The sequence below is a fragment of the Ruegeria sp. P10 genome, assembly GCF_056534925.1.
In genome coordinates this window covers 516,759-560,525 of record NZ_JBQERJ010000002.1, presented here as the reverse complement: position 1 = coordinate 560,525, position 43,767 = coordinate 516,759, and the positions used below count along the sequence as shown (strand labels likewise).

Here is a 43,767-nt window from a genome sequence, read left to right as displayed (position 1 = left end):
TCTGGGCGTCGGTCAGCGAAAACAGATCAGACATGTTCACCGCCCGTTTTTCGAACCGTGAAACACGCAACCCCGCTGAAATCAATGGGTCTTGACCCCAATGGACAGGATGACGACCAAGGTTTCGTTAAATCCTCACTATGCGATGAAACCTCCTGAAGTTTTATAGAACAAACTTGCAATCTTGACCTCAAGCGTAGTCACTTAAGAGTGACTGCTGGAGGAAACCGATGAAGTCATGGACTATAGTTCTTTGTGCCTGCTGCACGCTTGTTCTCGTCGCTTGCGCTCCTAAAGTTCGCATTTATGAAAAAACGGTAACGACTTCGTTACCTGCCGCCACAACCACTGAATTGGCTCTAGCAGCCAATCGGCTGGGAGATCCCAAAGACGGCCGTTCAGGCGTCAAATTAATCAGTGACGGTGAGCAAGCTCTGGTGTCACGACTTTTGTTGGCTGCTGCGGCTGAGCGAACGATTGACGCTCAATACTACCTTTTGCACAACGACCCGACAGGTCACCTTTTTGCGGCTAGCCTTTTGCAGGCTGCGGATCGAGGCGTGCGGGTGCGGCTGCTGTTGGATGACATAGATACATCCGGTTATGACGCGATGACAGCCGCGTTGGATCACCATGAGAATATTGAAATCCGCCTGTTCAATCCTTTCTGGCGTGACCAAGGCCTAGTCGTTGCCGGACTAACGGATTTCAAACGCATCAATCGCAGAATGCATAACAAGTCGATGACCGCAGACAACGTGTTCACGATTGTAGGCGGTCGAAATATCGGGGCCGAATACTTTCTGGCACGGGAAGAAATGAACTATGCAGATTTGGACGTATTGGCCGTCGGTCCCGTCGTGAATGAAGTATCGCAGAGCTTTGACGCATACTGGAACAGTGAATTCGCTGTTCCGGCCCGCGTGGTTGTCGGGGAACCCGAAGACTTCACACTTAGCGAAGCGAGAAACAGGTTGAGTGAATTGGTAGAGGAAGCAAAACAAACCCGGTACGGCGCGGCCCTGAGAAAATCGGCGAGGGAAAACTTTGCAGACGGCGCGCTGTCACTAGATTGGGTGCCCGCAAAACTCTACGTCGATCCACCTTCCAAGGCCGCGGGGCTTGAGAACTCAGGTCCAATTCTTGCGTCGCAACTGTTGCCGTATTTCGAAAGCGCTGAAAGTGAGGTGAATATCGTTTCTGCTTACTTCGTGCCACGCAACAATGGCGTGAGGTGGTTGAACGAACTAGAAAACCGCGGTGTCGACGTCAAAGTCGTAACCAACTCACTGGCTTCAAACGATGTCGCACCAGTCTACGCGCACTACGCAAAGAAACGCCGAGCATTGCTGCGTAGCGGGGTTGAGCTTTATGAATTGCGGCCGGACGCCTATCAGGTCCAACGTCGTGGTATTAACTGGGCTCAGTCTCGGTCTGGCCTGCATTCTAAAGCGTTTGCTGTGGACGACCGGTATCTGTTCATCGGTTCGTTCAATTGGGACCCTCGCTCGGTCAACATCAATACAGAAATGGGCATTTTGATCGACTCGCCAGCTCTGACCATTCAAACCTTAGGCGCTTTGGACGAAGCACTGTCGGCATATACCTATCGCGTGACGCTGGAGGAGGCAGGGCAGCTAAAATGGAGCACACGGGACGCAGATGGCAAAGTCCTCGAATATAGCTCAGAACCGACGGGTTCTGCCTGGGATCACATAGTCGCCGGCTTTCTAGGTATTCTGCCCATCGGTTCTCAGCTTTAGAGTTTTTGAAGAGGGCTTGGGACACACATCAAACTTGTTCTGGCCTTTTCCAATGTGCACTCGGTGCAAATCCTCGCGCGTATTCACGACGATGATAAATCTGAACTGGAAGCGCAGAGGGAAATGACCCATCACACATCGGATTGATCGCTCACCTGATACCTTTCATAAGATGAACGCGTTTTGGAATTCTCAGTGTTCAATGCGCCTTGTTCTGCCCGTAACCAATAGTGGCATAGGTCGCTAAACCATTTATGGTCCGTCCAGTTAAGGGAATTGTCCGCGCGCAGTCTTTGGCATGCATTGGCCTCCCAATCGACGCAAAATAGGATCGCCAATGAACACACAAACAGTCACTCCCATCTGTGCGTTTGATATAGTAGCGGGCCAAGCAGTCCCTGTCTCTTCAGATTGGCCAGAACCCTTCGCAAGGCAGCAAAACGGCTACCGCTGGATTCATTTCGACCTCGCCGACAGCGGCTTGAGGCAATGGGCATCCGAACAACTGCCAAACATAGCCGCGCAAGCATTGCTTCAATCCGAAACGCGACCACGATGTGATCTGCACGAGGATGGCATCATCCTGAACCTACGCGGCGTTAACTTGAACCCTGACGCGTCTCCGGAGGATATGGTTTCACTAAGGCTCTGGGCCACAGAAAGAACTATCGTATCTGCCCGTGTGCGCAAAGTCTGGGCAGCAGACAATTTTCGTCTAAGAGCCGAAAGCGGTTCGGGGCCGGAAAGTGTCGGTGCATTTTTGGCAGAACTTGCTGCGGGGCTCACAAAGCGGATTGAGGCTGTTTCCCTTGAACTTGAAGACGAGACAGACTCTCTCGAAGAGGTTGGACTTTCAGGAAATGAAATCAAACCAGAGAGCATTGCGCGATTGCGGCAAACGGTGATCAAACTTCGGCGCTATATCAGCCCGCAACGCGATGCGCTCGACGCTTTGTCCTCATTGAAAAGTAGCGTAATTCACAGCGACGCATCCGTATTGGTCAATGAAACCGCGAACCGCACTCGCCGTACACTTGAGGAACTGGACGCAAGTCGGGATCGCTTGACTGCCCTTCAGGAGCAAATGGACGCCGAACACGCGAATGCGCTTGCTCGAAACGGCTATCTCTTGTCTGTCGTGGCCGCGATCTTTCTGCCACTTGGATTTCTGACTGGTCTATTTGGCGTGAATGTTGCTGGCATGCCCGGCTTGAGTGCGCCCTTTGCGTTTTGGGCGCTGACACTGGCGTCGGTTGCCATCGGAATTGCACTTTACGTCGTATTCAAACTCTCGAATTGGTTGTAGCGAAAGTAGATTGCCAAAGGTTGACCAAACTGCTGTACAGAAAGCCTTGATCACCTTCGCCAAATCGCTATTGCGAGCAAAATAGCTTCTCATTTCTCAGTTTGACATTAGGCTGGACCCGATGTTCCGACAGCTCTTACCGATATCAGCGTTACTTCTTGGTTCGGGGCTTCTTCTGTTCGCAGGTGGTGTCCATGGTCTGATACTTCCCGTTCGTGGCTCTTTCGAGGGTTTTTCCGCCAGCTCTCTGGGCCTTTTGGGAACGGGGTGGGCAGTTGGCTATGTCGCAGGATGCCTTGTTGCACCAAGGCTTGTTGGAGCAGTAGGACATATTCGAACCTTCGGCGTAATGTGTGCTCTTGCCGCCGTAACGATCCTTTTCCAGGCTGTGGTAGTAGAATCGTGGGCTTGGATACCGTCGCGCGCAATTTCAGGATTTTGTTTTGCTGGCGCGGCAATGATCGTCGAGTCCTGGCTCAACGATAAGGTTGAACCCAATACGCGTGGTACAGTCTTTGGCGTCTACACGATGGTTAACCTGGGTGCGGTGACAGCCGGTCAGATGGCTATCTCACTGGGAGATGCAACAGGTTTCATCTTCTTTGCCATTGGTGCGATGGTCTATTGTTTGGCGCTTATACCAACAGCCCTGTCAACCTCTGAGTCGCCCGCACCCCTGACATCTGTGCGTCTCGACCTGCCGGCGTTGTGGCGAAACTCACCAGTTGCGGTTGCCGCGGTCTTTCTTGTTGGCATTTCAAATGCAGCATTTGGGACGCTTGCTGCGGTGTATGCGGATCGCGTCGGGCTATCACTTACTGCAATTGCTTTGTTTGCGAGTATTCCGGTTTTAGCCGGAGCCTTTGCGCAAGTCCCGATTGGTTTTGCAAGTGATCGAATGGACCGGCGTAAAGTCTTGCTGTTTACAGCGGGTGTGGCTCTCGCTTCGGACCTGGCTTTCGTCCTTCTTGCGCCGGAGTCGCGCGTCATGAACCTTGCTTTGGTCGGGATGTTCGGCGCTGCAATTTTTGCGATGTATCCAATCATCGTTGCGCACGCGAACGACCATGCTACGCCGGGCACCTCGATTCAGGTTTCAGGTGGGTTGCTGATGGTCTACGGGCTGGGATCGATTGTCGGGCCGCTGATAGCAGGTGTAGCAATGACTGGGTTAGGGCCACAGGGCCTGTTCATGACAACTGTGGCAGCGCATTGCCTCATGATTGTATTTACGTTCTGGCGGATTATGGCCAAGTCAGCCGTACCTGAAAGTGACAAGACCGCATTTCGCGTCAGCGCTCCGGCAAGGGTGGTTACGCCTGAAACTGCCGTCCTTGCTGTCGGTGAAGATGAGGCAATTTCGCTTGCTGACGCCGAGAGCGGGCTGGGCGCCAGCCCCGATGTGAAGGATAGTCTGGCGCCAAGAACTAATTCTGAAGACAGCCCTTCCTAGTCGTCCCCAATGTGTTCGCGGCGCGCTAGGCTGGTCAACTACCGGCGCGAAGGTGAGAATTGAACATCACCTTAATCAAAAATGGTTTTCGCGCGGGGCTCTGTGAATGTTCCTGTCATTCATCCACAACACGAAACTCGCCGGAAGGCGCATCAGTCGGTGGTTCTTCAAACTCATTGGAAATCAGACCGCGACGGATGAGTTCTCGAATGGCGGCCGCTCTGGAGGGCAGTCTGTTCTCGAACCGCCAATCATCGATGACTTTAAGCTCTTCGAGGTCGAGCATCAGTTGCAGTTTTTCGGTGCGCTTTGGTGGTCGATTTTGATCAGACACTGGCATGACCTCAGTAGCTTACGTCAGTTACTCCAAGCATGTATGGCATTGGGCCTGCGTGTCTACATCAATATTGGCATGTGGGGCAGGATACCCAGGATCATGAAGCACCCCATGATGCGTCGGATACCCATAATAAGTATATGTTTTTATTTGTAATTTTTTGTGTCCCCCTTAGTTTTTACTCCATAAGCAACGAAACGGAGTGAATATGATACAGCAAGTATTGAAGTCTGAAGTTCAGGAAGAAACGAACGATACAGGCATCGACAAAAATGCGTGGATCGCCAACGCGGTGACGGAAATACTGGCCGATACAATGATCCTGATGGTGAAAACCCAAGGCACACATTGGAACGTTGTGGGCCCACTATTCCTGCCGATCCATGAGCTGACAGAGCGTCAGTATCGTGACCTGTTCGAGGCCGCTGATGAATTGGCCGAGCGTGTGCGCGCGTTGGGTCAGGTGGCACCGATTTCGTTCACTGACATGGTTAGTCAGGCAAAGTTGACCGAAGAAGAGATGGTCAAAGATGCGGAGGGCATGATCAAACAATTGGTTGCAGACCACGAAGCGATTGCCCGGAACCTGCGTGAGACTGCCGCGACCGCCGCCCGTTATGGCGATGGGGCTACAGAGGATCTGATGAACGCCAGGATGGCGAAGCATGAAGAAGCAGTCTGGATGCTCAAGGCGATTGTTGCGGCCTAGTGGGCGGCTCCCGTCGATCTGAACCACAGTTTGCGAAGAAAGGAAAAACGATGACACGCGTTGGGTACGAGAAAAAGGCACAGCTGCAACTGGATAGTTGGAATGCCCAGATTGATGTTCTTGAAGCCAAGCTGAAAGTGGCGGAAGCGGATGCCAAGATCGAGCTCGAGGAACAACTCAGCATGCTCTACAAGGTAAGGTCTGACGCAGAAGCTCAGCTGAAAGAGTTGAAGTCGACCAGCGACGAGGCCTGGGAAGACGTCAAAGAGGGCTACGAGGCTGCATGGAATGACATGCAGAGTGCTTTGAAAAAAGCGGCCGACCGGTTCGCGTAAAGCAGGGTTCGTCAAGAAAGCGCGTGTTGTGAATGGGGACTGGAATGCAAACACCCAGAGAATTAGTGAGATACTTTCGCGGGTTCCTAACCATCCCTGCTGCCATAAGTCTTTCAGGGCTTTTGGTGGCTGGGATTGTCTTCAAGACCGAGCAAGCGCTCGTACGTTGGGGTTGGTCCGCTTCCGATTGGCTCAGCGTTTCCAATCGCACTGCGAGCGATGTACTGAGCGCAATCTCGGCAGCATCCATGTCCGCGTTGGTCATGGTCTATTCCATTGTTCTGCTGGTCTACACTTTGGCAGCAGGATCTATTGGCCCCAGGCTCTTGCAGCGTTTTGGCGAAGACAGGGTAAACCAGATTGCAGTTGGTTCACTTGGAGCAACGTTTTTATACAGCTTGATGATCTTGTGGTTAGTACGCGATGACACATCAGTGAACCTAGCCGTGGTGGTTGGCATAATCTATTCGATCGTCTCAGTTCTATTGCTGCTGCTCTTCGTCCATACAGTATCGACGCGCGTAACCATTGATCAGGAGGCGGCGCGGATTTCTGAAGCCTTGGATCGCCAAGTGAGCACCGCGATCGAAAACAGTGCAGATATTCCATCCTCAGAGGCAATTCCTGAGGAGGGAGACAAGCGCCCGGTCCCGGCTTCGGGCACCGGATATGTGAACTCGATCAACACCGAAGAACTGGTGCATGCGGCCAAACAAGCAGGAGCAGTCGTCGTTTTTGATGTGCAGCCTGGTGACTTTATGGTTCCATCGGACATTTTGGCCAATGTTTATGGTGATATTGATGAGAATCTCAATGATCTGGTGCCGGCGGCAGCTCCGTTGATCCCCGCGCGAGACCCTAACGGAGATATCCGTTTTTCTGTCCATCTTCTCGTTGAAATCGCACTTCGGGCATTGTCGCCGGGTGTCAACGACACGTTCACCGCAATAGTCTGCATCGACCGTCTGTCGGCCTCTCTGGCCCGTGCGTGGTCGTCCAAGCTCTGCACGGGTGTGTATCGAGATGACGACGGAGCCGTGCGGGTGGTTTACCCATCCATCACGGCAGAGTCGTTGTTTAACGACTCGATGCCAGCTCTAAGACGCGCCGCTCGGGGCAATGGCCTCGTGACGGCCGCCCTTATTCGAGCTTTGGTGCGCATTGCTGAAGCGGCTCCAGAAAAGAAAGCGCGGGCTGTTGTAGATGAACTATCCGCAGTCAGAGATGAGACCCGAGAAAGCGATATGCTGGAGCGCGATATTGATAAGTTTTGTGGTCAAATTGAAACTGCAATTAAAAGGGTTTAGTCAACCGTCCTGGACATTTGCAGTCCAGCTCGGCTCTTTCGCAAACACTGTTCCCACCTGTCAGATCAAGCGTCGTTTTGGTAGCGTGTGCTCAAAATGACAGGAGCAAACCATGACGATCTCATTCAAGGGCGCGCATTTTCCGAAAGAGGGGATTTTGCATGCTGTTTTCTTCTATCTCTGATACGGTGTTCATACCGGGATCTGGAAGAAATCATGGCGGAACGTGGCGTTGAACTGGATCACGCACCTCTGAACCGATGGGTGAACCAATATGCCGGTCTTGTAGCGGATGCGTCGCGGTACAAAAAGCGCCGCTGATCGTTCATGGCGCATGGATGAAACCTATGTGAAAGTGAAGGGTGAGTGGGTTTATCTCTATCGGGCCATCAACAAACACGGCAAGACCCTGGACCTCATGCTATCTAAGCGCCGCAATAAGACCGCTGCGACAGAGTTTTTCTCTTGGGCGCTTGAGGTGAACGGTTTGCCACGGAAGATTGTCATCGACAAAAGCGGGCCAACACTGCCGGTATCAAAGCAATCAACAAAATGCTGAAAAGGTTTTGGCTGCCCGATCCCAATCGAGATGATCAGGCGGAAGCGTTTGAATAACATCGTGGAACAGGACCATCGAGTCATCAAACGTCGCATCAGGCCCATGTTGGGTTTCAGGTCTTTCTCTTCAGCTGCATCTGCCCTAGCCGACATCGAACTGGTTAACATGATCCCCAAGGATCAATTCACGCCCGGAACCTGCCCGGTTCAGCAGGTTGCTCAGCTGGTGGGCTTAAAGGATCGTTATTCCCATCCAGGCGGATTTAAAAGAATTTTGCGAGAGTCCCGTATCCCGGATAGAATGCGCGTCACTTTGAGAGGGGCTGAATGCGGTATCTGTTGTTGCAAGTATTGGCGATTGTCGCTTTTGCAGGCGCGCTTTGTGCAGAAAAGAGCGATTATATCGAACTTGCACAGAGAGGATGGGGGTATGAGCTGCGGTCCACGATGCTGGGGCGCGACATGGCGATCCCCGTTCACATCAATGGCCGCGATCAGGCCGGTGCAGCCCTGTGCCTGGTTGGTGAAAAACCACATCCGCAAACGCTTGTCGTTCTTGATACTTTTCGGGCGTTGCTGAAACACAGCTTCGGCCACCCGACACCCATGCGCTACGCAGGCCCATCTGCGCGCGATTGTGGAACCGGTCGAACCGTGGTTTTGCGATTGTATTCCGGGTACCCTCCCAATCGGGACCTTTCGTCAGATATCGACTGGCTCAGTGAACTCCACCAGCTTGGTTTGCCTGCGGGTCGAAACTATGTGGTGACATCACCGGCGATGGCACAGACCTTTTTTGGATATCGGGGGCAGGGGACCCACATTGTGGTCAAACAACCGGCGCATGATCAAACCAGCAAGCTGGAAAGGGATTTTCACAAATCGATCCTGCTGGAAGAGCTGTTTCAGTCCTTCACCTTTGGCATGGACATCCTGCTATATGACAAATCGTCAGGGTTCTTGTCGAAATTGCAGGAAACGCCGGTAAACTTGCAGCGCCTGCCTTGGAGTTCGCACGACTTCATGCGCGCATTGCTGGATTCGAACCCAAGCGGTCTTTGTGCGTTTGACATCTTCATGATGCATGCTGTCGCGCAATCCCCGGTGGATCAAACCATAGACCCCGGCTTTATCGAATACATTGATGCCCAATATGACCGGCTATGGGCGCAGGCGGACGAAACCCTGGCCAATCCCAGATTTGCAGCCCTTTTTGATGAAGGCTGCACCAATTCGGTTCGTGTGCCCAGGTAATACCATCTGACGTGTTTTATCGGGCGGGTGACTCCGGGTAGCCTGAGCGCAGGCAATGCGCCCTCAGAGGCTATGGGAGGACATATGGATACGAGGCCTGAAAACCCGCCACGCGCCATTGCGGGATTGTCCGCGTATCTGTCGCAGGGGCTTATCGGTCACGCGCATCTGGTGGACTCTCTTTTGATCGCGCTGCTGGAAGGTGGTCATCTTCTTGTAGAAGGTCCGCCCGGGCTGGCGAAGACACGGGCGGTCAAATGGCTGTCAAACGCTGTCGAGGGCGGCTTTGCCCGTATTCAATGCACACCTGACCTGATGCCCTCTGATCTGACCGGAACACCGGTTTACCAGCCTCAGGAAGGCCGCTTTGAGTTTGTTCCGGGGCCGGTGTTTCACACTCTGGTGCTGGTTGACGAGATCAACCGCGCGCCGCCAAAGGTGCAGTCTGCCTTGTTGGAGGCCATGGCAGAACACCAGGTTACGGTTGGCAATGAAACATACGCCCTGCCGGATCCCTTTCTGGTCGTGGCGACCCAGAACCCCATTGAACATGATGGGACCTTTCCCTTGCCCGAGGCGCAATTGGACAGGTTTCTGCTGCATGTCGTACTGACATTGCCGGATCTGGAAACGGAACGTGAGATTCTTGATCTGGTCATCGCCGAAACCCGGAATGGGCCTCCGGACGCGCAGCGGATGACGCTTGAAGAGCTGAAGATTGCCCGCACCGAAGCGCAGTCGGTTCACGTCGCGCCAGAATTGCGGGACTATATCGTACGGCTTGTGCTTGCCACCCGTGAAGGTCCGTTTTCCGAATATATTGAACACGCAGTCTCGCCGCGCGGGTCATTGGCCCTGGCCTCGGCATCGCGCGCGCGCGCCTATCTGCGGGGCCGGGATTTCGCCCTGCCTGAAGATGTCGCCGCTGTTGCGCCCGATGCGCTGGCCCACCGCATGGTGCTGACCTGGAGAGCCGTTGCAGATGGGAAAAAGCCGCGCGAGTTGGTGGCCGACATTCTGAATGCGGTCGAGCCGCTGTGACGGGCGTGCTGGCACATGCGGGGGTTCGCCTGACGACCGAGGCCTTGATTGCATTGCGGCATATCGCATTGACCGACCGCGGCAACCCGACAATGACGGCCCTGCCCGGAGGATTTCTGACCCGAAAGCGCGGGCAGGGCGTCGAGGTTGCTGATGTACGCGAATATGTGGACGGGGATGACATTCGTCATTTGGATCGCGGAACGACCGCCCGCACGGGGCGTATGCATATCCGGCAGTTTCAGGAGGAACAGGACCGCGTCGCCCTGTTGGTTGCGGATTTTCGTGCACCGATGTTCTGGGGCATCCAGCGGGCGTTTCTGTCAGTCGCTGCCGCCGAAGCCTTGACCCTGATCGGATGGTTCATGGTTGAAAGCGGCGGGCGTGTCGGTCTTTTGGCGCTTACCCCCGGCGCACCCGTCATCGTCCCGTTGCGAGGGAAAACGCGCGGAATGCTGGATGTGATCGGTGGCCTGGTTCAGGCTCATGCGCGCAGTCTGACCGCGCTGCAAAAAGGTGAGGATGAAAGCTGGACGCTGGAACAGGCACTTGCCGGCGTTGAGCGCCTGACGCCGACGGGCGCCGAGATTATCATCGCGTCTGGCTTTGATCAGCAGGGAGAAGGCTTTTCGGACGTGCTGGACCGGCTCAATCATCGCCGCACCCCCAGACTGCTGCTTGTGACTGAAAGCAAAGCGCATGAGATGCCAAGAGGCTGGTATCCGATCCGCCTTTCAGATGGGCGGCAAAAGCGGGTCTATCTGGCCCGGGCAGAGCCTGCCGGCGAACTTGCGTTTCAGAAGGTGGCAACACATCCTGCGCTTGTCCTGAATGCCAGTGACCCGGTCGAACAAACCTCTCGTCGCATTTCGTCGGTTTTCGCGGCAAGATATGTGGCATGAGTGAGAAAGCACTCTCTGAAGCCACGATGCTGGCCAGCCTGCGGGATATCCATTTGCCCGCCGAGGCCGCAGGTGGGGCGGTTGCGGAATTCGCGGCTGTTCTTGGTATCGCGGCGCTGGCTTCGGTCGGCTGTGTCGCCATCTTGCGGTTGCTGAGTGTCAAGACCGCAGCAAACAGGCGGCCGGATCCACCGGATCGATCTGTTGAACAACCGGGGTGGTCCGTGGATCGCCGCAGGGTGGCTCTATTGCACAAACTGCGCGCTCAGAATCCGACGCGTTATGCAGAGTTGACGGGTGATCTTTATCAACCCGGTGGTGAACCGGATCTGGCGACCCTGCAAAAGGAGGTCGCTAGTCGTGTTTGAGCTTGCTGACCCCTGGATCTTGTTGGCGCTGCCATTGCCTCTTGTCATCACACGTTTGGTCAAGCCGCGGCCGGTTTTCGAGCGGGGGTTCCCAGTTCCGGACCGCATAGGCGGAATGCTTATGGCGGCGAGCCCACAGGCTCAGGCCAGGACCCGGACTTTGGCGGACCTCCTGATTTTGTGGATCATTTGGGGGCTCATGATTTTTGCACTGTCCGGTCCGCGCCAACTGCAACCCGTCAGCGCCCTGAAAGTGTCCGGACGGGACCTTGCGATTGTTCTGGATCTTTCGGGATCGATGGTGCGGGAGGATTTTTATCTCGATGGGCGCCAGATCACCCGTTTGCAGGCGGTGACACGCGTTGGATCCGAGTTCGCCCGACGCCGCGCCGGCGACCGGGTGGCCTTGATTGTTTTCGGGTCCGAAGCCTATTTCGCCACGCCTTTCACTTTCGATACCGAGGCTGTCGCGCGACGGATCCAAGAGGCCACGATCGGTATCTCGGGCCGTGCGACAAACATATCCGATGGTCTGGGCCTTGCTTTGAAGCGCCTGGCCAACAGCCAGGCGGTGTCGCGGGTCGTCATTCTGTTGTCGGATGGAGTGAACAACGCGGGCGCCACGAACCCCGGTGGCGTGGCCGAACTGGCGGCCGAGATGGGGGTGCGGGTCCATACGATTGCTCTGGGCCCGAAAGACCTGCAAAGCGCCGAACCTGGTGAGCGCGGCGTCGTCGATGCGACAACCCTGCGCGCCATTGCCGAAATTTCAGGCGGCGAAGCGTTTCGCGTCAAAACCACCGATGATCTTGTCGACGTGACTCAGGCCTTGGATCGGCTGGAAGCGACGGACAGCGCGGGCCTTACGGCCGAGGTCTACCGATCATTCTGGACCTGGCCCGCAGCAATGGCGGCCGCACTTGCCCTGTTGGCGGCGTGGAGGCAAGCGTGATGATTGAGCTGGATGTCACTTTACTCAGACCGGTCTGGGGGCTTTTGCTGCCTGTCATCTGCGGGGCAGGGTGGTGGTTGCTTTCCCGTGCCGGAGGGTTCGGAGCCTGGGACAAGATCACCGACCCGCAGCTTGTCCAGGCGATGGCCGCGATCGGCCGGATCGAAGGCGGCTCCTTCCCGCTCAAACCCGCTGCCTTGCTTCTGACCGCCGGGATCGTCGCGATTGCCCTGACCGGCCCGGCAATCGAACGGCGCGACGCGCAGACCTATCGCAATCTGGATGGCGTATTGTTCCTTGTGGATGCATCTGACAGCGTGGCGGAAGGCGACCGCTGGCCGCAACTGCTGAGCATGGGGCGTTTGGGTGTCAAAGCGCTTGGGTCCCGCCCCGGCGGCATCATCGTTTACGCGGGCGATGCCTATGTCGCCACGGATATGACCACCGATCACCGCCAATTGGGTCAAACGCTGTCGCTCATCGATGGACAGACCGTTCCGGACAAGGGATCGCGACCCGAACGCGCGCTGGCTTTGGCTTTGCAGCGGATGGAAGGGGCGGGCATCCTGGCCGGGGACGTCGTCCTGTTCACTGACGGGGACGGGCTGGGATCACCCTCATTGCAGCGGGTCGCATTGCTTGCTGCACGAGGGGTGCGCGTGTCCTTGGTGTCGGCTCACCGCACGACTGCGCAAATCCAAACCCACGCCGCGCTCGGCGGTGGCGCTGTCTTCACTTTGGACCAGTCAGATGATCTGGCCAATTGGCTGGCAGATGATGCCGCAACCCGCTTGATACGGGCGGACTATCCGGTGCTGTTCTGGCATGATCTGGGGCGGTACTTGCTGTATTTCGCATTGCTCCCCCTGCTGTTTTTGTTCTGGAGGGAAGGGGCATGAGGTGGTTCGCGATTGCAGGTGCCACTTGTATTGCCGTTGCCTTTGCGCTGGGCGGCGCTGCCCCTTTTGGCCGCGTCGCATTGGCAATCGGTCTGTATCCAATGGCTGCAAAACTGTTTTCCGACCCTGACTGGCAAGGTGTTGCCTTCTACCGTGCGGGCGTTTTTGACAAAGCAGCCAGTGCTTTCGAGCACGCCGGGAACCAGTACAACCTCGGCAATGCTTACGCCCGGACCGGCCAATTGGCCGCTGCGCTGGAAGCCTATGATCAGGCCATGGCCAGGGGAAACCTGGATGCCCAGGCGAATTTCGATGTGCTGGCCGCCTATTACGCAGGGCAGCAGATCACCCCAGAGGCGTTGAGCCTTTTCCCCGAACGGAAATCCGGCCCCAAGGCCGACAGTTTTGTCGCGCGCGGGAATGCGCGGGCGGCGGGAACCGGCAGTGAGGTCACGAACGCGAACACGATGCTGGGACTGGCGGAATTGGACAGTCGCGGGCAACTGGGCGTGCGCCGCATCTTTGATGACAAGTTCATGGTTGCCGATCTGCGCTGGCTCAATCAGCTTTCCGATGTTCCGGGTGAGTTCATGGCGGCACGGATCGCACACGAACACAAGCGCCGGGAAAAGCTTGGTCTTTCGCCTCCGGAAGCGGAGAACCCGGAATGAAGTGGCTGTTTCTGCTTCTTATTGCACTTCCGATGCAGGTTTTGGCGCAGTCGAAAACAGTGCTGCCCTCCGAGGCGTTGATCGAAGTTGCCATCGAAGACAATGCCCCGGTTCCCTTCACCCAAGAGATGGTGCTGTTGACGATCCGGGGTGTCTATCGTCGGCACATCACGCGCGAAGAGCTGATCCAACCCCGCCTGGATGGGTTCAGCTGGGCGCAACTGGGCCCGGACAGCTGGTCGGAGCAAAGGATCAATGGCCGGAAATACAAAGTGTTCACCCGACGGATGGCGATCTATCCTGTCGAGGCAGGCAAGCTTACAATTGGTCCGTTTTTGCACAGGTTGACCCTGACAGACGAAAATGACGACTGGTTCGAACACGAGATTCAATCAGAGCCGCTGACCATTCAGGTGGCGCAAGCCCCGGCCACCAAGGAGTGGTGGTTTCCGGTTCGCAAATTGCAGATTTCGGATCAGTGGTCGAATGCGCCGGATCAACTTGCACCGGGTGAGGGGGTCTTGCGCGTCATTCGACTGGAAGCTCTGGGCGCGACGCCCGAGATGATCCCGCCCATGCCCGAGTTGACCTCGCCTTCGGCCCTGATCTTCCCGCATCCTGAGAAACGGCTTGTCGAACTGACCCCGGAAGGGCCGGTCACCCATGCGTTCTGGCGCTGGACCATACGCCCTTCAAACGACACATCCGGCATCGTTGAACCCTTACAATTCAGTTACTTTGATACCGTGGCCCGTGAAACCCGAGAGGTCGTCATCTCACCACAACGCATTGCCTATGGCACGGCCATCGAAGACGTAAACCTTGGCGGCGCAGAGGCAGATGCGCCAGCAGCAACGCTGTTGGGTTGGCCAATGGCCGCAACCGCCATTGTAGTTTTTTTGGCCGGTTTGGGGTTTGGAATGTCCGGTCACAAACTGGCCGTTTCAAGGGCACTGCGTCGCTTTGGGGTTTTTGATCCGTTGGCCCGGGAATTGCGACGCAGTGCCAGGGCTGGTCGCGCAGACAGGCTGCGGCAAGCGGCTTCTGCCGTCCTGCGCCGCGACGGCCCTTCATCCAGTCGACTCAAACACATGCAAGACTTTGACAGGCAGTATTTTGATCCCAATGCTGCGGCGCCCGATTTGAAGGCGTTTGCCAGGGTCTTCCTCGGGAACCAGACCGGCTGAGTCATCAAGCATTTGTTATCTATGGTATCTTTCGCGTGTCTCAAAATGAAACAGTTGAACTGATCGGGAAATGCTGTACCTTTCCTGTCGGAGGAGAAGCAATGCACATTGCGGGATGCCCTAAACCGGTGGACCAGGTGTCCAGCGTGCTTATCGTGGATGATCATCCGCTGTTCAGCGATGCCTTGGCCGCGGCGTTGCAGCTGAGCTTCGAGAACTGCCGAATTGAAAAAGCCAACACGCTGAAGCAGACACTTGAAATACTTGGCGCAGGCTTCAAGCCCGATCTGATCATGTTCGATCTGAAATTGCCGGACGTAACGGGTATCTCGGGTTTTCAGCAGCTACGGCAGCGCTGTCCGAATGCGCCGGTTCTGGTGATATCGTCACTGGCATCCGGAGAGTTGGTAAGATCTTTGCTGGACCACGGTGCGATGGGATTTCTGCCGAAAGATACGCCGGCGCAAACCCTGAAACACGCCATTCAGGAGATCAGCTCTGGGCGGAGATACGTACCCACCGAATACAACCGCGTCGAAGAGCTGAAGCCCTCCGAAAGCACCGTCTACCAATCCAGCCCCGAGCTTTCATCACTGACGCCGCAGCAGGTTAAAATTCTCAAGCTTATCTGCGTGGGCCAATCCAACAAACAGATTGCATATGAGCTGTCGTTGGCCGAGGCGACGGTCAAGGCACATATCACCGCTTTGCTGCGCCGCCTTGGGGTGCGCAACCGGACCCAGGCCGCTGTTCTGGTCGACTCGGTTGTCGCCAGACAGTCGCGACACGAACCGGAGGTCAAATCCTTTCTTCAACACTAGGGGGGACACATGCGGGATCTGGAGCATGAACCAAATTTCATTGCGATTGGCCGTTCCGATGATTTGGACCCGACGACCGCCGTTGAAGAAGCCTGCGCGGAAATCGACAGTCTGTCGTCCTGCTTTGTCCTGGCCTTTATTCCCAGCACTCTTGACCCGGCAGAGGTGTCACGTTGCCTGAACAGAAGACTTGCGGGTGTTCCAGTATTTGGCTGCACTACCGCAGGTCAAATCACGCGATCGGGTTATGAATCCCATGCGCTTTTGCTGTTGGCCTTTCCAAAGTCCAACTTTCGGTGTTCGTCCATTTTGTTCGAGTCGCTCAGGCCGCTCAATTCAATGGAGATCGCTGCCGCAGCGCAGCGGTTGGCCGAAAGATTCCGCCACACGGCGGGGTGGAACAGGCTGGCTCTGGTGTTTACGGATGGATTGTCCAAGCAGGAAGACTTGCTGGTTTCAACGCTGGAAACCGTTCTGGATGGATTGCCGATATTTGGCGGCTCTGCCGGGGATGGCCTTCAATATGAAGAGACGTTCGTTTTTCACGGTGGCAGCGCGCACAACAATGCTGCCGTCCTGTTGTTGATTGAAACCAACCTTGGTTTTCAGGGTATCGGTTTTGATCATTTCCTGCCCATCGGGTCAGAGATCATCATCACCGACGCCAACCCGGAAGAACGGGTGGTGTATGAGATCAACGGGGCGCCGGCAGCGCAGGAATATGCACGACTGGTCGGGTGCGCGGCCGAAGATCTTTCGCCACTGGTATTCGCAGAAAACCCGCTGCTTCTCAGACAGAACCTCAATTACTATGTACGTGCCATTCGTGAACCGATGGAGGGGGGATCCCTGTCTTTTCTAGCGGCGATCGATGACGGCCTTATCATGACACTGGGGCGCGGGAAGGAGATTATTGAAACGCTCGAAGCTGGGTTGAATGTGCGCGACAACACCGGGACGGCCCCGGATTTCATTCTTGGATTCGACTGTATTCTGCGGAAACTCGAAATCGAACAGAAGCAGTTGAGCAAACAGGTTTCGGATGTTTTGCAATCCCACCGGGTGGTTGGCTTCAACACCTACGGCGAACAGCAATCCGGCGTTCACATGAACCAGACCTTTGTAGGGGTCGCTTTCTTTGAACCCGAAAAGCGGGAACTGAGCTGATCATGCTGAATCCGGACGACCCGCCAGAGATCCAGATATCCAAACAGGCCAAGATCATTGATGCGCTGATGCGGCGCGCCAACCGTCAGAAAGATGTAGGCCCGTCCGCCTTTCTGGCGTTTCAATCGGCGATAGAGTTGCAGCAGCAGGTGATGAAGCAGAGTCGCGATCTGGAACGCGCGACCACCGAACTTGAAAGCGCCAGATACGAACGCGAACAAACCCGCAAGAGCCTCGTCAAGGCCCTGTCTTCCATGGAAGAAGGGTTTGCGCTGTTCACGGATGGTGATTTGAACCTGTGCAACGAGCTGTTTCAGGCGATCTTCCCGGATATGTCTGATGTTGTCGGGCCCGGCCTCAGCCTGGGTCGGTTTTTTCTGTTGGTGCAGAACAGTCCTGAATTCGTATCGTCCGATAATGGTATATCGAAAATGCTGGATGCGCTTGAGCGCAATTGCCATACCGGGATGGTGTCCAGCGACGTGATCGAACTGCGTAGGGATCGTTGGTATCAACTCAGCGCACAATACACGTCGCCTCAGAATGTGGTCATTCTGTTGACCGATATCACATCCGTTGTTCGCAGAAACCGTGATGAGAAAGAAACCCTTATTGACCGTCAGGAGGACTACCTTAAGGCGGTTTTCCAAAACATGAGCTCAGGCGTTTGCACGTTTTCGTCAGATACGAAGATCATGATGCACAATGCGCGGTTCCGGGAAATACTGAACCTGCCGCTATCCGTCTTGCAGGCAAATATGCCAGTGCAAACGCTTTTGGATCTGATGCGGGCGCGTGGGCTGATCAAGGCTGATGATGAACTCAGGATCGGCAAGTGGCAACACGAGCTGAAAAGCCGTGGCTGGTTGCGCAAACGTGTGCGCGACGGATCAGACCGCGTATTGGACATTCAGGTCAACCAGCTACCGGATGGTGGTTTTCTGGTCGAGCTGAAAGACGTAACGTTCGAAGCACGCGCGACCGAAACCCTGGAAAACCGGGTTATGGAACGCACGGCAGAGTTGACCCATGCCAACGCCAAGCTGGTTCAGGAATACGAAGAAAAAGCGCGGGTGGAAGAGGCGCTGCGGATCGCAAAGGAACGCGCCGAAGCTGCGGTTTCTTCCAAGACACGATTTCTTGCGGCCGCCAGCCACGACCTGCTTCAACCGATCAATGCCGCAAAACTCATGATCTCGACCCTGCTGGAGATCACGCGTGAGACAGAGCTTCATGAGATGATGGAGCGGTTGGACGGTGCGTTTGGATCTGCTGAACAACTGTTGCACTCATTGCTGGATATATCGCGGCTTGAAACCGCTGACCCGGACACGGTCTCACCCACAGAAGTTAGCCTTGCTACGATGATTGCAGGGATACAGGGCGACCAAACGCTGGTGGCCGAGAGCAAGAATGTGACGCTTGATGTGGTTCCGTGTTCGGAAATCGTGAAATCCGACCCGGTCTATCTGTTGCGCTCAATCCAGAATTTGGTCGTGAATGCCATCCAGTATACCGAACCGGGTGGTCGGGTTCTGGTGGGGTGCCGCAGGCGCGGCGACAAGGTCATTTTGCAGGTCTGGGATACGGGTATCGGTATCGCACGCAAAGACCAGGAACGCGTGTTCGAGGAATTCACTCGGGCCGAAAACGTGCCATTGGGGTCCGGCATGGGGCTGGGTTTGTCCGTCGTGGACCGCGCCTGCCGGCTGTTGGGTCACAAGCTGTCGCTGCGGTCCAAACCTGGCATTGGTTCAGTGTTCAGCATAGAAATGGACAGGGTCGAAAGTGGGCCAAGCACCATCGAACCCTTGGATCTTCTGGCCAATACGGGCGACGTGCCGTTGGATTTCATCATTCTGGTGATTGAAAACGACCGCGATGTTCTTTTTGGAACAACCCAGTGGCTGGAACAGAACGGCGCCAGTGTTCTGCCGGCTCGGTCGCCGCAGGAAGCGTTGCAATTCATAAAAGACATAGGAATGCCCCCGGATATCATTCTGGCCGACTATCAATTGGATGATGGGGAAACTGGCGTGATGGCCATTCACCGGATCCGAGAGATGACGCAGACTCAAGTTCCGGCGATTCTGATCACGGCTGATCGCAGCGAAGCGTTGCGCAAAGACGGATTGCGGCATGAAATTTCGGTTATGGCGAAACCGGTCAAGCTGCCTCGGCTGCGGTCCTTGATCTTTTGGAAGATACAGAATGCCCTGCACGCGCAAACGCTCAACACCGACAAAAGTCGGCGATGACATGGGGCGATTTGCCCATACTCTCATCCTTGGGAGGGCCAGGATATGAGAAGGCTTCTTTGCGGCATCGCCGTTTTGTTTCTGAGTTTGAAAGCCGTTTCCGCGGCATCGGTTGATGCCGAGCAAGCCTATGATTTGCTGTTCCAAAATGGCGTTCTGGACACAATCGAACGTGACAAGGAATTAATCTATCAGCGTACCGTCACAAACCGGCTAAGACCCGATGCGGCGGAACGCGATACCGGTCTTATCTCTGTCAGTTTTTTGGATGACGGGAACGAGATGGCCCATCTGGAATTTCGCCAAGATGACAAACACCGCGCCATGGGTGTTTTTCCGGCCAGCGTCGGCAATCCGATGATCATGGTTTTCTATGAAAGCGCCATCCGGGATATGGCCGAGTCCGCCGGAGGCAGCCCGTTTTACATCCGAAACCGTATCAAGGATGCGCTGGTTCAACCTGCCGAGATCGTCGAAGGCGAGGCGGCGATTGGTGGCAGAACCATCCCCGTTCGGACCATTTTCATGCGTCCTTTCGCCGAGGATCCGAACCGCGACCGGATGCAAGGGTTCGGAGACCTGGTTCTTCGCGTCACGGTGTCAGAAGAGGTTCCGGGCTGGTATCTGAGCCTTGTGGCGGAAGCTGTTTCCGAACGTGACGGCACGGCCGTTTATCGATCGGAAATGCGGTTTGAAGGAATGCAGGAGGGTCGCGAATGAAAACGTCAGGCCAAATTCGGGAACGCAGCCGCATGACCTTTACGGCCCTGGTCGCGGGCATTCTGGCCGCGCCCATTGCAGCGTCAGCACAAAGTGTTGCGGATCGGCTCAATGACTACCCGACCGCGGCGCGCGCGGATTACGTGTTTGCATGTATGGTCACCAACGGTCAAACCCGCGAGATGCTGGATAGGTGTTCATGCTCGATCGATTTGATCGCTTCGATCCTGCCGTATGAGCATTATGAACAGGCGGAAACTGTTCTGTCTATGCGTCGGGTCGGGGGAGAGCGTATGGCGTTTTTCAAAAGCGCGGTACTGGCCGAAAACATGGTGGCTGACCTGCGCCGGGCGCAGGCAGAAGCCGAGGTTGTCTGTTTCCGATAAACGCAGGCCCGTCCGTCAGCTGGCCGCGGCTTTGGGCAGGTCTTTTTCGAACGTGTTGCCCTCGGTATCCGTTGCCTTGACCGTCAACATGGTCGAGCCGTTGTCATTGTAGGCAAAACGGAAAGCCGGGTTTTCCGAGATCGAGATGCCGCCATCCATCGTGAACAGCAACTCATCGCCCTGCCAGACTTCGATATGGTCGATGAAATGCGCGGGGATGAACAGTTGCGTGACCTGATCGCGTTGCAGGCCGGAATAGTTCGGATGGCGGATCATGATCTGAGCTTCTCGGCGTGAAGTGGAAATCTGCGCCTCTTCCCCAAAGCTGCGCAGCTTCATCTTGCCCATGGACGCCAATGCGACCTCTGGGTCTTTGCTGGCCGGTGCCGAACAGCCGCCCGATGCTTTGACAAACCGGCCTGTCATATGAAGCCCGTCCGGCGTTTCAGCGATCACGCGAACATTCGAATATTGGTTCACGCGAACGCGCATCTCGAAATCCAACTGACCCATGGCCGGTGAAAAGCTGAAGACGCCGGCGATCGGGGCCGGGTTTTCGTCGATCACGACGGTGGCAGCAGAAATCTGGGCATCGGGATCAAGCTGTTTCAAAACGATCGGCACCGTTGCGGCATCATGCGCCCGGTATGGGGCGTCCAGCGAAAGCAGCGTGTCCGCGTTCCCGATCTGGGCGTCGCCCACGACATCGTATTGCAGGTCCTTCCAGGTTTCGCTGTCGACCAGCGGATTTTTGATCGGCTGCTGTGCCCATGCAGGCAGGGACAGCGCAAGAGAAAGGATCGCTGCGGGTGCTAGTGCTCTGGCCATGGTGTCTCCTCCGGCAACCGGTGGCCAAGAATGTGCCACAAAATGCGGGGAAAATACATGCCGACGAAAGGCGCGGTGGTTCGGGCAGAGATCTATGCCAATGTTCCGGTCGGAGGGCTGCCATGTTTGAAGCCGTAATTTTGCTATGCGCGCAGGTCGCGGCAGAGCCATGCAGAGAACAACTTTTGCCGGGTTACGAAGCCCGATCCCAGGCTGAATGCGAGCAGAAGCTGAAATCAACTCCTCCGCCGCTGTCCGATCGGCGCAGCGGCGCGCCTTATTGCCAACCCATTGGCCTGGCTCTGGAATTTGAAGAAGCTGCGCCGGGTCTGTTCGTGCATCGCGGCTTGATAGCGGAACCCGACGCGGACAATCTGGGCGACGTGTCCAATATCGGGTTTGTCATTGGCCAGGAGAGTGTCGCAGTGATTGACACGGGAACGGCACCATGGATAGGCGAGGCTGTCTGGCGGGCCATTCAGGCCGAGACGGACAAGCCAGTCAGTCACGTAATTTTGACTCACATGCATCCCGATCACACTTTGGGTACAGAGCCTTTGGTCCTTTCAGGTGCGCAGGTTGTTGGCCATGTGGGGCTGGAGAGAGCGTTGCTGGACCGGTTGGGCAACTATGTCGAAAGCCTGAGCGCCGCGATCGGCGAAAGCGCCTATGTGGGCATCGGGCCGATTTCCGTCGACATCGCCGTCGAAACCACGCACGAGATTGATCTGGGTGGGCGCAAACTGATCCTGCGGGCCTGGCCCCGGGCACATACCGGGAATGACTTGACCGTGATGGATGCAAACACCGGCGTCATGTTCACCGGCGATCTTGTATTTCACCGGCACACCCCGGCATTGGATGGTCAACTGATAGGCTGGCAACGCGTCTTGAAACAGATGACCGGGCTTGAGGTCACCCAAATCGTACCGGGCCATGGTGGGCCGATCCTGGCGTGGCCTGAAGGGGCCGAGGATATGATGCGCTATTTGAACGTGCTGGAAAGCGACACACGCAAAGCAATCGACAGTGGCCAGCGGTTGGGGGATGCGGTTGAAACGATCGCTCAGGAAGAAGCAGTGCACTGGGACTTGTTTGACACCTACAACCCGCGCAATGCAACGGTCGCATTCACCGAACTCGAATGGGAATAGCCCGGTCAGCGAATGGCCCGATCCACGTTTTTCGCTTCGTTCAAATTGGCCTGATCTGCGCCCTGAACATCAGTCAGCCGCGTCGCCGTCAAATCGGCGTTCGTAAAATCGGCACCGGACAAAGTGGCCCCTGTCAGGTCAGCCCCGCCCAATGTGGCCATCGACAAATCGGCATTGGTGAAATTGGCGTTAGGCAATTTGGCAAATTCCAGATCGGCGCGGGACATTTGCGCATCAGTGAAATCCACGTCCGATCCACGAGCCGAGGACAGAACACCGCGCATAAGCCCCATGGATTGGTTGCGCATGTCGGCCGAAAAATCCGCCCCTTTGAATACTGCCCGGTTCAGATTGGCCTTGGTGAAATCGGCGGCTGTTCTGGCATTTGTGAAATCCGTATCGCTCAGATCCGCCCGGCTGAGCTGGGTCTGGAACAGCTCGGCCCCGACAAGCGATGCGCCTGAAAGGTTGGCGCCGATCATCCAGGATTGGCTGAGAATCGCGCCGTCCAGAGTGGATCCCGACAAATTGGTGCCGTTCAATGACGTCGCCCGCAGGATTGCGTTGCTGAAATCCAACCCGGACAAGTCGAGATTGTTCAGCCAGACCCGGGTGAAATCGGCAGGGGCGTCGGCCGTTGCAGCCGCAAGCTGGGCCACGACATCGGCGCGGGTCATTTGCGCTTGGGTCATTTTGGGCAGGGTCATGTCAACGCCGCTGAGCGGGGGCTGGCCCAGGGCCGAGAGGGGCGACAGCGTCAGAAAGATGATCAATACGTGTTTCATGTGTCCCTCCTTGCCCCCGAGGGCGCTGCGTCAACCCTGGTCTGAGGTCAATTGTTGCAGCATTTGCGAAATCGCGAACAGGCGCCGCTCGATGATTTGCGGCGTTTCACACAGATAGGTGATCGAGCGTTGACGGTCAGAATAGATAAGCTGATCCCAATCCAGCTGCTCTTCCAGGGCGTCAACGCGGTCATGGTCGGGCGGGTCGGAAGACAGGGCTTGGTCCATTTCCACCCTGGCCAGATCAATTTTTTCTGCCAGATCGATCTGCTTGAGCGAAAACTCTCCGATCCCCGCGATGATGTGCTTGCGCCTTTTGGACAAGGTGTCAAAGACGCGCTGGAACACCTGACCCAGAATATCCGGATCCCCATTGTACCGCGCGGCGAACTCTGCAACCTGGGGCCGAAGGTCTTCCAGTTCGATCCGCCTCAGGGCCAACAGCCCGGCGATTTCGTCGATGTCGGCAGTGTTTTTAGCGGTTTCGCCGTCAACAACCTGATACGGCCACATGAGGCCCAGCGAAAGGTCCTCGACCTTGCGCTGAATGCACGGCCATGTTGGATCGGAGAAATCCGCAGCCAAGCCAGGGCCAGCCGCACCCAGACAGGCCAGCGCCAAAACAATCAGCTTGCCGTTTGACATCACAGCTTTCCTCCACGCGGACATCATGCATGAAATGTGCGCGCGAAGTCCATTCAACCCAATACACACCATTGTCTTAATTGTTTGCACGTGGTGCTCGCCCCCATACTCGACCCAAGCTGCCGGACTGCGGTTGATTCCGGTGCCATGGGAGGACAGACGGAGATGAGAACACGCGCGGCGGTTGCTGTGGCGGCAGGCCAACCTCTGGAAATCATGGAGGTTGAGCTGGACGGCCCGAAAGCAGGTGAAGTCCTGATCGAGGTCAAGGCGACCGGTCTATGTCATACGGATGAGTTTACCCGTTCCGGAGATGACCCCGAAGGGATTTTCCCTGCAATTTTGGGCCATGAGGGTGCCGGGGTTGTTCTGGAGATCGGGGAAGGCGTTACCAGCCTAACCGTCGGCGATCACGTGATACCGCTGTACACACCCGAGTGCCGCGAATGCGAATATTGCCTGAACCCCAAGACAAACCTGTGTCAGAAAGTGCGGGCGACTCAGGGTGCCGGTCTGTTGCCGGATGGAACGACCCGCTTCAGCATGTTGGATGGCACACCGATCCACCACTACATGGGCTGTTCGACTTTTGCCAATCACACCGTGGTGCCCGAGATTGCGCTGGCCAAGGTGCGCAAGGATGCGCCGTTTGACAAGATTTGTTACATCGGCTGCGGCGTGACCACCGGCATCGGGGCCGTTATCAACACCGCCAAGGTCGAAATTGGTTCGCGTTGCGTGGTCTTTGGTCTGGGCGGGATCGGCCTGAACGTCATTCAGGGCTGTCGCATGGCGGGCTGTGATCAGATCGTTGGTGTCGACCTGAATGACGGCAAGGCCAAAATGGCGACTCATTTCGGTATGACCGATTTCGTGAACCCCTCGAACGTCAGCGGTGATATCGTGGCGCATCTGGTCGAACTGACCGGCGGCGGTGCGGATTATAGCTTTGATGCGACCGGCAATGTCGGCGTGATGCGGACCGCTTTGGAATGCGCACACAAAGGTTGGGGTGAAAGCATCATCATCGGTGTGGCACCCGCTGGCGCCGAGATTTCAACGCGTCCGTTCCAGCTGGTCACCGGCCGGTCATGGCGCGGAACCGCGTTCGGCGGTGCCAAGGGCCGGACGGATGTTCCGAAGATCGTGGATTGGTACATGGCCGGGAAGATCGAGATCGACCCCATGATCACGCACAAGCTGACGCTTGATGAAATCAACCACGGCTTTGACCTGATGCACCAGGGTAAATCGATCCGCGCGGTCGTGGAGTACTGACATGGGTTTGAAAACCATCTCGCAAAACCGCAGTTTCGGAGGGGAGCAGACCGTGTACTCCCACGCGTCCGAGACCTGTGATTGCGAGATGACCTTTGCCGTCTACCTGCCGCCTCAGGCCAAATCCGGCCCGGTGCCGGTGTTGTGGTACTTGTCCGGCCTGACCTGCACCCATGAAAACGCGATGACCAAAGGCGGATTTCAGGAGGCGGCCGCGGATTACGGTGTTGCGGTTGTGTTTCCCGATACGTCCCCGCGTGGTGACAATGTTGCCGATGATGACGCCTATGATCTGGGGCAGGGGGCCGGGTTTTACGTGAACGCCACCCGGGACCCGTGGCGGGCCCATTTCAGGATGTATGACTACATCGTCGACGAACTGCGCGACATCGTACTAAAGAATTTCCCTGTGCAGGATCGTCACGGGATCACGGGCCATTCCATGGGTGGGCACGGTGCGATTACGATCGCGATACGCAACTCCGACAAATTCGGGTCTCTTTCGGCATTTGCGCCGATTGCGCACCCGACGCGGTCGGATTGGGGCCGTAAACAGCTCAGCAGCTATCTGGGTGACGACGAAAACACCTGGGTCGCGCATGACGCCACCCTGCTGCTGGAAGAGCACGGCTGGAAAGGTGACCTGCTGATTGATCAGGGCGCGGATGATCAGTTCCTTGATCTGCTCAAACCCGAAGCGTTGGCCAACATGATGGCAAAGCGCCGCCAGCCCGGACAGATCAGAATTCAGGAAGGGTATGACCATTCGTATTTCTTCGTGAACAGTTTTGCGCGCGACCATGTCGAATGGCACGCGGAACGTCTCAGCCAATGAAAATAGCAAGGAAAGATTGATAGTGATCAGAACGGTATTCGCAGCAACCTGCCTCATGCTTTCCCCCGCCTTCGCAAGTGCCGAAGGCGACCCCGAAGCGGGTGAGAAAGTCTTTCGCAAGTGCAAGGCCTGCCATGCGGTGGGCGAGGGGGCTGAAAACAAGGTGGGGCCGATGCTGAACGGCATTGTTGGACGTCAGGCCGCAACCGTAGAAGGATTTGGCTATTCACCGGTGTTGATTTCGCTGTCCGAAGAAGGGCTGGTTTGGACACCCGAAGAACTGGACGCGTTTCTGACGAAACCGCGCGACTACGCGAAGGGGATCAAGATGACCTTCGCCGGGCTGCGAAAAGAGGACGATCGGGCCAACATCATAGCATATCTTGCGACCTTTGAGGACAGCGGGTCGTAGGAGATCGCATTGCTCTCCCACCTAAGCGACCGGAAAACCGTCGGTCGGGGCGAGCATCAACAGACACCGTAATCCGACCTGGGTGAGGTGTTGCAATGCAGAGAGAGATCGCTGCACGAAAGGGAGGAGATTGAATGAAAAATCTATCGCTTTGGACCTCCGGGATTGCCATTGCACTGGCCACCACGGCCTATGCAAATGACGACCTGGTTGCCCAGATGGAGAACGCAAAACAATGGGCGATCCAGACGGGTGACTACAAAAATCAGCGCTATTCCGAACTGGATCAGATCAACGCAGACAATGTAGGTGATCTGCAAGTGGCGTGGACCTTCTCGACCGGTGTTCTGCGCGGGCACGAGGGTTCACCGCTGGTGATTGGTGACATGATGTATGTCCACACGCCGTTCCCGAACATTGTCTATGCTCTGGATCTGGCAAATGAGGGCAAAATCGTCTGGAAGTATGAGCCCAAGCAGGATCCGGACGTGATTCCGGTCATGTGCTGTGACACGGTGAACCGCGGTGTGGCTTATGCGGATGGCAAGATCTTCCTGCATCAGGCCGACACCAAGGTTGTGGCGCTTGATGCCAAGTCCGGCGATGTCGTCTGGGAAGTCCAGAATGGCGACCCGGCGATTGGTGAAACCAACACGGCCACGGTGTTGCCAATCAAGGACAAGGTCATCGTCGGTATCTCGGGTGGCGAATTCGGTGTGCGCGGGTCTGTTACGGCCTATGATATGAACTCGGGCGAGCAGGTCTGGCGGGCCTATTCCATGGGGCCGGATTCGGACATTCTTGTTGATCCGGAAAAGACCACCCATCTGGGTAAGCCGGTTGGCGCGGACTCGGGTACAAACACCTGGGAAGGCGATCAGTGGAAGATCGGCGGCGGCACCACATGGGGCTGGTATTCCGCGGATCTGGACGAGAACCTGATGTACTATGGCACCGGGAACCCGTCGACCTGGAACCCGGCGCAGCGTCCGGGCGACAACCGCTGGTCGATGACCATCATGGCGCGTGACATCGACACCGGCGTGGCAAGATGGTTCTACCAGATGACGCCGCATGATGAATGGGACTATGACGGCATCAATGAAATGATCCTTACGGAACAGGAAATTGATGGCGAGCAGCGCAAGTTGCTGACCCATTTCGACCGCAACGGTCTTGGTTACACCATGGACCGCGTGACGGGCGAGCTGCTGGTGGCCGAAAAATTCGACCCGGTTGTGAACTGGACAACTGGCGTCGACATGGATCCCAACAGCGAAACCTATGGCCGCCCGGCCGTGGTTGCGCAGTATTCGACGGAACAGAACGGCGAGGACGTGAACTCGACCGGTATCTGCCCGGCGGCTTTGGGCACCAAGGACCAACAGCCTGCGGCCTATTCGCCGAAGACTCAGTTGATGTATGTGCCAACCAACCATGTCTGCATGGATTATGAGCCGTTCCGCGTGTCCTATACCGCTGGTCAGCCCTATGTGGGTGCAACTCTGGCGATGTATCCGGCACCAGACAGCCATGGTGGCATGGGCAACTTCATTGCCTGGGACAACACTGATGGAAGCATCAAGTGGTCACTGCCAGAGCAGTTCTCGGTCTGGTCGGGTGCGCTGGCGACAGCGGGTGACGTTGTCTTCTATGGAACGCTCGAAGGGTATCTGAAGGCTGTTCATGCAGAAACAGGTGAAGAACTGTACAAGTTCAAAACGCCCTCTGGCATCATCGGCAACGTGATGACGTACGAGCAAGGTGGCAAGCAGTATATCGGCATCCTGTCCGGTGTCGGTGGCTGGGCCGGTATCGGTCTGGCGGCTGGTTTGACCAACCCGAATGACGGTCTGGGCGCCGTGGGTGGCTATGCCGCACTCAGCGACTATACCGCGCTGGGCGGTCAGCTGACCGTGTTCGCATTGCCGAACTAAGCCAAAGATCTGGCCGGCGCGGTTCAATCGGGCCGCGCCGGTATTCACTTGAAAAGAAACGAGCGTTCCATGAACCATTCTGTACGTCTTCTGGCTTCAATTCTTGCATTGTGCCTTCCTGTTGCCGCGATCGCTGACAATCTGGCAGTCGCGTATTCCGAAGATGGACGGTATTACACCGAAGACGATATCCCGACATTCAACGTGGCCGAGGATGGAACCGTGGACTGGATGACATTTTCGGGCTTCCGGCGCTATCACGCGGAATGCCATGTCTGTCACGGCCCGGATGGCGAGGGCTCGACCTATGCGCCGGCTCTGAAAGAGTCTGCGTTGGAAATGGATTATTACGACTTCGTTGATGTCGTCACCAATGGCCGCCAAGTGGTGAACGCCGCTGAAAACTCGGTAATGCCGGGATTTGGCGACAACCCGAATGTGATGTGCTTTCTGAATGACATCTATGTATACTTGAAGGCTCATGGATCGGGCGCGATCCCGCGTGGCCGCCCGCCGAAGAAAGAGGCGAAATCCGACGTGATCCGCGAGGATGAAGATGCGTGTATGGGCTAAGGCCTGCCTGCCGATTTTCGGACTTTGCGTCTGGCTTTGTCAGGCAGTGCCCGTGTCGGCGCAGACGTCTGACCTGGTTTCAAGAACGGCTTTTCGCGTCTGTGCGGATCCAGCCAACTATCCCATGTCATCCGAGGATGGATCGGGATTTGAAAACAAACTGGCCGAATTGATTGCCGCAAAGCTGGAATTGCCCGTGCAATATGTCTGGTTTCCGCAGGCGACGGGCTTCATACGGAACACGCTGGCCGCCAAACGTTGCGATGTGGTGATCGGTTATGCGCAAGGTCATGAGCTGGTGCAGAACACCAACCACTACTACACGTCCGCCTATGCGCTGATCGTGCCGATGGACAGTGATCTGGCCCAGGTGAACAGGCTGAACGCTCCCCTGCTCAAAGGGAAACGGATCGGGATCGTGGCGGGTACACCACCCGCGGCTCATATGGCGCGGAACGGGCTGATCGGGCAAGCCAAGCCTTATAACCTCTTCGTTGACCGACGTGTGGAAAGCCCGGCCATCGACATGCTGGATGACCTGCAAACAGGTGAGATTGATGCGGCCATTCTTTGGGGTCCGCTGGGCGGACCACTGGTCAAGGCAGACTATCCTGATTTCAAGGTGATCCCGCTGGTCAAGGAAGAGCTGCCACCGCGCCTGTTCTATCGCATCACCATGGGCGTGCGGCAGGGTGAGAAGGTATGGCAAAGACAGCTGAATTCCCTGATCCGGCGTAACCAGGGCGAGATCAATTCGTTATTGGCCGAGGCCGGTGTTCCCTTGGTGAATGATCTGGGGACCGAGGTTCTGGACCTGTCGCAATGATGCGCGCATCGGTGGCAATTGCGTTGATCTCGACTGCCGCAATAGCGCAGACAGTTCCCGAACCAGGTGATTATCGCATGGACCACTACCGCGCGCCGGTGCCGGATCAGATAACCGGCGGGACGGTCATCGGCCCGGAAGAGGCGTACGGCCTATGGCAGGAACAAAGCGTCGCGTTCATCGACGTTTTGCCGCAGCCGCCCAAACCGGCCAATCTGCCTGAAGGCACGATCTGGCGCGACAAGCCGCGCGACAGCATTCCGGGATCACTGTGGTTGCCCAATGTCGGCTACGGCGCAATTGCCGATGTTACGACAGACTATTTTCGTACCGGTCTAGAGGCCAGCACCGATGGCGATATCAACCACGGTCTCGTGTTCTTTTGTCTAGAAGATTGCTGGATGAGCTGGAATGCCGCCCGACGCGCAATCGAATGGGGATACACCAAAGTCTATTGGTTCCCGGAAGGTACCGACGGCTGGGCCTTGTGGGGCTATCCGCTGGAACGGGTAAAGCCAGCCCCGGGCCAGCCCGTTGCCGGAGGCGGCTGATCTAAAAACCCGCCAGTTTTTTGTGTAAGTGACTGACCGTGCCGTCCGTATCCGTCATGGTCACGTCAACCGCTTGCGCCCTGCTTGGAACGGAAATGCCGACCCTTGGGTTTTCGGACAGTGAAATCGACCCCGTCATCTGGACATACCCCGCGCCATCAAGATCGATATCCACGGTCTCTACATATCGCATCGGGATGAACAGCAGGGAAATCTGATCCATCTGCATTCCGGAATGCGACGGGTGATCAATGTTCAGATCCATCTTGTTGGCCCGGTTCGCCCCCAGGCTGGACAATCGTGCCCGCGTGTTCAACGCAGGGACGCGGCCCACCAGTTCGGCCTCCATCGTTCCAAGGTTTGCCAACGCCAGTTCCGGATCAGTTCCGGGAGGTGCCGCGCAAGCGCCAAGGCCCGAGGTTTTGACGAAAGTTTCCGATACCCAAAGGCGGCCATCCGTGGTTTCGGCGATGACATGCATCGGGGTCGGGCCGTTCACGCGCATGGTCACGTCGAAGTAGAAACCCGGCAATGGTTCTTCCAACTCGAACACGGCAGAAACCGGCATCGGGTTTTCGTCCAGCACCAACGTCACCTTGGCCACTTTCGTTCCCCGAGGGGCCGCAACCTGAGCCGCCAGTTGAGCCCGCGCATCATCGGGCGTGCGATAGGGGGCATCAATCGCGATGAACGCATCTCCGTTTTGCATCAGTCGGTCGCCATACAACATCGCTCGGACATTTTCCCATGCCTCGTTGGATGCCCAAACCGGAGCCGCCAGCACACAGAACAGGACTGTAATCAGATGAGAAACTTTCATGGTCGTCCTCCTTGCAGGAACCTGCCAAAGGCACGGGGACCATCACAGGTTTCCATAGTTTCTACCACCGACAGTGCCTGCGGGTCCACGATGCTGACGGTGTTGTCGAACCAGTTTGCGATGACCAGAAGATCTTCGCCCGCCGTCGCATCAATGCCTTCGGGGTATTCCCCAACATCAACCACGCCCTCATGTTCGAGCGTCTCCAGAGATATGACGCTGAGCGTATTGGCATATTGGTTCGTGACGAACGCCCGACCGTGGGCGAAGGCGATGCTGTAAGGGCGTTCCCCGACCGGGACCGTTGCGAGAACGGCGCCAGTTTCCGCATCGACCACGCTGACATCATTGTTGCCGACATTGCCGACGAACAGACGCCCATCCGGGTCAAAACGCAGCCCGAAGGGGCGTGATCCAACCGGGCTGCGGTGCAGAGGCTGAAGAGTGTCGGCATCGAAAACCGACACCTGGTCCGCGCCCTTGTCGGCCGACGCCAGAAAACGCCCGTCTTTCGACATCGCAATACCCGCCGGGGCGGCTCCAGTGGGCAACTCGGATTGAACTTTCAGAGTTTCACTGTCCAGCACCCACAGTCGGGCGTTGTACCAGTCCGAGACGAAAACCCGCCCGCGATCCTGATCCAGTGCGATTCCAATCGGCCCCCCTTCAAGCGTAACTTGTGCGATCGTTTCACCGGTCTCGGCAGACAAACGCCTGACCATCTTGCTGTCCGGGGACACGGTGAACAGCGTCTCATCCAGACCAACCGCCACACCCGCAGGCTTGCCAGGAAGGGGCCAGCGGGCCGTTTCCTGCATCCGCGCAAGATCCATCCGGCTTAGTTCCTCACCGTTCTGACAGGTGATGAATGCTGTCTGTGCCAGTGTCGGGCTGCCAGAGAGCGCCAAAAACAACATCAGCAGTTGGCTAACTTGCCGCACCGAACCGCTCGATCAACGCGTCGAGACCCGCCTGATAGACGCCGGTCACGGCGGCAATGGCGGCTTCGTCATTCAACTCGGCCGGAGGATCGTTGTTTGGATACCCGCGATAGAAGGCACCGCGCCATTCGATGATCGAACCACCTCCGTCGCGCGGTTTTACCGTCAGATGCGACGAATAGTTGGTGACAGGCAGCACCTCTACCGCGACCTCGGTGATCCGGTAGGAGTAGCTCATTTTTTCCGCGCTGTACTTGTACAGAATTTCATTGATCGTCGGACCGCCTTCCTGGCCAAGTGTCAGCAATCGGGTCGCATCGACCTCGTTGCCGCCGTTTCCTTCGGTCGCAAACACAGCCGGATGCCACGACATGTCATCAAAGTTCCCGACAACGGCCCAGACTTCCTCTGGTGAGGCTGCGACCTCGGCAGTCAGCGTGACTTTCTGCCGGGTCGGCCCGTGGGCCCAAACCAGACCCGGAACCAGCAGAGCGGCGGTTGCGGCAAGAAGAAATCGTCGATGCATTCCATGTCCTCCCTGAATGCGCAGAGCGTTGGCAGACGCTGCGCGCTCGCGGCGTTTCTTCTGTCAGACCTGACGGCCGGGCGCACCTCGCCAGTCACCCGTCACATCCCCTGAAAAATCGGCGGGTGTCGCGGGAAACCGCAGCAAGATCAACCATATACGCGCATTCTTATAAAATAAGAATCGAGCTCAATGATGAAGCTGATAGGCTTTGTTTTACAACACGGCCAAAAGTATCGGTTCCGTTTTTCGGGGCGCTATGCTCCGGGTGTTTCAATCTGAACTCTGACTTTCAGGCAACGGGAGGACATCTTGAATACTCGCCTGCTGCCGCTGCTTGCGGCGCTTCTTTGGTGTGCATCCGCGATGACCGCCGCGGCGCTGGATGTGAAGGCTGCGGTGCTGCGGATCGACTATCCGTCGCTTCTGCCGATCTCGCGATATGATCTGAAACCGGACGACCTGGGGTTTGCCGGCGCCGCGCTTGGGGATGAGGATAACGGAACCACGGGCGGATTTCTGGGACATACCTACGAGACCATCACGATGGCCGTTCCGCCGGAAGAAGCTGATGCCGCAATGGACCAGATCCTTGCCGGAGGCGTGCGCCTGATCGTCCTTTTGGCCAAAGCGCCTGACATGTTGCGCCTGACAGACAAGGCGGCAGAGTCCGGGGCGCTTGTTTTCAACGTGTCTGCACCTGATGTCGATCTTCGCGACGCAAACTGCCGGGGCAACCTGCTTCATATCGCCCCGTCCCGCGCCATGAAGGCCGATGCGGTTGCACAGTTTGCCGTCTGGAAGAAATGGGGCGACTGGTTCCTGTTGGCGGGATCCAACCCCGAGGATGTCCAGCTTGCAGACGCGTATCGCCGCGCAGCCAAAAAGTTCGGCGCGAAGATTGCAGAAGATCGAACCTTTGCGGATACCGGTGGGTCTCGTAGAACGGATTCCGGTCACGTCCTTGTTCAGCGCCAATTGCCATTGGACACGCAGGATGCGCGAGACCATGACGTTGTGATTGCCGCAGACGAAACTGATTATTTCGCGCGCTATCTGTCCTATCACCTTTGGACTCCGCGCCCGGTGATGGGGTCAGGCGGCTTGCGTCCGACGACGTTTCACGGCGCGCATGAGGCATGGGGCGCGACCCAGTTCCAGACCCGTTTCGAGGATCTGACAGGCCGTTATGTCCGCCCCGAAGACTACAACACCTGGCTTGCACTGCGCGTGATCGGCGAGGCCGTGACCCGCGCCAGTACGGCAGAGCCCGAAGGTGTTCGGGATTATGCTCTGTCGGACGAGTTTGAGCTTGCCGCATTCAAAGGACAGAAAGTGACATTCCGCGAATGGAACGGGCAGTTGCGTCAGCCGATCCTTCTGTATGACGGGTCGATCACTGTCAGCGTCAGTCCGCAAGAGGGGTTTCTGCACCAGGTCTCACCGCTCGATACGATGGGATTGGATCGGGCGGAATCCAGCTGTCGCGCATTTGAGTAACCGGAGGTATTGATGAAACGACTTTTGTTGACTGTTGCCTGTGCTGCGCTGACCGCAGGTCCCGTGTTTGCGGGCAAGGCTTTTGTCTCGAACGAGCGGGGCAATACGATTACCGTGGTTGATACCGAAACCTGGGAGGTGATCACCGAATTTCCAGGCGGCAACCGACCGCGCGGGATCACCGTCAGTCCGGATGGCGGCACGCTGTATGTCTGTGCCTCGGATGACAATATCATCCGGGTATTTGATACAGAGACCTATGAAGAACTTCCCAGTTTGCCCTCTGGTCCGGACCCCGAACTTTTCATTCTCGAACCCTCGGGCAAGCGGCTCTATATCGCCAATGAGGACGACAATCTGGTGACGGTCACCGACACTGAAACCCGCACCATTCTGGCCGAGGTTCCGGTCGGCGTCGAGCCCGAGGGCATGGGGATCAGCCCCGATGCCAAGTTCGTGGTCAACACGTCCGAGACCACCAACATGGCGCATTTCATTTCCACCGAGGATTATTCCATCAAGCATAATGTCCTGGTCGACCAGCGCCCGCGCTATGCCCAGTATACAGCGGATGGAAAGCGCCTGTTCGTGACATCGGAAATCGGCGGAACCGTCACGGTCATGGATATTGCAGAAGACGGAACACCGACGGTTGTCGGCAAGATCAGCTTCGAAGTAGCGGGCGTGCAGCCGGAATGGTTGCAGCCTGTCGGTGCTAAGGTGACATCGGATGGCAAACGCCTGTTCGTTGCTTTGGGGCCCGCAAACCGGGTTGCAGTCGTTGACGCGCAAAGTCTTGAAGTGCTGGACTATATCTTGGTGGGGCAGCGGGTCTGGCAGTTGGACTTCACACCGGACGAAAAATATCTGCTGACCACGAATGGCAATTCAAACGACATCACCATCATCGATGTCGCCTCTGAAAAGGCGATCAAATCGGTGCAGGTCGGGCAACAGCCCTGGGGTGTGGTGACCATTGACTGAAGTTCTGGGAGGGACAGGAATGAAGAAACTTATGATCGCGGCAATGGTCGCGGCGCTCGGTGGGCCGATATCGGCGGCACCTCTTTGCGATGATCTGGGATTTGCCGGGCTTCTGGCGAAATGCAACCGCGGGGAAACCATCAAGCTGACGCTTGCTTCGGGGCAACCGTTGGGTGAGGACGTGGTTCTGCAATCCGGCGCGTATTACAAGCTTGAGATCACCGCTGACGGTTCGGCGGAATTGGCCATCGAGGGGCCGTCTTTCTTTCGCGCGATCTGGATGAATGAGATCGTGATCAACAAGATCGAGATCCGTCCTATGGCGGTGGACAGCATCGAGTTTGACAAGGCCGGCGTCGCCGAATTGTCGTTTATCGCGATCAAACCCGGCAGTCATGAAATTCGCATCCCCGGTTCCACCGGTGACACGCAACGCATTACGGTGAGTATTCAGTAACGGAGAGATAACGTCATGAAAAGATTTGGAATGTTGATAACCGTCGGGCTTCTGGCGGCCCCGGCTTTCGCCGACGACATTGACGCCGAAACGGTGGCAAAGATCGAGGCCTATCTTGTCTCTGTCGAGTGTCAGATGGACCCGGATGACATCGAGGTTGAAGATGATGGTTACGATCTGGACGATGTCATCTGCAAGGGCGGCAACCAGTTCGACATCAAGCTGGACAAAGACTTGAATGAAATCAGCCGAAAGGCGGAATAGCGATTAAACGGGATCGGGTCATGTTCAAACTTCTTGCCGTGTGCCTTGCATTTGCACTCAGTTCGGGGGCTTTGGCCGCCGAGACCCTGCCGACCATTCGCGCGGCCGTACTCAAGATCGGAACGGTGAATTGGGAGCTTGAGACCATTCGCCGGAACGGTCTGGATCGGAAACATGGCTTTGTCCTTGATGTTCAACCGTTTGCCGACAATGGCGCAACGCGTATCGCGGTCGAGGGGGATGAGGCTGATTTGGCGGTTGCCGACTGGATTTGGGTTGCGCGTCAAAGGGCTGCCGGCAAGGACTATGTGTTCATCCCTTATTCCAAAGCCGTGGGCGGGGTGGTTGTGCCCGCTGACAGCCCGGCAACCAGTTTGAAGGACTTGGCGGGCGGCAAGATCGGCATCGCGGGTGGACCGCTGGATAAATCCTGGCTGATCCTGCGCGCCTATGCAGCAAAGGAATACGGGATGGACTTGAAAGCCGACACCGAACAGGTGTTCGGTGCGCCGCCTCTGATCTTCAAATCTGCTTTGAACGGCGATTATGCCGGGGCGATCAATTTCTGGCATTTCCTGGCCAAGATGAAAGCGTCCGGCATGAAAGAGCTGATCTCGGTTGAGGATGCCGGGCAGGCCTTGGGGCTCGACACCAATACGCCTTTGCTGGGCTATTACCTGAAAGAGAGTTTTCTGAACGAACACCCCGACCTTGCGCAAAGCCTGTTTGCCGCCAGCCGCGACGCCAAGGACCTGCTGGCCAATTCGCCCGAGGCATGGGAGGCGATCAGACCGCGCATGAACGTCAAGTCCGATGCACAATTTGAACAACTCAAGCTCGATTGGATCGCCGGTATTCCCGATCGCCGGCCGGTAGATGCGGTCGCGGCCAACAGGATGCTGGAACTTATGACCGAATTGGGCGGGGCTGAACTGGTGGGCGCTGCGACGACTGTGCCGCAGGGTCTTTTTGCTGACGTGGAATAGGATCAGATGCAAAATGCGCGCCTCACGCCGCTTTTGTCTATCGCAGGCCTTGTGGCCTTGTGGATTGTTGCGGCGTCGCTGACCGCAGACCCTCAGATACTGCCGCAACCCTGGGACCTGGTCCCCAGATTTCATCAAGAGCTTGCGTCAGGAGAGTTGCTGCGCAGCCTTGGCGCGACCCTGTCCCGCGTGATCTGGGCCTTCGTGCTGGCGATGACATTGGGAACGATCATTGGCCTGGCCATGGGGCGATCGGATGCGCTGAACCGCTGGCTTGATCCATGGCTGGTTGTCTTCCTGAACCTGCCCGCGTTGGTTCTGATCGTGCTGTGCTATCTCTGGATCGGGCTAACCGAGGCTGCGGCGATCACGGCGGTTACGCTGAACAAAATCCCCAATGTCGCAACGATCCTCCGAGAGGGCGGCCGGGCGCTAAGCCCGGATCTGGATGCGTTGGCACGGGTCTACCGGATGCCGTGGCAAAGGCGACAGCGCCATGTGATCCTGCCGCAGCTTGCCCCGTTTATCGCAGCTGCCGCACGGTCCGGGCTTTCTCTGATCTGGAAAATCGTCCTCGTGGTCGAGTTTCTTGGGCGCTCATCCGGTGTCGGGTTTCAGATCCATTTGTATTTTCAGCTGTTCGATGTGGCAATGGTGCTGGTCTACGCGTTTTCGTTCATTGCTGTCATGCTGGTTGTCGAATGGCTGGTTCTTCAACCTTTGGAGCGCAATGCTCGACGGTGGAGAACTGCATGATCAGAATTGACATCCAAAGGAAGCGCTTTGAACACCACGCCGTTCTGGGCCCCATTGCATTTGACATCGCCGCTGGGGAAACGGTCGCGCTGACCGGACCATCGGGCATCGGAAAGACGACGCTGCTGCGATTGGTGGCAGGCATTGACCCGGATTTCGAAGGCCAGATCGTGCGGCCGGATCGGCTTGCCATTGTGTTTCAGGAACCCACTTTGCTGCCATGGCGTTCGGCTTTCGATAATCTCGCCCTGATCCATGGTGACCTGTCGCAGGCTGACATTGACGCCGCGCTGTCAGACGTCGGCCTGGACGGAAAGGGGGATTTGTTTCCCGGTCAATTGTCATTGGGTCAGCAGCGCCGGCTTTCTCTGGCGCGCGCCTTTGCCGGGCAGCCTGAATTTCTGATTATGGACGAGCCTTTTGTATCACTGGATACCGAAACGGCCGAGACGATGCTGACTCTGACCGAGGACCTCATCACGCGGCATCGCCCGGCGACCCTGTTCGTGACGCATTCCAAACCCGAAGCACGGCGGCTTTCCGACCGGATCCTGACCCTGGTACCCGGGCCCAGCGGTGCGGTTCTTGGTTAGGGTCATTCCGCAGGCTCTCTCGCCGCACCGGGTGCGGTACGATATGTGAAGGGTGCATCCGATTTGGCGGCATGTTCGTTTGCCTGGTTTTGCAGGGTCTGATGGTGGGGTGATTTGATGCAAACCGGATCAGTGGCGCTTGCGTCTCCGATAACGGCCATGGCCTGACAGCGGCAGCCACCAAAATCAATGGTTTTGCGTTCGCAGGTTTTGCACGGGTCCGACATCCAATCCGTTCCGCGATAGGCATTGAACGCGCTGCCATGGAACCAGATATCCGCAAGCGGTTTGTCCTGTACCCGGTCAAATGTCAGATGCGGGATGGACTGTGCCGCATGGCAGGGCAGAACCTGACCGTCTGGCGCCACGTTCAGCCCGGTTGTCCCCCAACCGCCCATGCATCGCTTGGGGTAGTCGTCGTGATAGTCTGCTGGAACATAATCGATGACCAGTTGCCCCTTGAGGTCTTTCCTGGCCTCGGCCACCTGTCGCGTCACCTGTTGCGCCTGTTCCCGCGTCGGCATCAACGCATCCCTGTTCCGCAAGGCCCAGCCGTGGAACTGCACTGTTGCAACTTCGATCCGCCGGGCACCCATCTCCTGTGCCAGTTCCAGCGCCCGCGGCAGTTGGTAGGCATTGTGACGGTGCAGCACGAAGTTCAGGGTCAGCGGAAACCCGATCTTCTTGATCCATTCGACCGTTTTCATCTTGCGGTCAAACCCGCCGCGATAGCCGCCTACCTTATCCGCCATCACGGCGTCGGTGCCCTGAAGAGAAAGCTGGATATGGTCCAGGCCGACTTCGTCCAGCTCATACAGGCGTCGCTCGGACAGGCCGATCGCCGACGTGATCAGGTTGGTGTACAACCCGGCCTCACGCGCGGCATTGACCAGCGCAACCAGATCGCGGCGGGATGCGGGTTCGCCACCGGAAAGATGCAATTGCAAGACACCAAGTGCCGCCGCTTCTCTGAAAACACGTGCCCAGGTTTCGCTATCCATCTCATTGTCGAGTTTGGCCATTTCGACTGGGTTGGAGCAATAAGGGCAGGACAACGGACATCTGTGCGTCAGCTCGGCCAGCATGGCAATGGGGGGAGGGGGTTTTACCTGCATCAGATGACATCCAGAAAGCGACGGGCCCGAAGGGCATCCAGAAACCCCGAGCTGTCTTCGACAATCTGTTCTTCCGGGGCGTTGTATTTCCTGGACAGTCTCGCGGTGATCTGACCAAAGCTGCGTTGGCCGTCAACTTCGCTCAGAATCGCATGTCCGATCTGATCCAACGTCACGGCCCGTTCAGGTGCCAGCAGAACCCATTGGTCTCGCACGGAATCGAAATGGATGCGGACACCACGCGGTAGCAAGGGGACCTCCTGCGCCAACATTACGACGCCTGCCGCATCCGTAAACCGGCGTCCGGCTTCCATGCCCCCGGAGGAATTCGGGCAGGTTCGACATAGGCACCCCACAGGGCATCCAGCTGCGACCAGAGGACATCGGTTTTGAATATCAGTGCCTTGGCTGCCGCGTCCTGTTTTTCAGCGGTGTCGGCATGATCCAATACCCATGCCAGACCAAAGGCCACATCCTTGGGGGCTTCTTTCAGGCGGTTGCGGAAATAGGCAAGCGAGCTGTCATCCGCAAAATCGTAATGCCGAAGCAGGCCTTCGATCCTGTTGGCATGAATCTTGGGAGCAAACAATTCAGTGAGTGAGGCCGCAACCGCTTCCAGCAACGACTTTTCGCGGACGTATCGCACGTAAGCGTCCACCGCAAATCTGGTGGCAGGCAATACGCCGTCGCATGAGGCGACATAGTCCGGATCCAGACCGACGGCTTCGGCCAGTCGCAACCAGCGCCGGATACCACCTTCGTTGTCTTCCGTGCCGTCATGATCTTCGATCCGCGACCGCCAGGCTCGGCGCAGCGCAGGATCTTCTACACGCGACATGAAGGCGGCGTCCTTCATGGGGATGGAATGCTGATAATAGTAGCGGTTGATCACCCAAGCCCGCACTTCGTCAGGCGTGCATTGACCACCGTGCAGGCGATGATGAAACGGATGAAGGTCGTGGTAACGCTCGGCTCCGATCTGACGAAGTCGGGCCTCGAACTCTTTGTGGCTTTGGGTCATAGCGTTATCTCCATGCCATCCTGGCCTATCGTCCAGCCTTTCGCCCTTGCCCGGGCGTTCTCGGCGCTGTCGGGGCGCAGAACCGGATTGGTGTTGTTCATGTGGATGAACACTTTCCGGCCGATTTTCATATCGGCGAAACCAGCGATCGATCCATCGGGGCCGTCCATCGACATATGGCCCATGCGCTTGCCCGTTTTCTGACCCAACCCGGCCTGCACCATTTCCGTGTCGTGCCAAAGCGTGCCGTCGAAAAACAAAAGATCGGCCTCGTCAAGTCGGGCGCGCAGCTCGGGCGTCAATGCGGCACAGCCCGGTATGTAATATGCCGTCTTCCCCTGCGCGCTCAGCGCCACTCCGACGGTTTGTTCGCCAACCAATTCGGTTTCGACATGTTCCCCTTCCAGATACAGAGGCACTTTGCCGGGCACCGGAAACAATGTTGCCTGCAAGCCGGGAACCAGATCGAACGTCTGATTCAACGAGATAGGCGCGCGAGTCACGACCGAGGCGTTCAAGGCGTCGAAAATCGGGTTCTGCGCGATGACGTCCTGAATGCTCTGGGTTGCAAACAGCGTGAATGACTGCATCTCGCGCAGCGTCAGCAAGCCGGCCACATGGTCGATGTCACCATTTGTCACCAGCACCGATTGAATCGGCACCTCTCGCAACCCGGACGGATACAGGACAGGCGTATTGCCGATCTGCGTTCGAATATCCGGAGACGCGTTCAGGATGGCCCAGTTCTGGCCATCGGGTGAGACCGCGAGTGATGATTGCGTCTGCGCCGGGATATGTCCGCTTCGGGCCAGATTGCAGTTTTCACATCCGCAATTCCATTGCGGAAGGCCGCCGCCAGCAGCGGCCCCAAGTATTATTGCGCGCAACGTCATTTAATGTTGGCGCTTGCAGCTGATCAAATCAGGCCGCCACCGCGCTCATCGTCGTGATCGGGGCCGTACATGTTGATTTCCATGCCGCATTCGATTTCGCGAATAACAGGTCTGTTCCAAGCCATATCAGGGTCCTCCTCCTAGAATGTGCTTGCGAGCAATGTGGCAGGTCTCATGCGCCCGTGCGACTCTTAATTCATAAGAAGGATTTAGACTTTGGTCGGTACTCAGGCGTCATCTGACAGTGGAGCAGTTCCCTGAAGGCAGAAGCCTTGATTGCGTATGGTTTTGATTTCAAATCCAAAATCATCCGACCCCAATTTCTTTCTCAGATATCCGATGTAGACGTCCACCACGTTTTCGTTACTGGACCCGTCCTGTGACCAGAGCGTGTCAAACAGTTCTCCTCGGGATATTGGCGATCCGGCCTTGCTGTTGAGCAGTGTGAGCAGTTCGAATTCACGTTCGGTGAGCGCAATGCGTGTCTCGCGGATCGAAAGTGTTCTGTCCCGCGACGACAGGCGCGCGGGGTCCGGGCGCTGAGACAGCACGCGTTGTTCCTGTACCTGCAACCGGGCGACAAGCTCATCAAAGCTGAACGGCTTAATGACGTAATCATCGGCCCCGGCTTCAAGCCCGGCGGCACGATGATCGACATCGGAAAGGGCAGACAACATCAATATCGGGATTCCGACCCCGGCAAGACGCGCGGCCCGGACCAGTTCGATACCACTGTCGGTTCCCAGCATGACATCGACAATCGCGCCCGAGAATACACCGCTTTTCAACCGCTCCAACCCTTGGTCGGCGCGGTTTTCAGCCTCGGCTGAGTAGCCGTGCAGCGACAGGCCCCGGACAAGAGCCGACGTGATTCTGGGGTCGTCATCTATGATCAGCAGTCTGGAGACCATTTTTCTATGCCTCCGCCAGAGGTAGTCGAATGCAGACATTTGTACCGGCATTTGATCCCAAGGCGTCTTCACGCGGAACCGGGCTTGCCACCGAAATGGTTCCTTCATGGGCCTCTATAACCCACCTGGCCAGTGCCAGCCCGACACCGAAACCCTGACTGTTTGCTGCCCCTCCTTGTACAAACCGCTCGAAGATCCGGGTTTGGGCGCCGTCGGGAATTCCGGGGCCGTTATCGGTCAGCTGTATTTGAACGCCACCATCAACCGATTGACCGGACAGCAACAACGCCTTCCCGTCCCGCGCATGTCGGATCGCATTGCGTATCAGACTGAGCAGGACCTGACGAATCCAGTTCAGGTCACAGTGCAACGAACAATCCGGGAAGTCGCCCGTTTCAAGCTGCATGTCGGCGCCGTCGATTTCAGGTTGAATGTCGCTCACAACTGTTTGCATCAGATCGCATAGTGCAACGTTGGTTGGTTCCAGAGCCAGCTCACCGGTTTCGGAACGGGCGACGCGCAGCAAATCATCGATTCTCTGGTTCAGTTTTGCGGCGCTGCTTTCGATTGTTGCCAACGCCTCTGGCGCGGTCTGGTTATCCCTCTGGCCTATCTGAGCTTCCATCATGATGACCGTCAGCGGTGTGCGCAGTTCGTGACTGACATCAGCAAAAAAGCGGCGCCGGTTTTCGTCGATCTTGGACAGGGACTCATTTGCAGCGCTCAGTTCGCGGGTTCGCTGGGCAATGGTCTCGTTCAACCGGGCCCATTCTGCGTCAACCTCGGCCTGGCGTTTTCTCAATGCAGCGGCCATGCGGTTGGTCTCGCCATATAACTGGCCGATCTCATCATTGCGGGTTTGAGGCAGCGAAATTGCGAATTCGGATCGGCCGACCTGAACCGCCGCGTTGCGCAGCCGATCCAGACGAGAGAACTGCGGTCGCACCAGGCCAAAATAGAACCACGCCGTGCTGAGCAAGGCGAACAGTGCCAGTGCCAGTGCCGCCCAGGTCAGAACCCAGCGGGTCCTTTCGATTCCCGCCATGACGGAGTTTCGAAACAGTACTTCGGTATTCACCGCCTGGCTGAGAAGGGGATCAAACGCCGACGCAAACGAGTCGACATAGGCGCGGAGCTGGGCCTGATCGGCGTCTGCGTCGGCTAGCCCTTCCAGCGTGCTGGCCAGCAGCGCCTCCATTCTGGCCAGACCCAGGGATTGGGTTCCGTATCGCGATTGTTCGTCCAGCCCCAGGGATTGAACCGCGGCAACGGCATCTTCCACATCGGAACGAAGGTTCAGAAACGTTGCCCCAATTTGGTCTTGGATCGGCGAAAGGCGATCGAGTCGAGACTCGACCGTTTGGCCGGTCTGTATCGACTCGGTTGCTATCACAAGAAATGTGGCCGCCTGGGTCGACAGAGCAGCATATCGTGCCATGCGGGTTTCCGATGCCAGTGCCGTTTCCAGGCGGCTGGCGACGGTCTGCATCCCGAAGTAAAGGATTGCGGCCGCCAGCAGGGTGCCTGATCCCAGCACGACGGCCCCAAGGCCCAAGCGTGTTTTCAGAAGCAGACTCCGCTTTGCGGTTTGTGGCGCGGCCGTCATGATTTCCGCCTCATCAGGCCCCGGGCCGGGTCGTACCCCCAAACGGCGATCGCGCTCAGTATCGCGGTTGACGCCAGAACCCACAGCAGGGCCCCCCAGTTGATCTGCAAGTAAAGCAGAAACCGGATCAACTCGACCACATGCGTGAAAGGATTGAGCGCACAGATATCACGCAG

General features: G+C 56.9%; 49 protein-coding genes and 1 pseudogene (1 of these 50 cut by a window edge). 35 read left to right on the top strand and 15 right to left on the bottom strand.

Annotated features, from left to right (window positions below; all coding sequences use genetic code 11):
• Nucleotides 1–230: 230 nt before the first annotated feature.
• The 3 genes from ACR0FB_RS05810 (at nt 231) to ACR0FB_RS05800 (ending at nt 4,522) form a co-directional block, all read left to right on the top strand.
• Nucleotides 231–1,763, top strand: coding sequence for a phospholipase D family protein (locus ACR0FB_RS05810; RefSeq protein WP_209835412.1), 1,533 nt, complete (start codon nt 231–233; stop codon nt 1,761–1,763).
• A 337-nt stretch (nt 1,764–2,100) separates the two neighbouring features.
• Complete coding sequence (locus tag ACR0FB_RS05805; protein ID WP_480620452.1) at nt 2,101–3,069, top strand: zinc transporter ZntB; 969 nt, start codon at nt 2,101–2,103, stop codon at nt 3,067–3,069.
• A gap of 121 nt (nt 3,070–3,190) precedes the next feature.
• Nucleotides 3,191–4,522, top strand: coding sequence for an MFS transporter (locus ACR0FB_RS05800; protein ID WP_480620450.1), 1,332 nt, complete (start codon nt 3,191–3,193; stop codon nt 4,520–4,522).
• 115 nt (nt 4,523–4,637) lie between these two features.
• On the opposite strand, the gene ACR0FB_RS05795 is transcribed toward ACR0FB_RS05800, so the two are convergent.
• On the bottom strand, nt 4,638–4,856 hold the full coding sequence (locus ACR0FB_RS05795; protein WP_171636968.1) for a hypothetical protein: 219 nt from the start codon (nt 4,854–4,856) through the stop codon (nt 4,638–4,640).
• A gap of 211 nt (nt 4,857–5,067) precedes the next feature.
• Here ACR0FB_RS05795 and ACR0FB_RS05790 point away from each other — a divergent pair, with 211 nt between their 5' ends.
• The 17 genes and pseudogenes from ACR0FB_RS05790 to ACR0FB_RS05710 all read left to right on the top strand — a co-directional run bounded on the left by ACR0FB_RS05790 (nt 5,068) and on the right by ACR0FB_RS05710 (nt 20,394).
• Nucleotides 5,068–5,568: a Dps family protein gene (locus tag ACR0FB_RS05790; protein WP_171723931.1), complete on the top strand. Its 501-nt coding sequence runs from the start codon at nt 5,068–5,070 to the stop codon at nt 5,566–5,568.
• 50 nt (nt 5,569–5,618) lie between these two features.
• A complete protein-coding gene (locus ACR0FB_RS05785) occupies nt 5,619–5,903 on the top strand; it encodes a sll1863 family stress response protein (RefSeq protein ID WP_171637212.1) in 285 nt (94 codons plus the stop codon).
• Nucleotides 5,904–5,947: 44 nt separating this feature from the next.
• Nucleotides 5,948–7,210: a DUF2254 domain-containing protein gene (locus ACR0FB_RS05780; RefSeq protein WP_171723929.1), complete on the top strand. Its 1,263-nt coding sequence runs from the start codon at nt 5,948–5,950 to the stop codon at nt 7,208–7,210.
• A 292-nt stretch (nt 7,211–7,502) separates the two neighbouring features.
• Nucleotides 7,503–7,937 (top strand): annotated as a pseudogene (locus ACR0FB_RS05775) (IS6 family transposase); the annotation flags it as partial.
• Between the two features lie 158 nt (nt 7,938–8,095).
• Nucleotides 8,096–9,022 (top strand): hypothetical protein, encoded by a 927-nt coding sequence (locus tag ACR0FB_RS05770; RefSeq protein ID WP_171723928.1) that lies wholly within the window; start codon nt 8,096–8,098, stop codon nt 9,020–9,022.
• 84 nt (nt 9,023–9,106) lie between these two features.
• Nucleotides 9,107–10,063: an AAA family ATPase gene (locus tag ACR0FB_RS05765; RefSeq protein WP_171205901.1), complete on the top strand. Its 957-nt coding sequence runs from the start codon at nt 9,107–9,109 to the stop codon at nt 10,061–10,063.
• 5 nt (nt 10,064–10,068) lie between these two features.
• Nucleotides 10,069–10,965, top strand: a complete 897-nt coding sequence (locus ACR0FB_RS05760; RefSeq protein WP_348539550.1) for a DUF58 domain-containing protein — start codon at nt 10,069–10,071, stop codon at nt 10,963–10,965.
• The gene (locus ACR0FB_RS05755) at nt 10,962–11,333 is read left to right on the top strand and encodes a hypothetical protein (protein WP_171723927.1); all 372 of its coding nucleotides are present in this window, start codon (nt 10,962–10,964) and stop codon (nt 11,331–11,333) included. The genes ACR0FB_RS05760 and ACR0FB_RS05755 overlap by 4 nt, the downstream gene beginning before the upstream one ends.
• Nucleotides 11,334–11,532: 199 nt before the next feature.
• Entirely contained in the window at nt 11,533–12,285 is a 753-nt protein-coding gene (locus tag ACR0FB_RS05750; RefSeq protein ID WP_245218212.1) for a VWA domain-containing protein, read from the top strand.
• Complete coding sequence (locus tag ACR0FB_RS05745) at nt 12,285–13,184, top strand: vWA domain-containing protein (RefSeq protein ID WP_480620466.1); 900 nt, start codon at nt 12,285–12,287, stop codon at nt 13,182–13,184. The genes ACR0FB_RS05750 and ACR0FB_RS05745 overlap by 1 nt, the downstream gene beginning before the upstream one ends.
• The gene (locus ACR0FB_RS05740) at nt 13,181–13,855 is read left to right on the top strand and encodes a tetratricopeptide repeat protein (RefSeq protein WP_171637199.1); all 675 of its coding nucleotides are present in this window, start codon (nt 13,181–13,183) and stop codon (nt 13,853–13,855) included. Before ACR0FB_RS05745 ends, ACR0FB_RS05740 begins: the two co-directional genes overlap by 4 nt.
• Nucleotides 13,852–15,042, top strand: coding sequence for a hypothetical protein (locus ACR0FB_RS05735; RefSeq protein ID WP_480620448.1), 1,191 nt, complete (start codon nt 13,852–13,854; stop codon nt 15,040–15,042). Before ACR0FB_RS05740 ends, ACR0FB_RS05735 begins: the two co-directional genes overlap by 4 nt.
• 101 nt (nt 15,043–15,143) lie before the next feature.
• Entirely contained in the window at nt 15,144–15,863 is a 720-nt protein-coding gene (locus ACR0FB_RS05730; RefSeq protein ID WP_171637197.1) for a response regulator, read from the top strand.
• A 9-nt stretch (nt 15,864–15,872) separates the two neighbouring features.
• Nucleotides 15,873–17,030, top strand: coding sequence for an FIST N-terminal domain-containing protein (locus tag ACR0FB_RS05725; protein WP_171723923.1), 1,158 nt, complete (start codon nt 15,873–15,875; stop codon nt 17,028–17,030).
• A gap of 2 nt (nt 17,031–17,032) precedes the next feature.
• Nucleotides 17,033–19,288: a hybrid sensor histidine kinase/response regulator gene (locus ACR0FB_RS05720; RefSeq protein ID WP_480620447.1), complete on the top strand. Its 2,256-nt coding sequence runs from the start codon at nt 17,033–17,035 to the stop codon at nt 19,286–19,288.
• A 45-nt stretch (nt 19,289–19,333) separates the two neighbouring features.
• Entirely contained in the window at nt 19,334–20,008 is a 675-nt protein-coding gene (locus ACR0FB_RS05715) for a hypothetical protein (protein WP_480620445.1), read from the top strand.
• 32 nt (nt 20,009–20,040) lie between these two features.
• Nucleotides 20,041–20,394 carry a hypothetical protein gene (locus tag ACR0FB_RS05710; RefSeq protein WP_171637237.1) on the top strand — a complete coding sequence of 118 codons (354 nt, stop codon included), beginning with the start codon at nt 20,041–20,043 and terminating at the stop codon, nt 20,392–20,394.
• A 15-nt stretch (nt 20,395–20,409) separates the two neighbouring features.
• Here ACR0FB_RS05710 and ACR0FB_RS05705 read toward each other — a convergent pair whose 3' ends face one another.
• Nucleotides 20,410–21,222, bottom strand: coding sequence for a quinoprotein dehydrogenase-associated SoxYZ-like carrier (locus tag ACR0FB_RS05705; protein ID WP_171637193.1), 813 nt, complete (start codon nt 21,220–21,222; stop codon nt 20,410–20,412).
• Nucleotides 21,223–21,344: 122 nt separating this feature from the next.
• Here ACR0FB_RS05705 and ACR0FB_RS05700 point away from each other — a divergent pair, with 122 nt between their 5' ends.
• Complete coding sequence (locus tag ACR0FB_RS05700; protein WP_480620443.1) at nt 21,345–22,376, top strand: quinoprotein relay system zinc metallohydrolase 2; 1,032 nt, start codon at nt 21,345–21,347, stop codon at nt 22,374–22,376.
• A gap of 5 nt (nt 22,377–22,381) precedes the next feature.
• On the opposite strand, the gene ACR0FB_RS05695 is transcribed toward ACR0FB_RS05700, so the two are convergent.
• Nucleotides 22,382–23,161, bottom strand: a complete 780-nt coding sequence (locus tag ACR0FB_RS05695; RefSeq protein ID WP_480620441.1) for a pentapeptide repeat-containing protein — start codon at nt 23,159–23,161, stop codon at nt 22,382–22,384.
• A gap of 30 nt (nt 23,162–23,191) precedes the next feature.
• A complete protein-coding gene (locus ACR0FB_RS05690; RefSeq protein WP_171637189.1) occupies nt 23,192–23,806 on the bottom strand; it encodes a hypothetical protein in 615 nt (204 codons plus the stop codon).
• Between the two features lie 165 nt (nt 23,807–23,971).
• Between ACR0FB_RS05690 and ACR0FB_RS05685 the strand changes: the two genes are divergently transcribed.
• The 7 genes from ACR0FB_RS05685 to ACR0FB_RS05655 all read left to right on the top strand — a co-directional run bounded on the left by ACR0FB_RS05685 (nt 23,972) and on the right by ACR0FB_RS05655 (nt 30,218).
• A complete protein-coding gene (locus tag ACR0FB_RS05685) occupies nt 23,972–25,084 on the top strand; it encodes an S-(hydroxymethyl)glutathione dehydrogenase/class III alcohol dehydrogenase (protein ID WP_480620439.1) in 1,113 nt (370 codons plus the stop codon).
• Between the two features lies 1 nt (nt 25,085).
• Nucleotides 25,086–25,919 carry an S-formylglutathione hydrolase gene (fghA, locus tag ACR0FB_RS05680; RefSeq protein ID WP_216598307.1) on the top strand — a complete coding sequence of 278 codons (834 nt, stop codon included), beginning with the start codon at nt 25,086–25,088 and terminating at the stop codon, nt 25,917–25,919.
• A gap of 55 nt (nt 25,920–25,974) precedes the next feature.
• The gene (locus ACR0FB_RS05675) at nt 25,975–26,331 is read left to right on the top strand and encodes a c-type cytochrome (protein WP_171637185.1); all 357 of its coding nucleotides are present in this window, start codon (nt 25,975–25,977) and stop codon (nt 26,329–26,331) included.
• 134 nt (nt 26,332–26,465) lie between these two features.
• Nucleotides 26,466–28,268: a lanthanide-dependent methanol dehydrogenase XoxF5 gene (xoxF5, locus tag ACR0FB_RS05670; protein ID WP_171637184.1), complete on the top strand. Its 1,803-nt coding sequence runs from the start codon at nt 26,466–26,468 to the stop codon at nt 28,266–28,268.
• Between the two features lie 69 nt (nt 28,269–28,337).
• Entirely contained in the window at nt 28,338–28,841 is a 504-nt protein-coding gene (locus ACR0FB_RS05665; RefSeq protein WP_480620437.1) for a c-type cytochrome, methanol metabolism-related, read from the top strand.
• Nucleotides 28,825–29,667 carry a substrate-binding domain-containing protein gene (locus tag ACR0FB_RS05660; protein WP_371807747.1) on the top strand — a complete coding sequence of 281 codons (843 nt, stop codon included), beginning with the start codon at nt 28,825–28,827 and terminating at the stop codon, nt 29,665–29,667. The genes ACR0FB_RS05665 and ACR0FB_RS05660 overlap by 17 nt, the downstream gene beginning before the upstream one ends.
• Entirely contained in the window at nt 29,664–30,218 is a 555-nt protein-coding gene (locus ACR0FB_RS05655; protein WP_171637181.1) for a PQQ-dependent catabolism-associated CXXCW motif protein, read from the top strand. The genes ACR0FB_RS05660 and ACR0FB_RS05655 overlap by 4 nt, the downstream gene beginning before the upstream one ends.
• A gap of 1 nt (nt 30,219) precedes the next feature.
• Here the strand turns inward: ACR0FB_RS05655 and ACR0FB_RS05650 are convergent, their stop codons facing one another.
• The 3 genes from ACR0FB_RS05650 to ACR0FB_RS05640 are packed head-to-tail and all read right to left on the bottom strand — an operon-like array spanning nt 30,220 to nt 32,505.
• A complete protein-coding gene (locus ACR0FB_RS05650; protein WP_480620435.1) occupies nt 30,220–31,038 on the bottom strand; it encodes a quinoprotein dehydrogenase-associated SoxYZ-like carrier in 819 nt (272 codons plus the stop codon).
• The gene (locus ACR0FB_RS05645) at nt 31,035–31,979 is read right to left on the bottom strand and encodes a YncE family protein (RefSeq protein WP_480620433.1); all 945 of its coding nucleotides are present in this window, start codon (nt 31,977–31,979) and stop codon (nt 31,035–31,037) included. The genes ACR0FB_RS05650 and ACR0FB_RS05645 overlap by 4 nt, the downstream gene beginning before the upstream one ends.
• On the bottom strand, nt 31,966–32,505 hold the full coding sequence (locus ACR0FB_RS05640) for an SRPBCC family protein (RefSeq protein WP_171637179.1): 540 nt from the start codon (nt 32,503–32,505) through the stop codon (nt 31,966–31,968). Before ACR0FB_RS05640 ends, ACR0FB_RS05645 begins: the two co-directional genes overlap by 14 nt.
• A 366-nt stretch (nt 32,506–32,871) precedes the next feature.
• Here ACR0FB_RS05640 and ACR0FB_RS05635 point away from each other — a divergent pair, with 366 nt between their 5' ends.
• The 7 genes from ACR0FB_RS05635 to ACR0FB_RS05605 are packed head-to-tail and all read left to right on the top strand — an operon-like array spanning nt 32,872 to nt 38,045.
• A complete protein-coding gene (locus ACR0FB_RS05635) occupies nt 32,872–34,005 on the top strand; it encodes an ABC transporter substrate-binding protein (protein WP_480620464.1) in 1,134 nt (377 codons plus the stop codon).
• A gap of 12 nt (nt 34,006–34,017) precedes the next feature.
• Nucleotides 34,018–34,989, top strand: coding sequence for a YVTN family beta-propeller repeat protein (locus ACR0FB_RS05630; RefSeq protein WP_171205913.1), 972 nt, complete (start codon nt 34,018–34,020; stop codon nt 34,987–34,989).
• A gap of 19 nt (nt 34,990–35,008) precedes the next feature.
• Nucleotides 35,009–35,446 carry a cupredoxin domain-containing protein gene (locus ACR0FB_RS05625; RefSeq protein WP_171170174.1) on the top strand — a complete coding sequence of 146 codons (438 nt, stop codon included), beginning with the start codon at nt 35,009–35,011 and terminating at the stop codon, nt 35,444–35,446.
• Nucleotides 35,447–35,461: 15 nt separating this feature from the next.
• Nucleotides 35,462–35,710 carry a PepSY domain-containing protein gene (locus tag ACR0FB_RS05620; protein WP_171637177.1) on the top strand — a complete coding sequence of 83 codons (249 nt, stop codon included), beginning with the start codon at nt 35,462–35,464 and terminating at the stop codon, nt 35,708–35,710.
• Nucleotides 35,711–35,730: 20 nt separating this feature from the next.
• Nucleotides 35,731–36,696, top strand: coding sequence for an ABC transporter substrate-binding protein (locus ACR0FB_RS05615; RefSeq protein WP_480620431.1), 966 nt, complete (start codon nt 35,731–35,733; stop codon nt 36,694–36,696).
• Nucleotides 36,697–36,702: 6 nt separating this feature from the next.
• Nucleotides 36,703–37,452 (top strand): ABC transporter permease, encoded by a 750-nt coding sequence (locus tag ACR0FB_RS05610; RefSeq protein ID WP_480620429.1) that lies wholly within the window; start codon nt 36,703–36,705, stop codon nt 37,450–37,452.
• Complete coding sequence (locus ACR0FB_RS05605) at nt 37,449–38,045, top strand: ABC transporter ATP-binding protein (RefSeq protein WP_209835399.1); 597 nt, start codon at nt 37,449–37,451, stop codon at nt 38,043–38,045. The genes ACR0FB_RS05610 and ACR0FB_RS05605 overlap by 4 nt, the downstream gene beginning before the upstream one ends.
• Before the next feature lie 2 nt (nt 38,046–38,047).
• On the opposite strand, the gene pqqE is transcribed toward ACR0FB_RS05605, so the two are convergent.
• From pqqE to ACR0FB_RS05565, 8 genes are all read right to left on the bottom strand, one after another.
• On the bottom strand, nt 38,048–39,160 hold the full coding sequence (gene pqqE / locus ACR0FB_RS05600; RefSeq protein WP_480620427.1) for a pyrroloquinoline quinone biosynthesis protein PqqE: 1,113 nt from the start codon (nt 39,158–39,160) through the stop codon (nt 38,048–38,050).
• Complete coding sequence (gene pqqD / locus ACR0FB_RS05595; RefSeq protein WP_480620463.1) at nt 39,160–39,432, bottom strand: pyrroloquinoline quinone biosynthesis peptide chaperone PqqD; 273 nt, start codon at nt 39,430–39,432, stop codon at nt 39,160–39,162. The genes pqqE and pqqD overlap by 1 nt, the downstream gene beginning before the upstream one ends.
• Entirely contained in the window at nt 39,432–40,181 is a 750-nt protein-coding gene (gene pqqC / locus ACR0FB_RS05590) for a pyrroloquinoline-quinone synthase PqqC (RefSeq protein WP_480620425.1), read from the bottom strand. The genes pqqD and pqqC overlap by 1 nt, the downstream gene beginning before the upstream one ends.
• Nucleotides 40,178–41,074 (bottom strand): pyrroloquinoline quinone biosynthesis protein PqqB, encoded by an 897-nt coding sequence (gene pqqB, locus ACR0FB_RS05585; RefSeq protein WP_480620423.1) that lies wholly within the window; start codon nt 41,072–41,074, stop codon nt 40,178–40,180. Before pqqB ends, pqqC begins: the two co-directional genes overlap by 4 nt.
• A 23-nt stretch (nt 41,075–41,097) precedes the next feature.
• Nucleotides 41,098–41,199 (bottom strand): pyrroloquinoline quinone precursor peptide PqqA, encoded by a 102-nt coding sequence (pqqA, locus tag ACR0FB_RS05580; RefSeq protein WP_117873022.1) that lies wholly within the window; start codon nt 41,197–41,199, stop codon nt 41,098–41,100.
• A 102-nt stretch (nt 41,200–41,301) separates the two neighbouring features.
• Complete coding sequence (locus tag ACR0FB_RS05575) at nt 41,302–41,985, bottom strand: response regulator transcription factor (RefSeq protein WP_171637164.1); 684 nt, start codon at nt 41,983–41,985, stop codon at nt 41,302–41,304.
• A gap of 4 nt (nt 41,986–41,989) precedes the next feature.
• Complete coding sequence (locus tag ACR0FB_RS05570) at nt 41,990–43,591, bottom strand: sensor histidine kinase (RefSeq protein WP_171637163.1); 1,602 nt, start codon at nt 43,589–43,591, stop codon at nt 41,990–41,992.
• Nucleotides 43,588–43,767, bottom strand: partial view of an ABC transporter permease gene (locus tag ACR0FB_RS05565; protein ID WP_171363233.1) — the end only. 612 nt of this gene lie beyond the right edge of the window; only the last 180 of its 792 coding nucleotides appear in the window; the start codon falls outside the window, past its right edge; the stop codon is at nt 43,588–43,590. Before ACR0FB_RS05565 ends, ACR0FB_RS05570 begins: the two co-directional genes overlap by 4 nt.

Coding starts and splice junctions, on each gene's coding strand:
- ACR0FB_RS05810 (WP_209835412.1), top strand. CDS start 231: ATGAAGTCATGGACTATAGTTCTTTGTGCCTGCTGCACGCTTGTTCTC.
- ACR0FB_RS05805 (WP_480620452.1), top strand. CDS start 2,101: ATGAACACACAAACAGTCACTCCCATCTGTGCGTTTGATATAGTAGCG.
- ACR0FB_RS05800 (WP_480620450.1), top strand. CDS start 3,191: ATGTTCCGACAGCTCTTACCGATATCAGCGTTACTTCTTGGTTCGGGG.
- ACR0FB_RS05790 (WP_171723931.1), top strand. CDS start 5,068: ATGATACAGCAAGTATTGAAGTCTGAAGTTCAGGAAGAAACGAACGAT.
- ACR0FB_RS05785 (WP_171637212.1), top strand. CDS start 5,619: ATGACACGCGTTGGGTACGAGAAAAAGGCACAGCTGCAACTGGATAGT.
- ACR0FB_RS05780 (WP_171723929.1), top strand. CDS start 5,948: ATGCAAACACCCAGAGAATTAGTGAGATACTTTCGCGGGTTCCTAACC.
- ACR0FB_RS05770 (WP_171723928.1), top strand. CDS start 8,096: ATGCGGTATCTGTTGTTGCAAGTATTGGCGATTGTCGCTTTTGCAGGC.
- ACR0FB_RS05765 (WP_171205901.1), top strand. CDS start 9,107: ATGGATACGAGGCCTGAAAACCCGCCACGCGCCATTGCGGGATTGTCC.
- ACR0FB_RS05755 (WP_171723927.1), top strand. CDS start 10,962: ATGAGTGAGAAAGCACTCTCTGAAGCCACGATGCTGGCCAGCCTGCGG.
- ACR0FB_RS05750 (WP_245218212.1), top strand. CDS start 11,533: ATGATTTTTGCACTGTCCGGTCCGCGCCAACTGCAACCCGTCAGCGCC.
- ACR0FB_RS05745 (WP_480620466.1), top strand. CDS start 12,285: ATGATTGAGCTGGATGTCACTTTACTCAGACCGGTCTGGGGGCTTTTG.
- ACR0FB_RS05740 (WP_171637199.1), top strand. CDS start 13,181: ATGAGGTGGTTCGCGATTGCAGGTGCCACTTGTATTGCCGTTGCCTTT.
- ACR0FB_RS05735 (WP_480620448.1), top strand. CDS start 13,852: ATGAAGTGGCTGTTTCTGCTTCTTATTGCACTTCCGATGCAGGTTTTG.
- ACR0FB_RS05730 (WP_171637197.1), top strand. CDS start 15,144: ATGCACATTGCGGGATGCCCTAAACCGGTGGACCAGGTGTCCAGCGTG.
- ACR0FB_RS05725 (WP_171723923.1), top strand. CDS start 15,873: ATGCGGGATCTGGAGCATGAACCAAATTTCATTGCGATTGGCCGTTCC.
- ACR0FB_RS05720 (WP_480620447.1), top strand. CDS start 17,033: ATGCTGAATCCGGACGACCCGCCAGAGATCCAGATATCCAAACAGGCC.
- ACR0FB_RS05715 (WP_480620445.1), top strand. CDS start 19,334: ATGAGAAGGCTTCTTTGCGGCATCGCCGTTTTGTTTCTGAGTTTGAAA.
- ACR0FB_RS05710 (WP_171637237.1), top strand. CDS start 20,041: ATGACCTTTACGGCCCTGGTCGCGGGCATTCTGGCCGCGCCCATTGCA.
- ACR0FB_RS05705 (WP_171637193.1), bottom strand. CDS start 21,222: ATGGCCAGAGCACTAGCACCCGCAGCGATCCTTTCTCTTGCGCTGTCC.
- ACR0FB_RS05700 (WP_480620443.1), top strand. CDS start 21,345: ATGTTTGAAGCCGTAATTTTGCTATGCGCGCAGGTCGCGGCAGAGCCA.
- ACR0FB_RS05695 (WP_480620441.1), bottom strand. CDS start 23,161: ATGAAACACGTATTGATCATCTTTCTGACGCTGTCGCCCCTCTCGGCC.
- ACR0FB_RS05690 (WP_171637189.1), bottom strand. CDS start 23,806: ATGTCAAACGGCAAGCTGATTGTTTTGGCGCTGGCCTGTCTGGGTGCG.
- ACR0FB_RS05685 (WP_480620439.1), top strand. CDS start 23,972: ATGAGAACACGCGCGGCGGTTGCTGTGGCGGCAGGCCAACCTCTGGAA.
- fghA (WP_216598307.1), top strand. CDS start 25,086: ATGGGTTTGAAAACCATCTCGCAAAACCGCAGTTTCGGAGGGGAGCAG.
- ACR0FB_RS05675 (WP_171637185.1), top strand. CDS start 25,975: ATGCTTTCCCCCGCCTTCGCAAGTGCCGAAGGCGACCCCGAAGCGGGT.
- xoxF5 (WP_171637184.1), top strand. CDS start 26,466: ATGAAAAATCTATCGCTTTGGACCTCCGGGATTGCCATTGCACTGGCC.
- ACR0FB_RS05665 (WP_480620437.1), top strand. CDS start 28,338: ATGAACCATTCTGTACGTCTTCTGGCTTCAATTCTTGCATTGTGCCTT.
- ACR0FB_RS05660 (WP_371807747.1), top strand. CDS start 28,825: ATGCGTGTATGGGCTAAGGCCTGCCTGCCGATTTTCGGACTTTGCGTC.
- ACR0FB_RS05655 (WP_171637181.1), top strand. CDS start 29,664: ATGATGCGCGCATCGGTGGCAATTGCGTTGATCTCGACTGCCGCAATA.
- ACR0FB_RS05650 (WP_480620435.1), bottom strand. CDS start 31,038: ATGAAAGTTTCTCATCTGATTACAGTCCTGTTCTGTGTGCTGGCGGCT.
- ACR0FB_RS05640 (WP_171637179.1), bottom strand. CDS start 32,505: ATGCATCGACGATTTCTTCTTGCCGCAACCGCCGCTCTGCTGGTTCCG.
- ACR0FB_RS05635 (WP_480620464.1), top strand. CDS start 32,872: ATGACCGCCGCGGCGCTGGATGTGAAGGCTGCGGTGCTGCGGATCGAC.
- ACR0FB_RS05630 (WP_171205913.1), top strand. CDS start 34,018: ATGAAACGACTTTTGTTGACTGTTGCCTGTGCTGCGCTGACCGCAGGT.
- ACR0FB_RS05625 (WP_171170174.1), top strand. CDS start 35,009: ATGAAGAAACTTATGATCGCGGCAATGGTCGCGGCGCTCGGTGGGCCG.
- ACR0FB_RS05620 (WP_171637177.1), top strand. CDS start 35,462: ATGAAAAGATTTGGAATGTTGATAACCGTCGGGCTTCTGGCGGCCCCG.
- ACR0FB_RS05615 (WP_480620431.1), top strand. CDS start 35,731: ATGTTCAAACTTCTTGCCGTGTGCCTTGCATTTGCACTCAGTTCGGGG.
- ACR0FB_RS05610 (WP_480620429.1), top strand. CDS start 36,703: ATGCAAAATGCGCGCCTCACGCCGCTTTTGTCTATCGCAGGCCTTGTG.
- ACR0FB_RS05605 (WP_209835399.1), top strand. CDS start 37,449: ATGATCAGAATTGACATCCAAAGGAAGCGCTTTGAACACCACGCCGTT.
- pqqE (WP_480620427.1), bottom strand. CDS start 39,160: ATGCAGGTAAAACCCCCTCCCCCCATTGCCATGCTGGCCGAGCTGACG.
- pqqD (WP_480620463.1), bottom strand. CDS start 39,432: ATGTTGGCGCAGGAGGTCCCCTTGCTACCGCGTGGTGTCCGCATCCAT.
- pqqC (WP_480620425.1), bottom strand. CDS start 40,181: ATGACCCAAAGCCACAAAGAGTTCGAGGCCCGACTTCGTCAGATCGGA.
- pqqB (WP_480620423.1), bottom strand. CDS start 41,074: ATGACGTTGCGCGCAATAATACTTGGGGCCGCTGCTGGCGGCGGCCTT.
- pqqA (WP_117873022.1), bottom strand. CDS start 41,199: ATGGCTTGGAACAGACCTGTTATTCGCGAAATCGAATGCGGCATGGAA.
- ACR0FB_RS05575 (WP_171637164.1), bottom strand. CDS start 41,985: ATGGTCTCCAGACTGCTGATCATAGATGACGACCCCAGAATCACGTCG.
- ACR0FB_RS05570 (WP_171637163.1), bottom strand. CDS start 43,591: ATGACGGCCGCGCCACAAACCGCAAAGCGGAGTCTGCTTCTGAAAACA.